Source organism: Psychrobacter sp. UBA6291, assembly GCF_002439405.1.
GTDB lineage: Bacteria > Pseudomonadota > Gammaproteobacteria > Pseudomonadales > Moraxellaceae > Psychrobacter > Psychrobacter faecalis.
Map to the genome: position 1 here is coordinate 1 of NZ_DJUD01000047.1, position 57,671 is coordinate 57,671.

Annotated in this window: 54 protein-coding genes and 1 tRNA gene; 29 read left to right on the forward strand and 26 right to left on the reverse strand. The window is 42.6% G+C overall.

Annotated features, from left to right (window positions below; translation table 11 throughout):
- On the forward strand, positions 1–1,114 hold a 1,114-nt coding region (locus tag B3R91_RS07690; RefSeq protein WP_349681534.1), incomplete at its 5' end, for a hypothetical protein.
- 76 nt (positions 1,115–1,190) lie between these two features.
- Here B3R91_RS07690 and B3R91_RS07695 read toward each other — a convergent pair.
- Together B3R91_RS07695 and metH are read right to left on the reverse strand one after the other, a co-directional pair.
- Positions 1,191–2,120: a bile acid:sodium symporter family protein gene (locus B3R91_RS07695; protein WP_286797084.1), complete on the reverse strand. Its 930-nt coding sequence runs from the start codon at positions 2,118–2,120 to the stop codon at positions 1,191–1,193.
- 208 nt (positions 2,121–2,328) lie between these two features.
- Positions 2,329–5,970: a methionine synthase gene (gene metH, locus B3R91_RS07700; protein WP_414707537.1), complete on the reverse strand. Its 3,642-nt coding sequence runs from the start codon at positions 5,968–5,970 to the stop codon at positions 2,329–2,331.
- 952 nt (positions 5,971–6,922) lie between these two features.
- Between metH and B3R91_RS07705 the strand changes: the two genes are divergently transcribed.
- Entirely contained in the window at positions 6,923–7,477 is a 555-nt protein-coding gene (locus B3R91_RS07705) for a fasciclin domain-containing protein (protein ID WP_286797086.1), read from the forward strand.
- A gap of 276 nt (positions 7,478–7,753) precedes the next feature.
- Here B3R91_RS07705 and B3R91_RS07710 read toward each other — a convergent pair whose 3' ends face one another.
- Both B3R91_RS07710 and B3R91_RS07715 read right to left on the reverse strand, forming a co-directional pair.
- Positions 7,754–8,206, reverse strand: a complete 453-nt coding sequence (locus tag B3R91_RS07710; protein WP_286797088.1) for an IS630 family transposase — start codon at positions 8,204–8,206, stop codon at positions 7,754–7,756.
- 85 nt (positions 8,207–8,291) lie between these two features.
- Complete coding sequence (locus B3R91_RS07715) at positions 8,292–8,594, reverse strand: IS630 transposase-related protein (protein ID WP_349681535.1); 303 nt, start codon at positions 8,592–8,594, stop codon at positions 8,292–8,294.
- Between the two features lie 151 nt (positions 8,595–8,745).
- Between B3R91_RS07715 and B3R91_RS07720 the strand changes: the two genes are divergently transcribed.
- Entirely contained in the window at positions 8,746–9,366 is a 621-nt protein-coding gene (locus B3R91_RS07720; protein WP_068408547.1) for a fasciclin domain-containing protein, read from the forward strand.
- A gap of 364 nt (positions 9,367–9,730) precedes the next feature.
- Here B3R91_RS07720 and B3R91_RS07725 read toward each other — a convergent pair whose 3' ends face one another.
- Positions 9,731–11,281: an alanine/glycine:cation symporter family protein gene (locus tag B3R91_RS07725; RefSeq protein WP_193030099.1), complete on the reverse strand. Its 1,551-nt coding sequence runs from the start codon at positions 11,279–11,281 to the stop codon at positions 9,731–9,733.
- A 972-nt stretch (positions 11,282–12,253) separates the two neighbouring features.
- Between B3R91_RS07725 and B3R91_RS07730 the strand changes: the two genes are divergently transcribed.
- The 4 genes from B3R91_RS07730 (at position 12,254) to B3R91_RS07745 (ending at position 15,997) form a co-directional block, all read left to right on the forward strand.
- Positions 12,254–12,886 (forward strand): LemA family protein, encoded by a 633-nt coding sequence (locus B3R91_RS07730; protein WP_144296370.1) that lies wholly within the window; start codon positions 12,254–12,256, stop codon positions 12,884–12,886.
- Positions 12,887–13,095: 209 nt separating this feature from the next.
- Positions 13,096–14,274, forward strand: coding sequence for a TPM domain-containing protein (locus tag B3R91_RS07735; RefSeq protein WP_144296369.1), 1,179 nt, complete (start codon positions 13,096–13,098; stop codon positions 14,272–14,274).
- An 86-nt stretch (positions 14,275–14,360) separates the two neighbouring features.
- Positions 14,361–14,885 (forward strand): TPM domain-containing protein, encoded by a 525-nt coding sequence (locus tag B3R91_RS07740; protein WP_068408537.1) that lies wholly within the window; start codon positions 14,361–14,363, stop codon positions 14,883–14,885.
- 113 nt (positions 14,886–14,998) lie between these two features.
- On the forward strand, positions 14,999–15,997 hold the full coding sequence (locus B3R91_RS07745; protein WP_286797091.1) for an adenosine deaminase: 999 nt from the start codon (positions 14,999–15,001) through the stop codon (positions 15,995–15,997).
- A gap of 93 nt (positions 15,998–16,090) precedes the next feature.
- Here the strand turns inward: B3R91_RS07745 and B3R91_RS07750 are convergent, their stop codons facing one another.
- On the reverse strand, positions 16,091–16,891 hold the full coding sequence (locus B3R91_RS07750) for an SIR2 family NAD-dependent protein deacylase (RefSeq protein WP_286797092.1): 801 nt from the start codon (positions 16,889–16,891) through the stop codon (positions 16,091–16,093).
- 35 nt (positions 16,892–16,926) lie between these two features.
- Here B3R91_RS07750 and B3R91_RS07755 point away from each other — a divergent pair, with 35 nt between their 5' ends.
- The 8 genes from B3R91_RS07755 to B3R91_RS07790 all read left to right on the forward strand — a co-directional run bounded on the left by B3R91_RS07755 (position 16,927) and on the right by B3R91_RS07790 (position 22,785).
- Positions 16,927–17,292, forward strand: coding sequence for a hypothetical protein (locus B3R91_RS07755; protein WP_286797094.1), 366 nt, complete (start codon positions 16,927–16,929; stop codon positions 17,290–17,292).
- 676 nt (positions 17,293–17,968) lie between these two features.
- The gene (locus B3R91_RS07760) at positions 17,969–18,823 is read left to right on the forward strand and encodes a thermonuclease family protein (RefSeq protein WP_286797095.1); all 855 of its coding nucleotides are present in this window, start codon (positions 17,969–17,971) and stop codon (positions 18,821–18,823) included.
- Positions 18,808–19,188: a hypothetical protein gene (locus B3R91_RS07765; RefSeq protein WP_286797096.1), complete on the forward strand. Its 381-nt coding sequence runs from the start codon at positions 18,808–18,810 to the stop codon at positions 19,186–19,188. The genes B3R91_RS07760 and B3R91_RS07765 overlap by 16 nt, the downstream gene beginning before the upstream one ends.
- A 101-nt stretch (positions 19,189–19,289) precedes the next feature.
- The gene (locus B3R91_RS07770; protein ID WP_286797097.1) at positions 19,290–19,796 is read left to right on the forward strand and encodes a hypothetical protein; all 507 of its coding nucleotides are present in this window, start codon (positions 19,290–19,292) and stop codon (positions 19,794–19,796) included.
- On the forward strand, positions 19,793–20,347 hold the full coding sequence (locus tag B3R91_RS07775) for a helix-turn-helix domain-containing protein (protein WP_286797098.1): 555 nt from the start codon (positions 19,793–19,795) through the stop codon (positions 20,345–20,347). The genes B3R91_RS07770 and B3R91_RS07775 overlap by 4 nt, the downstream gene beginning before the upstream one ends.
- Positions 20,337–20,612: a hypothetical protein gene (locus tag B3R91_RS07780; protein WP_286797100.1), complete on the forward strand. Its 276-nt coding sequence runs from the start codon at positions 20,337–20,339 to the stop codon at positions 20,610–20,612. Before B3R91_RS07775 ends, B3R91_RS07780 begins: the two co-directional genes overlap by 11 nt.
- A 333-nt stretch (positions 20,613–20,945) precedes the next feature.
- A complete protein-coding gene (locus B3R91_RS07785) occupies positions 20,946–21,629 on the forward strand; it encodes a hypothetical protein (RefSeq protein ID WP_286797102.1) in 684 nt (227 codons plus the stop codon).
- Positions 21,630–21,657: 28 nt separating this feature from the next.
- Complete coding sequence (locus B3R91_RS07790) at positions 21,658–22,785, forward strand: helix-turn-helix domain-containing protein (RefSeq protein ID WP_286797104.1); 1,128 nt, start codon at positions 21,658–21,660, stop codon at positions 22,783–22,785.
- A gap of 67 nt (positions 22,786–22,852) precedes the next feature.
- Here the strand turns inward: B3R91_RS07790 and B3R91_RS07795 are convergent, their stop codons facing one another.
- Complete coding sequence (locus B3R91_RS07795; protein ID WP_286797191.1) at positions 22,853–23,029, reverse strand: hypothetical protein; 177 nt, start codon at positions 23,027–23,029, stop codon at positions 22,853–22,855.
- Positions 23,030–24,520: 1,491 nt separating this feature from the next.
- Complete coding sequence (locus B3R91_RS07800; protein WP_286797105.1) at positions 24,521–24,730, reverse strand: hypothetical protein; 210 nt, start codon at positions 24,728–24,730, stop codon at positions 24,521–24,523.
- 493 nt (positions 24,731–25,223) lie between these two features.
- Between B3R91_RS07800 and B3R91_RS07805 the strand changes: the two genes are divergently transcribed.
- Positions 25,224–25,499, forward strand: a complete 276-nt coding sequence (locus B3R91_RS07805) for a helix-turn-helix domain-containing protein (RefSeq protein ID WP_286797106.1) — start codon at positions 25,224–25,226, stop codon at positions 25,497–25,499.
- Between the two features lie 698 nt (positions 25,500–26,197).
- On the opposite strand, the gene B3R91_RS07810 is transcribed toward B3R91_RS07805, so the two are convergent.
- Both B3R91_RS07810 and B3R91_RS07815 read right to left on the reverse strand, forming a co-directional pair.
- Entirely contained in the window at positions 26,198–27,604 is a 1,407-nt protein-coding gene (locus B3R91_RS07810) for a hypothetical protein (protein ID WP_286797107.1), read from the reverse strand.
- A gap of 178 nt (positions 27,605–27,782) precedes the next feature.
- Positions 27,783–28,487, reverse strand: a complete 705-nt coding sequence (locus B3R91_RS07815; RefSeq protein WP_286797108.1) for a hypothetical protein — start codon at positions 28,485–28,487, stop codon at positions 27,783–27,785.
- Positions 28,488–29,081: 594 nt separating this feature from the next.
- Here B3R91_RS07815 and B3R91_RS07820 point away from each other — a divergent pair.
- Entirely contained in the window at positions 29,082–30,167 is a 1,086-nt protein-coding gene (locus tag B3R91_RS07820; protein ID WP_286797109.1) for a hypothetical protein, read from the forward strand.
- A 201-nt stretch (positions 30,168–30,368) separates the two neighbouring features.
- Here B3R91_RS07820 and B3R91_RS07825 read toward each other — a convergent pair whose 3' ends face one another.
- The 14 genes from B3R91_RS07825 to B3R91_RS07890 all read right to left on the reverse strand — a co-directional run bounded on the left by B3R91_RS07825 (position 30,369) and on the right by B3R91_RS07890 (position 40,435).
- On the reverse strand, positions 30,369–30,827 hold the full coding sequence (locus tag B3R91_RS07825; RefSeq protein WP_286797111.1) for a hypothetical protein: 459 nt from the start codon (positions 30,825–30,827) through the stop codon (positions 30,369–30,371).
- A gap of 188 nt (positions 30,828–31,015) precedes the next feature.
- The gene (locus tag B3R91_RS07830) at positions 31,016–32,383 is read right to left on the reverse strand and encodes a replicative DNA helicase (protein WP_200662358.1); all 1,368 of its coding nucleotides are present in this window, start codon (positions 32,381–32,383) and stop codon (positions 31,016–31,018) included.
- The gene (locus B3R91_RS07835; protein ID WP_200662359.1) at positions 32,380–33,228 is read right to left on the reverse strand and encodes an ATP-binding protein; all 849 of its coding nucleotides are present in this window, start codon (positions 33,226–33,228) and stop codon (positions 32,380–32,382) included. The genes B3R91_RS07830 and B3R91_RS07835 overlap by 4 nt, the downstream gene beginning before the upstream one ends.
- A complete protein-coding gene (locus tag B3R91_RS07840) occupies positions 33,215–34,057 on the reverse strand; it encodes a YdaU family protein (RefSeq protein ID WP_342343302.1) in 843 nt (280 codons plus the stop codon). The genes B3R91_RS07835 and B3R91_RS07840 overlap by 14 nt, the downstream gene beginning before the upstream one ends.
- The gene (locus B3R91_RS07845; protein WP_200662361.1) at positions 34,021–34,272 is read right to left on the reverse strand and encodes a hypothetical protein; all 252 of its coding nucleotides are present in this window, start codon (positions 34,270–34,272) and stop codon (positions 34,021–34,023) included. Before B3R91_RS07845 ends, B3R91_RS07840 begins: the two co-directional genes overlap by 37 nt.
- A 126-nt stretch (positions 34,273–34,398) precedes the next feature.
- Positions 34,399–34,629: a hypothetical protein gene (locus B3R91_RS07850; RefSeq protein WP_200662362.1), complete on the reverse strand. Its 231-nt coding sequence runs from the start codon at positions 34,627–34,629 to the stop codon at positions 34,399–34,401.
- A complete protein-coding gene (locus tag B3R91_RS07855; protein ID WP_200662363.1) occupies positions 34,626–35,243 on the reverse strand; it encodes a hypothetical protein in 618 nt (205 codons plus the stop codon). The genes B3R91_RS07850 and B3R91_RS07855 overlap by 4 nt, the downstream gene beginning before the upstream one ends.
- Positions 35,236–35,814, reverse strand: coding sequence for a hypothetical protein (locus tag B3R91_RS07860; RefSeq protein ID WP_286797114.1), 579 nt, complete (start codon positions 35,812–35,814; stop codon positions 35,236–35,238). The genes B3R91_RS07855 and B3R91_RS07860 overlap by 8 nt, the downstream gene beginning before the upstream one ends.
- The gene (locus B3R91_RS07865; RefSeq protein WP_286797115.1) at positions 35,807–36,349 is read right to left on the reverse strand and encodes a hypothetical protein; all 543 of its coding nucleotides are present in this window, start codon (positions 36,347–36,349) and stop codon (positions 35,807–35,809) included. Before B3R91_RS07865 ends, B3R91_RS07860 begins: the two co-directional genes overlap by 8 nt.
- Positions 36,350–36,386: 37 nt before the next feature.
- Positions 36,387–36,620 (reverse strand): helix-turn-helix domain-containing protein, encoded by a 234-nt coding sequence (locus B3R91_RS07870; protein ID WP_200662366.1) that lies wholly within the window; start codon positions 36,618–36,620, stop codon positions 36,387–36,389.
- 2 nt (positions 36,621–36,622) lie between these two features.
- Positions 36,623–36,901, reverse strand: coding sequence for a helix-turn-helix transcriptional regulator (locus tag B3R91_RS07875; protein WP_200662367.1), 279 nt, complete (start codon positions 36,899–36,901; stop codon positions 36,623–36,625).
- A gap of 214 nt (positions 36,902–37,115) precedes the next feature.
- A complete protein-coding gene (locus tag B3R91_RS07880; RefSeq protein ID WP_200662368.1) occupies positions 37,116–38,573 on the reverse strand; it encodes a hypothetical protein in 1,458 nt (485 codons plus the stop codon).
- A gap of 158 nt (positions 38,574–38,731) precedes the next feature.
- The gene (locus B3R91_RS07885) at positions 38,732–40,198 is read right to left on the reverse strand and encodes a tyrosine-type recombinase/integrase (RefSeq protein ID WP_286797117.1); all 1,467 of its coding nucleotides are present in this window, start codon (positions 40,196–40,198) and stop codon (positions 38,732–38,734) included.
- Positions 40,199–40,358: 160 nt separating this feature from the next.
- Positions 40,359–40,435 (reverse strand) — tRNA-Arg (locus B3R91_RS07890).
- 371 nt (positions 40,436–40,806) lie between these two features.
- On the opposite strand from B3R91_RS07890, the gene B3R91_RS07895 reads away from it, so the two are divergent.
- The 4 genes from B3R91_RS07895 (at position 40,807) to queF (ending at position 44,817) form a co-directional block, all read left to right on the forward strand.
- Positions 40,807–41,484 carry a c-type cytochrome gene (locus B3R91_RS07895; protein WP_286797118.1) on the forward strand — a complete coding sequence of 226 codons (678 nt, stop codon included), beginning with the start codon at positions 40,807–40,809 and terminating at the stop codon, positions 41,482–41,484.
- A 387-nt stretch (positions 41,485–41,871) separates the two neighbouring features.
- Positions 41,872–42,819 (forward strand): ABC transporter ATP-binding protein, encoded by a 948-nt coding sequence (locus B3R91_RS07900; RefSeq protein ID WP_068408527.1) that lies wholly within the window; start codon positions 41,872–41,874, stop codon positions 42,817–42,819.
- 130 nt (positions 42,820–42,949) lie between these two features.
- Positions 42,950–43,723, forward strand: a complete 774-nt coding sequence (locus B3R91_RS07905) for an ABC transporter permease (RefSeq protein WP_068408525.1) — start codon at positions 42,950–42,952, stop codon at positions 43,721–43,723.
- Between the two features lie 206 nt (positions 43,724–43,929).
- Complete coding sequence (queF, locus tag B3R91_RS07910; protein WP_286797119.1) at positions 43,930–44,817, forward strand: NADPH-dependent 7-cyano-7-deazaguanine reductase QueF; 888 nt, start codon at positions 43,930–43,932, stop codon at positions 44,815–44,817.
- Between the two features lie 101 nt (positions 44,818–44,918).
- Here queF and B3R91_RS07915 read toward each other — a convergent pair whose 3' ends face one another.
- Positions 44,919–46,637 carry a proline--tRNA ligase gene (locus tag B3R91_RS07915; protein WP_286797120.1) on the reverse strand — a complete coding sequence of 573 codons (1,719 nt, stop codon included), beginning with the start codon at positions 46,635–46,637 and terminating at the stop codon, positions 44,919–44,921.
- A 661-nt stretch (positions 46,638–47,298) separates the two neighbouring features.
- Here B3R91_RS07915 and B3R91_RS07920 point away from each other — a divergent pair.
- A complete protein-coding gene (locus B3R91_RS07920; protein WP_286797121.1) occupies positions 47,299–48,039 on the forward strand; it encodes a DUF4230 domain-containing protein in 741 nt (246 codons plus the stop codon).
- 163 nt (positions 48,040–48,202) lie between these two features.
- The gene (locus B3R91_RS07925) at positions 48,203–48,451 is read left to right on the forward strand and encodes a hypothetical protein (protein WP_068408519.1); all 249 of its coding nucleotides are present in this window, start codon (positions 48,203–48,205) and stop codon (positions 48,449–48,451) included.
- 18 nt (positions 48,452–48,469) lie between these two features.
- On the opposite strand, the gene B3R91_RS07930 is transcribed toward B3R91_RS07925, so the two are convergent.
- Complete coding sequence (locus B3R91_RS07930; protein WP_286797122.1) at positions 48,470–50,119, reverse strand: cryptochrome/photolyase family protein; 1,650 nt, start codon at positions 50,117–50,119, stop codon at positions 48,470–48,472.
- A gap of 225 nt (positions 50,120–50,344) precedes the next feature.
- Between B3R91_RS07930 and B3R91_RS07935 the strand changes: the two genes are divergently transcribed.
- The 6 genes from B3R91_RS07935 to B3R91_RS07960 all read left to right on the forward strand — a co-directional run bounded on the left by B3R91_RS07935 (position 50,345) and on the right by B3R91_RS07960 (position 57,649).
- Positions 50,345–51,028, forward strand: coding sequence for a phosphoribosylanthranilate isomerase (locus B3R91_RS07935; protein WP_190295464.1), 684 nt, complete (start codon positions 50,345–50,347; stop codon positions 51,026–51,028).
- Between the two features lie 99 nt (positions 51,029–51,127).
- Positions 51,128–52,402: a tryptophan synthase subunit beta gene (gene trpB, locus B3R91_RS07940; RefSeq protein WP_286797123.1), complete on the forward strand. Its 1,275-nt coding sequence runs from the start codon at positions 51,128–51,130 to the stop codon at positions 52,400–52,402.
- Positions 52,403–52,513: 111 nt separating this feature from the next.
- Positions 52,514–53,338, forward strand: a complete 825-nt coding sequence (gene trpA, locus B3R91_RS07945; protein ID WP_286797124.1) for a tryptophan synthase subunit alpha — start codon at positions 52,514–52,516, stop codon at positions 53,336–53,338.
- 286 nt (positions 53,339–53,624) lie between these two features.
- Positions 53,625–54,587 (forward strand): acetyl-CoA carboxylase, carboxyltransferase subunit beta, encoded by a 963-nt coding sequence (gene accD / locus B3R91_RS07950; RefSeq protein ID WP_286797125.1) that lies wholly within the window; start codon positions 53,625–53,627, stop codon positions 54,585–54,587.
- A gap of 182 nt (positions 54,588–54,769) precedes the next feature.
- Positions 54,770–56,170 (forward strand): bifunctional folylpolyglutamate synthase/dihydrofolate synthase, encoded by a 1,401-nt coding sequence (locus B3R91_RS07955; protein ID WP_286797126.1) that lies wholly within the window; start codon positions 54,770–54,772, stop codon positions 56,168–56,170.
- 291 nt (positions 56,171–56,461) lie between these two features.
- The gene (locus B3R91_RS07960) at positions 56,462–57,649 is read left to right on the forward strand and encodes an SPOR domain-containing protein (protein WP_191691551.1); all 1,188 of its coding nucleotides are present in this window, start codon (positions 56,462–56,464) and stop codon (positions 57,647–57,649) included.
- Positions 57,650–57,671 lie beyond the last annotated feature (22 nt).

Below are 57,671 nucleotides of genomic sequence, written 5' to 3' on the forward strand. Positions count from 1 at the left end.
CTTTTGCAAGAGGTCTATTAAAAGCTCATTAACGAATAAATATTTTTCTCCGCAAACTAAAGCACAAATCGATATAGGAATAGAAATTGCACAGTTAGCATCTGATGATGTGTCTAATAACAATCGACCTTGGGAAGTCGTAGAGTCTTTAATGAATCAAAGTTTGGGACGAGACGAGGGTTGGAAAGAATACTATAAAGAAGAAATGAATAAAACTCAGAATAAAATTTCAAAAAGTAACATATGTGATGTATTTACTCTTGAAAGAAAAGCAGCTGTTTACAATTATAATGGAAACTATGAGCTTGCCAGCAAGCTAATCCAAGAAATTATTGATAAACATTGTGAGGATGATAGTGAAAGAGGGTGGTACCTTCAATTAATGGCAAGATATAAATATCTGCTTAGCAAAATAGAATCTAATTCATTACAAAAAAGTGCATTTTTAAAGAACAATGAACTCTTAAAACCTAGCGAAGGCATAACTTATAAAAAGTTAGATTTTATCAGTGAAAATAGAACTAAGAGAATTTCCGAGTGGGTTTCATCCCATAGCAATTATGAAGAAATGAATCTATCTGTTAGTAGTGTTCTATCTGATTTAGAGTTTGGGACGACAGCAGAAAAATTCGAATTAGCTCTCAAAGAACTAGGACTTATGTTAGGTTTTCTCAGTGAGAGACCAGATAAGGAGTTTAAGAAAGGCCCTGATAATCTTTGGTGTGGAGTTAGGAATCAATATTTTATTTTTGAATGTAAAAGCGAAGTTAATTTAGAGAGACAAGAAGTCAATAAACATGAAGTAGGTCAAATGAATAGTCATTGTGCTTGGTTTGAAAGTCAATATAACGATTCACCAGTTAAGAGAATACTAATCATACCGACTAAAAAAATATCTTATCATGCAGACTTTACTCATGAAGTAGAAATAATGAAAGCATGGAAGTTGAAGAGATTAAAAAGCAATGTTAAAGGGTTTTTTAAAGAGTTTCATAAATATGAGTTAAGCTCTCTCACAGATGAAAAAATCCAAGAATTCATTAATGCTCATGACTTAAATGTTGATTGCTTATTAAGTAAATACTCAGAAAAATATCATAGTAATACACTTTAAGAATGATTAGGTTATCAACTTCAGGGAATAGCGTACTAGTATCAAACCAGTACGCTAAAAAGCATGATTAAAACTTCTACCTAGCATCCCTTTTTGCAAAAGTATTCGCAACTAATGCACCACTAAAGTTATGCCATACACTAAATATCGCGCTAGGTAAGGCCGCGACAGGGTTGAAATACGTTGCCGCAAGGGCAGCGCCCAGACCAGAGTTTTGCATGCCCACTTCTATCATAATCGCGCGGCGTTGTCTCTCCGTAAAGCCGGACAAGCGAGCGATTACATATCCCAAGGTATAACCCGTCATATTATGTAATGCAACCACGATAAATACGATAGCACCGCTATCTAAAATAGTCGCTTTAGATACGGCAACCACCGCCGCGATGATAATAGAGATACCCAATACCGACACCATCGGTAATACCTCGGTGACGAACTCGATCTTTTTACCCAAAAATTTATGAAAGATAACACCTAGTAATATGGGCAAGATGACGATTTTCGTAATGGTTATCATCATACTGGCCAAATCGATATCAATCAGCTGCCCCGCAAAAATACTGAGCAGAATAGGGGTTAGAAAAGGCGCAAGTAGGGTAGAGATAGAGGTAATCGCCACACTCAATGCCACATCACCTTTGGCTAAGAACGTAATCACGTTACTAGACGTACCGCCAGGGCAGCAACCAACCAAGATAACACCGACTGCTATTAAAGGATCGAGGTTGAAAATTACTGTTAATAAGTAAGCAATCAATGGCATGAGCGTAAATTGTGCTAATAGCCCTACCAATACAGGTTTGGGGCGTTTGACAATTTCTAGGAAATCTTCCGTTTTGAGCGTCATGCCCATCCCAAACATAATAATACCAAGTATGGGAACGATCAAAAAAGCCAACGAGGCAAAAAGTTCAGGAAAAATAAATCCCAAAACAGCACTGACCAATGCCCAGATTGCAAAGGTTTTGCCAATCCAACTAGAAAGTAATGCAATCTGATTCATAGTCTGTCTCACAACAATAAAAGTAATAAAGTAGACAATAATCTAGCATGGTTATTGTTAGCAAATGATGAAAGTATTTTGCTATGAACGTAGCCATAAGTTTGCTTATTTAAGGCAAATCACTACCCCATAAAAAATGGCTTACCCATATTAAATGAGTAAGCCAAAAAATAACTATCAGGTTTCTATAATTTAATTGGTTAATCCACTACAAATTCGGATTTAACCACTTCTCAGCCGTTTTCATATCCCAACCTTTACGCTCAGCATAGCTCTCTAACTGATCGGTACTGATTTTACCGACGTTAAAGTACTCGCTATTAGGATGCGAGTAGTAGAAACCACTGACCGATGACGCAGGCCACATCGCATAGCTTTCGGTGAGCTTAGTACCGATAGCATCGCCCGTACCAAGCCATTCAAAGAGTTTGCCTTTTTCAGTATGCTCAGGGCAGGCAGGATAGCCAGGCGCAGGGCGGATACCGACGTATTTTTCTTTAATCATCTCATCATTGGTTAGATTTTCGTCAGCTTGATAGCCCCAATATTCTTTACGAATCAGCTCATGCAAATGCTCGGCAAAGGCTTCGGCTAAGCGGTCAGATAAGGCTTGGGTCATGATGGCATTATAGTCGTCGCCAGCTGCTTTGTACTGTTCAGCAAGCGCCTCTGTGCCAACGATAGAGACCGTAAAGCCGCCAAGATAGTCTGTGTGCGCATCTGATGGCGAGATAAAATCTGCCAAGCTAAAGTTTGGCTTGCCGCTGGCTTTATCTGACTGTTGACGCAGGTGCTCAAATTGATATTCTGCTGTGCCGCCCTCAGCCGGTGCTTTGTCATAGACGGTGACGGTATCGGCACCGGTACGACGGGCTGGCATGAGTTTAAAGACACCTTTGGCGACGATTAACTTTTCATCAATCATCTTTTGCATCAAGTCATTGGCATTGTCAAACAAATCACGCGCGGCTTCACCAACCACATCATCTTGCAAGATTTTTGGGTATTTACCCGCCAAGCCCCAAGAGATAAAGAACGGCGTCCAGTCGATATAAGGCAATATATTGGTAATCGGGTAATCATCAAGGATGACTTGACCTAGCTTATTTGGCACTGGCGGTACATAGTTGTCCCAATCGTACTGAAAACCAAGCTCAATGGAATCGGCATAAGATATTTTCGCCGCTTTCGGTTGACGTTTGGCAAGGCGCTCACGTACTTTGATGTACTCTTCGCGCGTCTCATCGATTAAGCCTTGACGGTGCTCTTTTGACAGCAGCTTAGTGACTACGCCAACTGAGCGTGAAGCGTCTGATACATAAATAACCGCATCGTTTTGATATTGTGGCTCGACTTTAACGGCGGTATGCGCTTTAGAAGTCGTTGCCCCGCCAATCATCAAGGGTAGGGTCATGCCGCGTTCTTGCATTTGCTTAGCGACGTAGACCATCTCATCGAGACTTGGGGTGATAAGACCTGACAAACCGATGATATCGACTTCCTCTTTGATGGCAGTATCGAGGATTTTTTCACACGGTACCATCACGCCAAGATCGAGGATTTCATAGCCGTTACAGCCAAGCACCACGCCGACGATGTTTTTACCGATATCATGGACATCACCTTTGACCGTTGCCATGAGGATTTTACCTTTCTTTTCGCCCTCGACTTTTTCCGCTTCGATATACGGGTTGAGCCAGGCAACCGATTGTTTCATCACGCGGGCAGATTTTACCACTTGTGGTAAGAACATTTTACCTGCGCCAAATAAATCGCCGACGATATTCATGCCATCCATTAATGGCCCTTCGATGACTTCTAGTGGCTTGGGGTATTTCTCCCACGCCTCTTTGGTATCAGCGTCAATAAAAGTAGTGATGCCTTTTACCAATGCATGCGCAATACGCTCCTCGACCGTGCCTTCGCGCCATGACATATCGACGGTGCTGTCTTTTTTCTTCCCACCATCTTGATAGCTTTCAGCGATGGTCATCAAGCGTTCGGTCGCCTCTTGACCACTTTCGCCTTGATTGCGGTTGAGCATCACATCTTCGATGGCGTCGCGAGCTTCCTCGGGAATGTCATCATAAACCTCCAGCATAGCTGGATTGACAATACCCATGGTTAAGCCGTTTTGAATTGCATGGTATAGAAAGACTGAATTGATGGCTTCACGAATCGGGTTGCCACGAAAACTAAACGACACGTTGGAGACGCCGCCCGATACCATGGCATTTGGCAGGTTATCGGTTATCCATTTGGTGGCGTTGATAAAGTCCGCGCCGTAATTATTATGCTCAGTAATACCGGTTGCAACCGCAAAGATATTCGGGTCAAAGATGATATCCTCACTAGGGAAGCCGACTTCATTGACCAAGACATCATAGCTGCGCTGACAAATCTCGATCTTGCGCTCATAGGTATCGGCCTGACCATCCTCATCAAACGCCATGACGATGACCGCTGCGCCATAGCGCATACAAAGCTTGGCGCGCTCGACGAACTCAGCATGGCCTTCTTTTAATGAGATAGAGTTGACGACGGATTTACCTTGAATGCGTTTAAGTCCTTCTTCGATAATGTCCCATTTAGAGGAGTCAATCATCAGGGGCACGCGGCTGATATCCGGCTCACCAGAGACCAAGTTGACGAAATGAATCATCGCTTGCTTGGAGTCGAGCATGCCCTCGTCCATATTGATATCGACGATTTGTGCGCCGCCCTCGACTTGGTCACGGGCGACATCGAGTGCTTCAGTATAAGCTTCGGTTTTAATCAAGCGTAGGAATTTCTTTGAGCCCGTCACGTTGGTACGCTCACCGACGTTTACGAATAAGCTTTCAGGGGTAATGGTAAATGGCTCAAGTCCTGATAAGCGGCAGGCAGGCGGTATTTCAGGTATCACGCGCGGTGGGTAATTGGCGACCATCTCCGCAATTAGGCGAATATGCTCAGGCGTGGTGCCGCAACAGCCGCCGACGATATTTAGAATGCCAGCTTTGGCAAAGCCTTCGAGCAGGGCCGCCGTTTGCTCAGCTGTTTCATCGTACTCACCAAACTCATTGGGCAAACCTGCGTTTGGATGCGCTGACACATAAGTATTGGCGATATTTGACAGCGTTTGAATATGGGGACGCAGCGCGTCAGCACCAAGCGCACAGTTAAAACCAACCGATAACGGCTTAGCATGACGAATCGAGTTATAAAACGCTTCTGCCGTTTGGCCTGAAAGCGTCCGACCAGACGCATCGGTAATTGTCCCCGAAATCATAATCGGTAATTCAAAGCCAATATCATCAAACACGCCCGTGACGGCAAAGATTGCTGCCTTAGCATTTAGCGTATCAAAAATGGTCTCGATTAACAGGATATCGACGCCACCTTCTATCAAAGCCAGCGTCGCCTCACGGTAATTAAGCACCAACTCATCAAAGGTGATATTCCGAAAGGCGGGGTCATTGACGTCAGGGGATAATGAACAAGTACGCGACGTCGGCCCAATAACGCCTGCCACAAAGCGCGGCTTTTCTGGGGTCTTAGCGGTGTATTCATCAGCGGCTTCGCGGGCAATTCTCGCAGCGGTTTTATTGAGCTCAGGCACGAGGTGCTGCATGTCGTAGTCGGCCATCGATAGGCGCGTACCGTTAAAGCTATTGGTTTCAATGATATCGGCACCTGCTTTTAGGTGCGCGCTATGAATCTCTTTAATCATCTGCGGCTGCGTGAGCACCAACAAATCGTTATTACCGCGTACATCTTGCTCAATATCGGCAAAACGCTCGCCGCGATAATCGGCTTCCTCTAACTTAAAGGTCTGAATATGGGTGCCCATCGCGCCATCTAACATCATAATCCGCGCCACCAGCTGCTCAGTAATACGAGCGCGCGCGGTTAACTGCTGCGCTTTATAAGGAAATACAGCAGGCGGCGTCAAAATAAAGTCACTAGCCGTGCTTGATACATTGGTGGCATTGGCTGTATTGGTATTGATGACACCAGTATGATTATGAGAACAGGTCGGTGGGGTGGTGGTTTGAGTCATAGGAGCGCTGCTTATTAGAGTTAAGATAAGAAAAGAAAGAAGATAAAGTGTTCAAAGTTTTTAGGGCGAGCTTACTAAGTTAGCTACTTATAAAATAGGGTGTACAAAACAATAGTATTGATAAAAATTTGGCTTAAAAATTGATAAGCAAATCTGGATTATTCTAGCACGAAACGGCTATTACTCGCGGAATTGTGCTTATTCCGCTTATTCCATTTTGGCACTATCACTGACGATATTGTATTCAAACATATCAAGAATTTATTACTATGATCAATTATCGTTGCACTAAATTAGCCCCGTATTAAACGTTAAAATGCCATTAAAAGTTCCGAATCAAAAATACCGTTATAACAAATTCTATTGCATAACGCCGCTTGGAACAAATGAATATCATTTCAGTAGACGATTACCTAAAGCTTTGATTTGTATTTATAAAGCAGCTATTTATACGAGGTTTTATTAAACCGCCTTGGTTTACACGTAAGCTACAAAAATTAGCCTAAACGCAAGTTTATAATGCTTTGTGATATGTTAATTTAATTTCAGAAGGATTGACGTTTCATAAGCAATGCTTATTAGTAACTGTTAATGGTTTTTATTTGAGAGTGGTTAGCAATTAAGAATTAAAAACGGAATAGGCAAGGATTTTAAGGAAAGACAATCTGACCGTAAGATCGTAATAAAAATCAATAAATTGTAATCAGTAAACTATTCATTTATTAAACCATGCAGTCATTCAATCATTAAGGACAATGTTATGAAACTGATCAAAATCGCCACTCTTGGCACCTTAGCCCTTTCAATTGCAGGCCTTAGCGCTTGTAATAATATGATGCCAACCAAAAGCCCTGCCACAACAGCGCCCATGCACAGCCAACCAACTGCCAATATGAACGTGGTACAGATTGCGCAAAGCAACGCTGATTTCTCACTACTAGTAGAAGCCTTGCAAGCAGCAGGTTTGGCAGGCGCGCTGACCGATACCAGTGCTAGCTACACGTTACTGGCTCCGACCAATGCCGCTTTTGTGCAAGCGTTACAAGAAACCGGCATGACCAAAGCTGAGCTGTTTACCAACAAGCCGTTGTTGACTAAAATCTTGACCTATCATGTGCTTAAAGGTAATACGCCTGTTTATCAAAAACACGTCAGACCGGGTAATTACACTATGCTTAGTAATGACACGCTGGTGATTACGCCACAAGGCCGATTAATGGATGAAAATGGTCGTACTACCAAGATTTTAAAAACAGATATCGCGGCGAGTAATGGCGTGATACATGTGATTGATAGAGTGTTACTGCCTAAATAATCTTGTTGCTTAAATAAGCAGTAAAAGAGCGACAAATTATTTGCTTAGGTAGTAGGCAGATTCAAATGCTATATAACTATTGCTAGGTTATAAACTTAATATTCTTGTTTAGCCTAGCAATGGGGTGCTATACGCGATCGATACAGTGTTGCTACCTAAGTCAGCAGTAAGTAAAAAATAATCAGCTAAGATAGTAGACACCGAGTGATATTACTTAACTTCTTGCTCATTTACCGGCATTTTCATTCAGAAGCTTTTATTTATCAGTATTTATAGTCAATCCAACTTAAAGTTGTAACAGCAGACATTGCTGAATAAATGATTTAGATTATTCTCACCCCAGCCTTGCCTGAGCTTTTTTACCTCAGCCCACTTCTTCTCAATAGGATTTAGATCAGGACTATAAGGCGGTAGCCAGAGTATGCGATGACCATGTCGGTTTAATAGCTTTTTGATACGTTTGTTCTTATGAAATCTGGCATTGTCCATGACGATGACACATTTGCGACCAAGCTTTGGAATGACGTTATACTTAAACCAGTCGTAAACCACTTGCCAGTTGATGTTATGGAGAAATATGTCCACGGCAAACAAGCTTTTTTGATATAGTGCCCCAATGACGTTAGTTCTTTTTGTTTTTTGATAATTATAGATATTGATGCAAGGTTTGCCTACTGGCGTATAGCCAAAGGCTCTGATAACTTCTTGCTCAAAGCCGCTTTCATCCATATAGATAATAGGGTAGCCTTGGCATTGATAGTGTTTCAGTTTAATGGTGTACTCTAATCGCTTAAGCCAACTTGATTTTGGGTGTTTAAGACTTTTTTTTGCGGGTATAGCCCAGCCGCTTCATGGCAGCTTCTACACCAGATTTACTACAGCCCAAACGAGCAGCTCTTTCATAGTAGTAAGCGTCAGGATAGTCAGTAATGTCTTGTTTTAGTGCTTCGGTAGATATTTTGCGCGGTGCTCTGACGATGAGCTTGATACTGATGTCTTTTTTCCAGTTAATAATGGTGGTGGGACTCATATCATAAAGCTTTGCTGCAGTGCGCACGCTCATGCCTTGTTCAAGAGACTGTAGTACCTTTTTACGAAGGATAATGGGGTATGTCATGGTGATTAGAGAGCTGGAATTTAGAATTATCGTAACATTTCTTGGTGGGATTGACTATATATCAGTATCTAAATTTAAAAGTTCCAAAACTAAAACCGTTCTAAAATCAAAAAACACCATCCATAAACCCGTTATTTCAAAGGAATGACCTATGTTAAAAAAGAATTTATTATCTATCGCTGTCGTTACCGCTGCTATGTCATTGGCGGCCTGTAACGATAAAGAAGCCGTTACTGAGCCAGTTGAGCCAGCCGCAACTACTGACGTAGCCGTTGAACCAGAAACCACCACAGATATGCCAGCTGAAGCAGTGGCTGAGTCTACTGATGCGATGCCTGTAGATGCAGCAGCGACGCAAAGTATCGGTGAGATGGCTGCTGGTAATGAGAATCTAACCATCCTAACCGAAGCGCTGCAAGCGGCTGATCTTGATGACATGATGATGGCAGAAGGTCAATACACGGTATTCGCCCCAACCGATGATGCCTTTGCTGCTTTGTTGACCAAACTAAACGTCACTAAAGAGGAATTGCTCGGTGATAAAGAGATGTTGACTAGCGTATTGACGTATCATGTCGTGCCGATGGTGGTCAAAGCTGCTGATATTCCTTATGGTACCGCTATCGACACGGCAAACGGTCAAACCATCTCTATTAGTGATGCTAACGTGATTACTGATGCCAGTGGCAACACTGCAAACATCGTTGGTACCGATATGATGGCAACCAACGGCGTAGTTCATGTAATTGATACAGTTTTATTGCCTAAATAAGGCTCAGCGATTCACACCAATCTTACTTTAAAATGCCAAAAGCCTAGCTATAAAGCTAGGCTTTTTTATGTTTGCTGACTGATGAAAAATTTATCCCAGTCACCCTGTATAGTCAAGATATTCTAAAAACGCTACGGTATTGCTGATATCAATTTTTTGTAGCCTCTGTCTGCGCAGGCACAGCAAGCAAGAAAAATTGATATCAGCAGTGTGTGATGTATCGATATTACTTTTCACTCACTCTGTAACGATTTTGAAATAAATCGCCCAATAAAAAAGCCTGAAACCATTGCCTCAGGCTTTTTGTTTTATCGATGCTTGTAGTGTCATCAATACTGCTTAGATAACATTATAGCTCAGTAAACTATAGATGTTCTTTATGTAATGGGTCTTGAGCTGCCATTCTTTGTTGCTGCTTTAGATGACGCTCTTCCCAATACGGCGCATTTTTGATACCGAATTTTGCTGGATCAAAGGTATAGTGCTTCACGCCTGCTTTACGCTGTGCTTCATAATCCCTAAGCATAGTAAGCGTTGGACGCGCGACAATAAAGATAACCAAAATACCAACGATATTTAACCACGCCATTAGGCCTACGCCAATATCACCGATATCCCAAATGTAGCCTGCAGAGTTAAGACCACCGTAGGCAACCATTACCATGATTAAGATTTTAACTAAGAATAGACCAGTTCTATTAGCACCGCGACTGATAAAGCGCGTCAAGTAAGCCACGTTTACTTCAGCGATATAGTAGTACGCCAAGATGGTGGTAAAGGCAAAGAAGAAGACCGCAACGGCAATAAAGATATTACCAAATTGACCGTACATGGTTTCCATTGCCATCTGCGTAAAGGCAGGCGAGTTGATCTCAACACCAGCCGCGACGTTTTGTACGATGAATTGACCGTCAGGTAGTGTACCTTGGATATTATAAGTACCCATGGTGATGATCATAAACGCAGTCGCAGAACAGACTAGTAGGGTATCAACATACACTGAGAATGCTTGTACCAAACCTTGCTGTGATGGATGCTCAACTTCCGCAGCCGCCGCAGCGTGAGGACCTGTACCTTGACCCGCTTCGTTAGAGTAAATACCACGTTTGACACCCCAACCGATAGCGGCACCAAAGCCTGCTTGCGCGGTAAACGCATCACTGATAATCAAACCAAAGACTTCTGGAATCATCTGGTAATTGGTAAACATAATGACGAGTGCAAGGCCAATATAACCAAGAGCCATAAAAGGAACAGCATACTCGGTAAAGGTTGCGATACGTTTGATACCACCAAAGATAATAGTACCTAAGATGACCAAAATGATAGCAAGACCGACCAAGCGCATAGAGCCAACTTCTAAGCCCATGATATTCATCGGCGTGCCTTCACCCATGACTTGGGCAAACGCGCTGATAACGCCGTTTGCTTGTACGCCCGGTAAGAACATACCGCAAGCTAAGATAGACGCGACGGCAAAAAGAATGCCATACCAGCGTTGACCAAGGGCGCGCTCAAAATAGTAAGCTGGACCGCCGCGGTATTCGCCAGTGATGACGTCTTTTTCTTTATAAATCTGTGCAAGGGTTGCTTCGACATAAGCAGTAGATGCGCCTAAGAAAGCCACAACCCACATCCAAAATACTGCACCAGGACCACCGAAACCAATAGCGGCAGCGACCCCAGCGATGTTACCCATACCCACACGCCCCGCTAGGGATACGGCGAGTGCCTGAAATGATGAAATACCCTGTGCACTTGATTTACCGGTAAAAAGTAAGGTAATCATTTCCCCGAATAAACGTACTTGTACGAAGCGCGTCATGATGGAATAAAATAAACCTGCGCCCAAGCAGAGATAAACCAATGCTGGGCTCCAGATAATTCCGTTTACTAAATCGACTAAACCTTCCATATGTATATTCCTAGTACTGTCTCAAAGTGGCTATATATGATGATGCTAAGAGTAGACCAGCTTTAATATCCTTATTAAAACCAACCACTCAAATAATCTGCATGCACTTAACTGCGGTGGAAATTCTCCTTACAGATTAAGTTTCATACGCGCTTAGCCACTAAGGATGGACTGTAGTTGTCTGCTGTTATCCGTCTGGTCTATGAACAATAATGAGCGTATGCAACCGCTTATCAGCGTTAATAGTTTATTAAGGCTACTTTTATGTAAAGCGCTTAAAATAAACCAGTGGATAAAACAGGCGGTTATAATATAAATAACCATCATCTCAGTAAGCAAGAAGATGGTACTTAACTTTTTATGAGTCGTATCAGCTGGCTACACTTACATAGTAGAGTAAGGTAATAGAGCAGTCTTTAGTCGTTTATCAATCCTTTTTGATGCGACATTGACACGCAGCTAGTACCAAAATTCTTATAAGTCCACTACCAAATGTATTCAAACCGTACGGCTACGTAACTGCAATTTGCCATATTTTTTAGTCAATTACTAGAATTTTCTTTATAAGGGCGTTCATTTATAAATGGTTTTCTTCGCTTGATTGCCTATACGAGGTCAAAAAATCTTCTATTTATCTTGTATTGGCCAATATTTTTTAATTAACCGTTAATGGGGGCTTAAAAGACAGTCGCGCTAACACCAGTACTAAATGCCTAAAATGCGCCACAGCCCTACGATAAACGCTGCTTTGAGGTTGTGTTTTGGTAACCATGAATTGTAAAAGTGACGGTATAGCGCCATTATTAGCACAATATATTGCTGCTGCGATATTCACGCCATGAAACAGTTAGCTGCGAAACTGTCGGTTATAAAATCCAGTAGGCGATAAACTATAAGTGCATATAAGTGGTTAACATTAAAAAAGCGATTAAAAAACGTTTTGTTTGTTATTTATCATTAGGAGAGTCAACGATGACGCGTAAATCTTTTTTAAAACCTATGTTGCTATCAGCAGTATTAGCGACCTCTACTGTCGGTTTGAGCGGTTGTGGCTATAACAATTTGCAGGCGCAAGATGAGCAGGTCACCGCGGCTTGGTCAGAAGTGGTCAACCAATATCAGCGTCGTTCGGACTTGGTGCCAAACCTGGTCAAAGTCGTGCAGCAATACGCCAAGCAAGAGCAAGAAGTATTTACTCAAGTCGCAGCGGCGCGCTCACAAGCGGGTGGTATTACGGTCACGCCAGAGCTGCTTAATGACCCTGAAGCGATGGAGCGCTATGCGGCTGCCCAAGATCAGATGACTGGCGCGCTATCGCGTTTGATGGCGGTTTCTGAGCGCTATCCTGAGCTAAAATCTGATGCTTTGTTCCAAGATTTGCAGGCGCAGCTGGAAGGTACAGAAAACCGTATTACGGTGGCGCGTAACCGTTATATCCAAGAAGTTCAAGGCTATAACACTACCGTGCGTCAGTTCCCAACCAATATTACGGCCAAAGTATTTGGCATGGACGCCAAACCAAACTTTAGCGTTGCCAATGAAAAAGAAATATCGACTGCACCAAGTGTCAACTTCGGCGACGATAATGCGCAGACGGCGCAGTAAAGCAAAGTTTTTAGTTTAGGCGTTCTATCTACCATGATGGCGTATAAATGCTACTGTTTATATGACAGTGCGTTTATTTAACAGTCCGTTTATTTGCTCAAAAATGATAGAACGCCTTAATCGTCAGTCGTTTTTTTTGTTGTCGTTTATAGCAGTTGGTTTTGTCGTCATTTATTAGTACAGATGTCATTTGAGGTGGTATAGATTAGATGAAGCATTCAACAGCACTATTATCCGCATTATTATTTACTCTAAGTATTGGGAGTGGCTCGCTGCTGCATGCAGCACCCGATGCTAATAATAATACGGCGGTTGCTAGCGATAGCACCTCAGATATGCAAAACCGTAGTGTCGAGGAATTGGTAGCGATTGCAAAAGCTGCCGAAACTAATGAAGCCATCAACGATGCCGTCTTAGGTAACGAAGCAATTAACGAAGCTATCCTTGGCAATGATGCTATCAATCCTAATGCTGCTAATTCCGATAGTAATACGACCACCTCAACAACTTCTAATCGTCCGCCTGTACAATCAAGCGCTCAGGGTGTCGATGCCGATAAGCTCATCTTAAACTCGCCAGTTATCGACCAAGCCAATATCTTAAACCCGCAAGAAAAGCAGCGTTTAGAGGCGCAGCTAAGAGGCATTTATCAGCAAGGTTTGGCGCAAGCTGCGGTGGTCATTGTACCGACCACCAATGGCATGCCAATCTTTGATTATGCGCTACAGGTTGCGGAAAAATGGCAGCTGGGTAATAAAGATATTGACGATGGCCTGCTAATGGTTGTTGCCGTTAATGACCGCAATATCTATATTTTAACGGGTTACGGACTAGAAGGGGTGTTGCCAGATTCGGCGGTCAACCGTATTATTCGCGAAGACATCACACCGCTATTTAAGCAAAATGACTATGGCGCTGGGATATTAGCGGGCATTGGCGCGCTGCAAACGCGCCTGACCGCTGATCCTGAAGTATTGGCGCGTGCCGATGCGCAAGCGGCCGAACGCAGTCAAAATCAAAATGACATTGGTGATAACCCATCGCCAGTGTTTTTATTTGTCATGGCAATGATATTTGGTAGCTTTATTACCAGTATCTTTGGGCGCATCTTTGGTTCTATCCTGACCGCTGGTGGTTTCTTTGTAGGCTCGCTGGCCTTGGGCGGCGGTTTCTTTATGACGTTAATTATGGCGATATTTATATGGCTGTTTTTAATTTCGCGCGGCTCAGGCGGTGGTCGTGGAGGACGCGGCGGCGGTGGCGGTATAGTATTCCTGCCCGGTATGGGCGGTGGTAGTGGCGGCTTTGGCGGCGGTGGTTTTGGTGGTGGCGGCTTCGGAGGCGGAGGCGGCGGCTTTGGCGGCGGCGGCGCGGGCGGCTCTTGGTAGAGGCGATTTCTATAAGAGTAAGAAGGGTAAATTAGGCTCAGACATTAGAAGATTGCCAGCAATGGCGTACTTGAGGATATAATATAATGGTAAAAAGCAATTCGTCGCAGGCAAGTTTTGCTCGTTGGTGGCGTCAAGTACTGTTTGTCCCTATGTTGCATAGCAAGTGGCTCACGCCCGCGGCGAAGGCTCGGCTGACAGAGCAGGTGACGCTGGCTGAGCGCGGACATCGCGGCGAGGTGTTTTTGATTATCGAAAATCATTTACCTATCCAAGATGCTTATCATCTTGACTGCCGCGATCGAGCGATTGATTTATTTAGCGAATATCGCGTGTGGGATACCGAAGAAAACACCGGCGTTTTGATTTATGTCAATATTTGCGAGCACAAGCTAGAAATCGTCGCTGACCGCGGTATCAGCACGCACGTCAGTCCAACCGTGTGGAGCGCCATGTGCGAAAAGGCGGTCTCAGGTATCGCCAATCAAAAAACCGAAGAAAGTCTGATGGAGTTGTTGGACGAGGTAGGTCAGTTATTGCGTCAGTATTATCATCTTGAACATGACCCTGCGGGTAATGAGCTGTCCGATACCGTGGTATTTTTAAAATAGCAATTTTCCAAAATAGCAGTTTCTTTAATAACAATTTTTTAAACTAACAGTATTTTTAAAATAACGCTTAAAGAAATAACAAGTAAGTTTAGATACAGGACCATGCCAATACCATGATTGAGCTGATAAAAAAATTGCCGAAAGCAGAGCTGCATTTACATATCGAAGGCTCATTAGAACCGGAGTTGATGTTTAGACTGGCGAAAAAGAACAATATCGCTATCCCTTATAAGGATATCGAAGACGTCCGCCGTGCCTATAATTTTACCAATCTACAAACTTTCTTAGATATCTATTATGCGGGCGCCAACGTTCTGATTACCAAAGACGATTTCTATGATTTAACGTGGGAATATATTTTAAAGTGTGTCGAAGATAATGTCGTCCATACGGAGATATTTTTTGATCCGCAAACTCATACTGCAAGAGGGGTTGAGTTTGCGACAGTCATTACTGGTATTAAAGAAGCACTTGCCGATGCCAAAGAAAAATACGGCATCACCTCTTGTATTATCATGTGCTTTTTACGCCACTTATCCCAAGAAGAGGCGTTTGAGACTTTAGAGCAAGCAATGGCGTTTAAAGACGATATTATCGGCGTCGGTCTGGATTCTTCAGAACTGGGCAACCCTCCCGCCAAGTTTAAAGAAGTGTTTAAAAAGGCCAAAGAAGCGGGCTTTAAGCTGGTCGCTCATGCTGGCGAGGAAGCAGATTTTTCTTATATTTATGAAGCGTTAGATTTATTGCAAATCAATCGCATTGATCATGGCGTACAATCGATAAAAAGCGCGGCGCTGATGCAACGCCTAAAAGACGAGCAAATGCCGCTGACAGTTTGCCCCAATTCTAATATTGAGCTCAAGGTATTTGAGAGTTACAAACAGCACAATATTAAAGAGCTGCTAGACTATGGCTTAAATGTCAGCGTCAACTCTGATGATCCGGCTTATTTTAAAGGGTATATGAATCAAAACTTTATCAATATATGCAACCATCTACCGCTGACAGAAAATGATATTATTACTTTGGTAAAAAACTCTTTTAGATCTTCATTTATAGATAATGAATTAAAAGAGAAATACCTAGCGCAAGTGGATTTTGCTCTGCAATAGAGTGAGTAAAGTTATTTTCAATAGTTAAGACTTAATGGTTGTATAAATCATTAAGTCTTTTCTTTTTCGCTAGGCAATTTTCAACGTAATTGATTACATAGCCGTAATTTTCTGGATTAATAACGGCATAATAATCCCAGCCTTTTCTGCTAGAGTAATATCAACGATGGTATTTGGCGTTGGATGTGGGTTTATCTCGATGATTTTAGCGCCGTTATCTTTTGCCAATTGTGCGAGACCTGCCGCAGGATAAACGAGACTTGAGGTGCCAATACTCATAAACACTTCACAATTGGCCGCCGCGTCCTCCGCTGTCTGCCATGCTTGTACAGGCAACGCCTCGCCAAACCAGACGATATCGGGACGTATATAGCCTTCACAGTGCGAGCAAGTAATCAGAGCGTCACTATAATCTATGGTATCAGCACTATTATATGAGCCTCTAGATTGCTCTTGGTAGGGCGCATCGCATTGACTGCAGCGATTTTGCCAAAGATTGCCATGTAAATGGGTGACACTACTACCTGCCTGTTCATGCAAATCGTCGACATTTTGGGTAATAAGCGTCAATTGCTGCTCAGTTGATTGGCTATGATATTGCCACTGTGCTAAAGCATCATGAGCAGGATTTGGTTTTTTCTCAGCGACCAACTGCCGGCGCCACTGATACCATGACCACACCAGTTTTGGGTCGCGAGCAAAAGCCTCAGGCGTTGCCAAGTCCTCAGCCACATAGTTTTCCCAAAGGCCCGTTTGCTTATCTCGAAACGTTGGAATGCCACTTTCTGCTGAAATCCCAGCGCCCGTTAAAATACAGATGCACTGTTTTGAGCACAGCAATTTGGCAGCGCGCTCGACTTCGGCTATTAACGCAGGTGATAATTCTGTTAACATGAGCCATCCCTTTTTAAGATTGGATATAGACTTCTATGATAGATGGTATTTGGTGGCTTGTCATATTGCTCGCGGTTGTCATCGGACTATGGTTATTGGCAAAATCGCGCGCGCCTAAAACTGCCGATAAGCACAACCTAAAGTCCCAGCGCGCAAAAACACCACTCAATGATGCGCTACAAAAAACTGCAGAATTGGTTAAGCAGTATTTTCCTGACTACCGTGTCAACCGTAAAGCCAATCATTTACTGATTAGCAAGCAAGATAAAAAAGTGGCTATGATTACCATTGATAAAAAGCTTGCCGCCGGTCAGCGCCGTCTGGGAGACGTACCCGTGATTAATTATCACCGTGTCCCCAGCCGCGCTCAGCTAATGGCGAATTTGCAAGATGAAGAGTAGGTGTTTATAAATTAAATAGATTTAACAACTTTATATACAACATTTTAACGTTGTTAGCGCACAATGATAGGCCGAAGTTAACAGCGCAAAGCGTTGCCGTTAAAGTGTTATGAGGTAATAGGTAAGACTAGAAAAGGGTAAAACACGACTGATTATGATGATTGGTGCGCTCGGCGGGAGTCAATCATATCGACGTAAACCTTGTTATATAAAGGTTATAGGTTTTCGATAAAATATTTTAACAACAATTTTAACAACATATGAGCGATGCTATTTTTTATATAGGTATTTACATGCATAAATGAGCAAAAGGCTCAGTAGCTGTAACCAATGAGCCTTTCTATTTGGGCCCCTAAGCGCAATTTAGGGGAACAACGTAGGCGAATTTTAACATGCATTTGAATGGATTCATACTGTGTGCTTACCCTTCACCATCATGGTGAAGGGATGATATTAGAAGGTGGCCATAAGTTCAATTGGCTTAATCATTGGAAAAGATTGAGCAACTGCTGGCAAGTATTTTCTTTTTCTTGGAATTAAAATCTAGCCAAGTTTTTGTTATACGCTTATCTAGCGTTATCTAGTATGTGCAAAAACCTTAAATATCAACTGTAAACAGTTGCCGAAAAGTTGCCAATCGTTTACAGTTGAGTAAATATTACCCTGGTGATTGGTCATGAGACACTTAGCGATTATTGGTTTAGTTCTGGCTGTTGTTGGATGTGGCGGTGGCTATGATGATATTGATGCCATGAGAGATGCTACTACAGGCTCTACTGGCGTCGTTGGTGGGACCAATGGCTCTAATAGTGGTAATACAACCAAATGCTATGAACCTAATGTGCTGAATACTACTGGGACACGTGTTATCGATGGTGATACGGTGGAGGTTACTCAAGTAACAGGACAAAGCGAGCGTGTACGTTTACTAGGTATTGATGCGCCAGAATCGGCCCAAGAGTATGGCGCAGAGAGCAAGACAGCCTTATCTCAGTGTATAAATAATGCAATCGTTACTATCGAGTGGACCGAAAGGGATAAGTATGACCGCCTGCTCGGTAAGGTCATTGCTAACAATGTTGATTGCAACTTGAACCAATTGCAAAAGGGTGCTGCTTGGCATTACAAAGAGTATCAAAGTAGTCAGACACCTTATGACCGTATTGAGTACGCCAACGCTGAAATTGTGGCGCGATTAAACGGTAGAGGCTTATGGGCAAATCGATACCCTATAAAGCCATCTGATTATCGAAGCGGTAAAAACAGCTCTAACCTCAACTTTAATAATGATCGTTTGCCATCAAAAGGTGCTAGCAAGTGCTATAGCAAACTTAGTGCAGGCACGTCTAATGGTTCAGGCACCATTATCCCATTGCCACCTACTGGAGCTATATGCAGTAACTTCATTAAGAAAACCTGTAGTCAGATAACAACATGCGTAGAAGCACAGCAGCAACTTGCCTGCGGTAATACGCAGATTGATGGTGATGAGGACGGTGTACCATGCGAAACAATTTGTCCAGGTGGTTAATTGGCACCGTCTTATTTTCGTCCGTAACTGCCTGCACTCCTTCCCAAGATAGAAGTTACGCTAGTAAGTTCGTTTCTGGTAATACTGTGGTGCATGAAGTGTTTTGGGGCGTTGATCATAAGACGCCTTACCCTTTCACCACATCAGGCGAGATATTGTGTGTCTATTACCCTGATTTTGGCATTGAAGTGTATTTTGAACCTGCGGGCTACAGTAAAGATTCTTCTATTGGTACGCCGCTCAATAAGGCCGCTGCTAAGGCTCTGAAGCGCGATGGTATGAAACCTAATGTGCCATATAGTATTAAGAAAGGTGCTGACTTGAGTGAGGCTGTAGAGGTTGGATTGAGGGCTTGTGGTGAGTAGAGAGTATTTAATTAAAAGCAGCAACTGAATCAGAAGAGACAAAATAATATAGCTGTAACTATAAATCCATTGCTAAAAGTTCACTTATAAAGTAACCTACTATGACAAACATTGAGCCCTATTATTACCCATTTAAAGCAGTTGGCTATCCCGATAAACTAAGACCTGTAAATCTACCAGTTAGTTTGAATGTCTATTTACTTTGTAATTCAAAAGACAAGGGTGAGATATTCATTTACAAAGAAAGGGAAGAAATAAAAACCAATAAAAAAGAAAACAAGAATGCTTCTTTGCTCTTTGCAGGTCTAATACAGAGGCTAAATAATTGTGAATATATAACACAGGTATTTGATAGTTATGGAGATCAGCTCCATATTGCATTTTCCCATACTATTAATGGTAATAAAGTTAATATATATCGATTAAGAAGAGGTTGTGTAAGGTTGTACTTTATAATAATTGAATCACATATGATCTTGTTTCGTCTCTCATTAAAAAATGAAGATAAGATTAGTGATTCAGAGAAGAAAACAATTACTGATAGAGTAGATGCTATCTATAAAGCCCCACCTAATGAGAATAAATATCTCAAGAGAGTAATATTATGAATGATATAAGTTTATTTGATTTCATAGACGAATTAGAACCTGAAGATATTCAGAAGGAAGTTGTTGCAGCTGATTTATCAATGCTTCTTGTTCATTCTGATTATAGTAGAACACGACTAGGTGCAGATTTAGGATATGGAAAGAGCAGAATATCTAGAATCCTATCTGGTGATGAAAACTTAACCCTAAAAACTCTAACGAAAGTAGCTGATGCATTAGGTTACACCTTTGATGTTGTGTTTTACAATAAGAATTATCCAAAGCCTAAACAGCCATGGAACATAGATAGGGATAATAAAAAACTCAATATTTCTAATAAAGTAAGCGCAAGAAAAGTGTTCAATCTTGAAATTCAAACTGGCGAACAAGTAGTGAATGATGTTTTAGCAGGTAATGAATCTGATAGGTATATTAGGGTTACAGAAGGTAATGATAGTAATATTAACTATCTTCTACAGAAAGATAGCGATCTAACATTATCTGTATTTCCTACATCACACAAGACCTTTAAGTATGATTTAACAAGCAAGGTAGTAGACTATGAGTGCTAAAAAAAACCCAGAAAAACAAGTAGAAAAACACCCTCAGAATGTTGAGATTCATATGAATCCTAGTATTCAGCCTATTTTCTCAGATCAAATATTCAAAATTGAAGTAGATACTGATAGCCATATTGCAAAATTATTTTTAGGGCAAGTTATGGATGATAAACTTTTCCACAACTCTACAGTTGTAGTCCCATTGAAATCGCTTTTAAAGCTGAGAGAATTAATAAGTAGTGAAAAATTTGAAGCAGATATGAACGCACCTAAATAAATATAATTTATTGACTTCATTTATGTATCAAACCCACCTCACGGTGGGTTTTCTATTGTCTATCACTCATAGTTATTACAACTCTACTAAACATCATTCTTTATAAAAGAAACTTTTTAATGTGAATTTCCGAATATGTAAATATGCAAATAGTCGCTCATGTGTTTGCGGTAATTACTTCTTTACCATAATGAATTAATACTACAACCTCTTAAGTCATTGAAAATTAAAATATTAAATATTTTTAAGATAGAAGCTCTAACATTGCCTATTGCTATAAGAAACTTTTTTAGCTATTATTCCGATAAATGAAACTTTACTGGAATTTGCCTTATGATTGATTTAGAGCGTGTCAAAAAACAACTTATAAAATCCATTCATCATGAGATGCCTATAGAGATGATATTAGATTATCACGATACTTTATATGCAAAGCTCGATGCCGTAAGTCGCTATGTGCTCCAAGAGCTATCTCATCCTAACATCAAAGGACCTGCAGCAGGTCAGAATGAACACTTTGCTATCCAGCAAGCTACTTGCGATGTATTCGATAACACTAATATTAAGTACAATCTAGTGGAGACTGAAGCTAAGGGTGCATTTTTTCCATTAATTGAGCTAAAAGGGATTGCTCTACTCCCAAGACGTTCAGTAACCCGTCAAGAATGGAATAAAGCAAAATACATGCGGGAGCTTGCTAAGCAGAATCAAAATGAAAATTTGAATTTCAAGCAAGATGATTTATTCACACCTACTACCACAGCGACTACGGATAACTATAGTAATTATATAACGAATAAAATTCTAGTAATTGTAGATATCTGTTTTTTAGATAAGGTGTATATCAAATTCGTTGTTCCTAGCAGTGACTTGAAAGACATTCACTTAACGGTATCTCTGGAAGACGTTATAAGTGATATCGAAACAGTATCTGATACTAAAGACGCAGAGGTTAATCCAACATCAAAACTTAAAAAATCGCTACTTGAGCTCGACAAGATAGTCAAGAACGCGTAATGCAACAAGCAGTAAAACGGGGGCAAACATGATACAGCAATTTAATCCAGATCGCTTAATTGAGGCAAGAAAGGCACGAGGTTTGACTCAAGAAGGATTAGGTGAAATTATTGATAAATCTAAAAGCACTATATGTAAATGGGAGATTGGAAGTAGCAGTCCTGATGCAGAAACAATTATTAAAATATCAGAGGTACTACGTTTACCAGTAAAGTGGTTTGCATTAAAAACCTTACAGACAGAAGATAAAGTATATCAATTTCGTTCTAATGCCACTGCCACTAAAACTCTGAGAGGGGTTGTAGAAACACGGCTGAACTGGCTTAAAGAAATTAGCTTTTCACTTGAAGAATGGGTTGATTATCCAGAAGTTAATGTTATTCCATCACCTACTAGAAATCAGGCACTGGCTTTAAGTGATGATGATATTGAACAGTATGCAAATAAATTGCGCCTATTATGGAAGCTCGGAGATAGGCCTATTAAGAATTTAATTGCAACTATCGAATCTAATGGCATTATTGTTGCTAAAGAGCGCATTGGCCATGATGGTATGGATGGTGTTTCAACATGGATTGATCGTCCATTCATCTGGGTAGCAGAAGATAAGAGTAATTTTTTTCGTGGTCGATTTGATATCGCTCATGAGCTAGGTCATATCATACTACACAAGAATCTTACTAAAGATGACTGTTTAAGAACCACCAATCGCTATAAAGAAGTTGAGAGACAAGCACATTTATTTGCTACGCACTTCCTAGCCCCAAGACGTGCTCTCTCATTGTCTTTTAGAAGCATAACATTAGACAATCTATTGCTTGAGAAAAAGCGCTGGGGTATGTCAGTTGCAGCATTAATTATGCAGTATCATAATTTAGGTATCATTTCAGATGATTATAAAGTGAGATTGTTTAAAAACTATAGTTACCGTAAGTGGAGAAAGAGCGAACCTTATGACGATACAACCCCAGTGGAATACCCCAAATTAATGAAGAATACTATCGAGTTACTTCTTAATGAAGGAGGATTTGATAAAGAAGATCTTATTGAAAGAACCTTTTATAGTGAAACAGAGCTAGAGAAGCTTTGTTCCTTACCAAAAGGATTTTTTAATAATGAAAAGGTAGTAGATAAACCGCGCTTACGCATATTATAGATAGAACTAAACACGATAAAAAACCCGCCATCAAGCGGGTTTTTTACTGCCTGCAAAATACCAAAACCTAACCAGTACAAGTCTTTTTAGACTGACTGATCTTCCCATTCTTACAAACGAACTTACCATCTTTGCAGTGCGATACACCGCCCATGCTTTTAGAGCAAGGATAGTTCTGAGCATTCGCCTGTACGACTGGCGCCATCATAAACATAGAGATAAGAAGCGCTGACCAAGCTTTCATAAGTAACCACCTTAATAATCGAATAATATAAATTTGAACCATAGCACTGCAAATCACCTCTATCAACAATAATTTAACTTATGTTTAGCAGGTTCGTTTGTTCTAACCGAATTACTGGCAAGAATACCGTTCACCATCATGGTGAACGCTAATATCCAAAATTAGACAGTGCTATAAACCTGCCAGCCTTGCCCAAGTTTGGGAATGCCTTTGTATTTTTCCACATCCTCAATCTGAGGAAGTTTAAGACCGTTCATCATCACGACGAACCCTATCTACCTCCCCCAAACCTGGGGAGGGTTAGCATTTCAAATGTGACCCTTGCTATATACCTAGCCTCAATTTGAGGATGGTTAATTACACTGCCCAAAATTGGGCAATGGCAACCACCCATCTTAATCATTCAACCGCCAGCGAAAACATAAACTAAGGTTTTACTATTAGTGTTAAGTGCTTGATCTAGCTTAACCTCCCCCATTAAGGGAAACATCTTCTGACTCACAACTGTTCTAAGTAACTGATTCTTCTTAACTTTCGCCATTGACGGAAGTTGGATTCCCACCGCCAGTGAAGATTGGAGCGACTCATTCAGAACTTCAAATTCTGGATTATTAAGGGTATGCTGATTTTCAGCACACCTTATCAATAAAGGTGCTAAATAAGCTGACCCTAATGGCGCGGACGTTTGCTTATAGGTAGGTATCGTAATATCTATGACACCTCTATGATTTTAATCATCAGCGATGTACCCAAATTAGAGCATACCTTGCCAACCTTATTCATAGCATAACTGCCAGTGGCGAACATGGTAGTTATAGATGGAGGTGTCCTAAATTTGAGGACACCCTGTAGTGCCCAGTCACCAATGGTGATTGGACCTATCTATTCAACACTTAAGCTGACGCAGAATTGGCTGGCATGTTGACATTAGTTAATAGGCCTTTAATAGCCATGCTCAAAAGTGAGCATGGGTCTCCACACCTTAAAGAAGTCATAAACAATTGATTTTATTGCTAACGAAAAATTGCGTTGGCTGTGCAAAGATACCTCCACAATCTTGGGGAAGGTTAAATTTTCTACATCAATGTCGATAATACGATAATGGATGAGTAGTTAGGTGCCGCTTTGAGTATTCAACCCGGGGTTGTAAAGCCCGTAATCCATACCTTCTCTGCTAAGTTGTTTTTCAGCATGCGTATAAAAGTTAATTTCCACCGTTGGTGGTAATTTAATAACGGCGTTTGTAAAGGTCTGTCTAATGTACATCGTCACAACCTTTTTTATGGAATCTTAGAACCCTTATTGCAGGGATAGATATAAGCAAAGTTGAGGGTATTTACTATAAGTGCAAAAGACATTCTTGTTATTCGCCTTGTTTAGGATGTTCTCTAATGGAGTAGCATGACATCCACAATCTGTAGAAGTCCTATAGCACGGTTATTTGTCTGTGCTTCAATAGTACGTTTGACACTATGTCACATTTGGATATTTTCATAACTTCTGTGTTAGCTCGGCTATCGCTTTTGTATTTGTATCAATACCAACAATAGCGTCAATTTTGACTTTAAGCCATTTATTTGGCCGACCATAAATATCGGGCTCAGGTAAAAAGCCAGACTTTCGACGCTGGGTGATGGTATCGTCAGACTTCCAACCAAAAATGGTTTTAATATCCGCTGTTGTATAGTAAGCGCCTGTCACAATTTTAATTCCTTATTCAGATTGTTCGTAATATGCTCAGTGTTATCGATATAGGGTTTTATGAGGTCCTGCGTCTGAAGCTTGCTGAGGTAGCAAGCTTCAGATGCAGCGGTGAAGTATAACCTCAAGTCTAGGTATTATATCCACTAAGTTTTATTAAGTTGGTCTGCCTATATCAGTATTCGACATTAAGTCGTAAACCTCGTGGCCCGTGCTTTCTGATGGTATCGTCCACATAAGCGAGAAAGTGGGTGAGATAGTTTTGTATCATAAGCAATACTAAGCGCTGATTAGTATTGAGAAAATAGGTAAATCATTTTTGAATTATCATTAGTATCAAGCGTTTAGATGGTAGGGTGTTAACTTCTTTACACCCTAATAGGCTCAGATTTGAGCATATCTATTTAATATAATTTTAGCTTGTCAGGTAGACTTAAGCTTGAATCATAGTTAGATGAGTACGAGTAGATCATTATTAACAAGGAGAGCGATGATGGCTAAGAAGTCATGGAAAGACGTTACTGAAGACGAAAAAATGAATATGAAGCAGTTTGTTATTGATAATCCACCGGACACGCCATTGACGCCTGAGTATGCTGCGAGCTACTTAGGTGTATCAACAGCCACCTTGCAAAGTATGCGATGCCAAGACACCAATGGCATACGTTTCTTTAAGCCTAGCCATAGATGCATTGTTTACTATAAAAGTGATTTGGACGAATATCTAACAAGCCGGCCAGCATATCGTTGCACTTCAGAATATAAATGACTATCTGTTACCGAATATTTATTAGCTGGCAAGCAGTGATAATAATCTCCATATTAGTGAGGTGACAAAGTGATTGAATGGTTAACGTTGAAGCAGGTATCTAATGAATGCGGGTTTAAAGACTCACGTACTTTCCTCAACAATTATATGGAAAAGTACCCGCCTGATAGAACCAATAAACAACTTAAATGGTGGAAGCGCACGACAGTTGATTTCATTATCAAAACCGAGTTTCCAGATAGGTACAAAGAGGAAAAATAACCAATGCCGGCGCTGCTTTCTTGACACGCTTGAATTCCCACAGTTGTTGGAAATTCAAATTCTACACAATGAGTAAGTTGATAAATCTATCGAAGCTAGCCGCTAGAGGGTAGGCTATAAGGGGTTTATACCCCTGAGTTGAATACCCAAAGTGGCAGACTGACCTATCGCCTTTCCAGAAAACCAGCTATGTACTTATCGATAGTTTATCTAGTCTTAGGTAATCACTGTTTTTGCTAAAAACCATTACATGATGCATGAGCCACTAAATACCATCACGCACCTTTTGAAAGTCAGCTGCCATCTGCGCGCATTACTTCAAGTGCAAGCTTAGTAAAAAGATCACACTTATCCATCTTCATTTCACGCACACGGCGAGCGATATTATTTGGTTTGATAATAAATACAGGATTCGGAAAAGGAACACTAAATAACTGCTACTCCAATGCCATTAACTGTGCGTGCATCTCATCATCGCTTAAGTCTCTATTTCTAAGAATAGCTAATGCCCTTGGGTCACGGATAAAATCAATAGGTTCTTTTGGAATAGCCTTGGTCTCACCAGTGTTTCTATTAAGTAGAATATCGGGATTTTTAGTGGACGTAAAACCATCGTCAGATAATCTTTCACCACCGCCAATGTTTGTCCAATTATCGGTTTCTAAGGCTGTTCCTTTAAGGTCTCGTATCTGTGCCGCAATCTCAGACTTCTGATCGTCAGTTTTAGCAGATTGATATTTTTCATAAAGGTTATTGATGGATTTGGTACCTAAGTTTTGAACCTCATTGTTTGCTTGCTCAATATCAAGACGACGGCTATCCAGTCCTAATTGCTGCTCTTGCTGTGCAGCGGTCCGTTGGAATTTATCCGTATCAAAACCTAGTTGGGTGTTAAGACGACTATTGCTACCTACTTCTGTCAATGCAGCGCGAGCGTTAGCTCCAGTTTGTTGCGCTTGCGTTTGCGCTACCTGACTGGCTGCTCCTAACTGAGAAGTGTATTGGTCGTTCTTGTATTTATCATCAGCACCAATAATACCAGCTCGTAATTCCATTTGATTAGCAGTGAGCTGTCCATTCTGCGAGCCTTTATAAGCCGTACTTACGTCACGAAGTAGAGCTTCACGCTCTTGTCGCTCGCTCCAGCTGCGCATTGGTGCTCTTGGGATATTGAAACCTAGGTTAGGTTGCTCTGATTGAGTAGCTTTTGCAAAGTCTGCGATCGGATCACGGTCAGGTGTTGGACTGATAGATAAGCCAAATGATTTATTATCAGGATTACCCTTCCAGATATTATCGCTACCAATGCTGCCTATATCGTCGTCAACGCCTTGTTCGGCACGCGATTCCTTAGCTATCGTTCCGTCACTTACATTGACCGGCTTAGCAGTACTGGCATTAATACCAAGATTAGGAGATGGCTTAGGTGGCTTTGTACCTAGTTTGGACGCGCTTACTGGAGTGAGTCCAGCTCGCTCTTGCCCTTGCGCTTTCATTTGTTGTACTGCTTGCGGTTGCTCTCTAACTGGCAACTGAATCACCTTGCGCGCTTCTGCCAATGTAGCGGCTTGAGTCTTAGCTTGTTCCTGCTTATTTGTTTCTATTTGCGCCAAAGCTTGATTTCTAGTTTGTCGGCCCGCTTGAACTGACGCTTGCATTTGAGCCTGTGCGGGAGTGGGTGCTAGGACTGACCCAACTCCTAACTGTGCCTGTTGCCCTAACTTGCCAGCACCAAGCAGACCACCTTGGCTTGCATTTGCTCCAAAACCTAGTTTCTCTCTATTACTGTTGAATTGCTCACGACGTTTCTTTCTCTCTTCATCTGACACAAAACCAAAAGACATGATATTTCTCTCTAACTGAATGATTATGAGTACAGTATGAGCAATATTGCGCGACATCTAAAACCTTATAGCGGTGCTGATGAAATACCTTAAACGGAATTGTCCTGAAGGTTTTACAAAACTCAATTTTGAGCTTTGCTTTAAAGTCAATCACTTGCAGGCCAGTCTTTCTTATTGATTAATAAACATCAGCTTTAACGCCTATCGTATTACTTGCCACGTTATCTACCTCACCCTCATAGGCAGGATCATCTTTAACCACACTAAAGGCATTGCCGTTATTGTTCGCAATGCTGTGTAGCAAGCTGGTTAGCGCGTCGATTGGGGAGCTGTCAGCATCGTCGAGACCATAAGCCTGGCGTTCTAACGCGACAAATTTTGTCATGATGTCTGCCAAGTCTTTAAGCGTGCGCACATGATTAGATACTGACGTGACACGCTCATACGCTTCAAGCGCGCTTTCATCAATCGCATTAGCTTTTAACGCTGCAATAAACAAGTCTTCTAAGCGTTTGCGGTTATCGGTGCCTATTTGAGCTTTTAAGTCTTCAAGTAGCATCATAGAAAGTGCGCGAGCTTTACCGATATCCTCTCGGTGGGATATGCGAATGCTAGCGGTGAGTTTGGCATTCTCCTCTACAGTAGCGTTATCCATACTCTCTAAACGTCCAACTTCGCGCTTAACAGCATTGGCATTAACAATATTATCCGCTTCTAGTCTGATACGTTTACCAAGGTCACGCGACCAACCATTACGCTTGGCTCTCGAGCGTAGCGTGCTATCTTTGACATTAAAGTCTTCAGCTATTTGCGCGACTGTTTTCACGTTTGCGCGATATGCCAACTCAATCGCTTCCCAGTTTGCTTTTACTTTTTTAGCCATGACCTATACTCCAAAGTGTTTATATATGAGCTTTTTACTATGGGTGTATGCACTAAGTCGAACCTTATAGGAGTGATAATGCGCGAATCAGTGCAGCTTATTCAGTCATGCATAATCGCTTATATATCGTGCATAATCTTTTTGTAGGCCAATGAGTGTTTTGTTATGAGTTTCTATAGTGCATATTATTAGCGACTAAATAAAAAGAAACTACATAGAGGGGTCGACGTTACTACTCGCAACATAAACAGTTTTGAGGTACTTTGATGTCATATATAAAGCAGATTTTGTTCATACGAAAATTACTAATCGTTACGGGTTATATGCTGCTTGCCTTAAAATTAATCTGCACACCAGCGCAAGCTAATTCAGACAGAGACTATAGGGGGTCCGTATAAGTGCAGCAGTATGAAGAGGAAGATGATCTTAGTGTTTTTGAGCTGATACTAATAATAGCGTGTATTATCGGCGTGTCTCATTTGCTCAGATTTAAATAAGACTGGCAACATATAACTATTGTCTATAAGTATTAGACATGAGATGAGTAGGGCAGATATACTCCCCATATTAAACCGTATTGGAATAGGACTAGTCATGGATAGCATCATAATTTTTGGCCTCTGTTTGGCGGCGTTGGTTATTATCGCTGCGTCATTTTGGTACTTATTCCAAACCGTTCGTATTATGTGGGCGTTTAGCTCTTTATTAGCTATTGCAGCTGTAATTTTTAGCCCTTTGGTTCATATTGTTTTTTACTTCATTCCTAAGGATGGATTTGATCAGTATGAGAGAAGCATGTTTAAGAAGTATTTTCTATCTATTGCTGCTCTGGGTATATTAGGGATTATTGTTTCTATCGTCATACCTTCTATCATCGGACAAGACCAAGCTGGCGAGATGACGGGTGAGGTTGATACTAGCCAGCCTTGGGATTGGGACATACGTGCGGAAAATCAAGAAGAGGTACTAGCATTAGCGGCCGTTGACACTAACGATGAGAATGCTGAAAGACTACATTACGAAGCTATTTATCAAGCTCATCCTGATGTTGAAAGTGTTATGGAGAGCCCTGAATTTGAGTCATGGCTGCAAGGTAAGCCGGCAGCAGAGCAAGATGATGTTTCGAGAATTTTAAATGAAGGTACAGCAGCAGAGGTAATATATGTTTTTAGTACTTTCAAAAAAGACTTAAAGAATTATAGAGATTATGAATATCAAGCTAAACGTGATAATGCACAGGCTTTGGCTCAAAGGGATTATCAAGAAAAACAAAGTCGTGAACTAGAAGCTATTAAAGCTCATAATCAAAGAAGTCAGCAAGCACAGTATCAGCAATCGCAACAACAGCTATCCGCTCAGGCATCATTACCTGTTCAGGGAGCTAGCACCGAGCGTCAGTTAAGCTACGATGAAAAGCTTGAACGCGAAAGAATAAAAGCTTTAATCAGCGAACCTGTTAGGGGATCAAAAGGACTTACAGCATCACAAACAGAGCAATTACGAGCGTTAGAACAAGCTCCAGCGCCAACTGTGAGACGTGGTTACAACGAACGATTAGAGTATGAGAGAGAGAAAGCTCGAATCAGGGAGCCTGTTAAAGGGTCGAATGGAGAGTTAACACGTGCTCAAAGAGATGCATTAGTTGCACTGGAAACAGGCCAGCCCATACCATCACGCTAATCAATATTGAAGATTTTTTAAGCGCCTTATAACAAGACAAGAAAAAAGCCCTACATTATTATGTGGGGCTTTTATTTATGGCTGGCTAGTATAAATACTTTATCTCTAGACGTGCCAGCAGAGACATCTTAAAGTTATTATTATCAGGCGTTCACCATGAGGGTGAACGTAGTAGTATCAATAAGTAAAAGAGGTGTAGCGTTACGCGTGATTACTACTTGCCAGTAACCTTTGTAACTCCTTAATATCTCGACGCATCTCTTTTGTTTGTAAATCCATTTTAGCAGTCGTAAGCGCTGCATGATGACCTATCTCAATATTGCTGTACTGCATGGCGTCAGCAACCATTAAGCTACCGATAATCCGCGCTTCTTTTGGTGTTAATGTCCAAACGTCATCACCAATGTCAATCTTAACTGTACCACAGGGTAGAACGATTTTACTGATGACACGTGCTTGATCATGAGTGACAACCGGTAAATAGACACCACGTTGAATACGATAGATCAATCCATCATTAACCAACGAGGTTAGCTTCTCATCAATTACAGCAAGCGACAAGTCAATTAAACCCGATAACGTCTCACGAGTGACTGACTGCTCCTGATTATTCAAGTCAATAATCGCATCTAAAACCATCTGTTTGTTTGTTACGCGCATACAATTACCCTCAAAAGTTGTATAATAGGCATGCGATAACACAGCTCTGTTACTTGCCAGCTTAAGCACTCATGCGACCAACATGGGTGCTTTTTATTATTCTAATCAGTAGGCTTCATAGTGAGAGCTACTATAATATTAATACTCATAACTGCTCATAACTGCTCATAACTGCTCATAACTGCTCATTAACTCCCGTAATCCGGTATCTCGTCCAAGTCGCCCATCATTGGTATGTAATTGGTGAAGCGCGCGTATTGCCCTTCAAAACCTAACCTGACGGTGCCAGTTGGTCCGTTTCTGCTTTTGGCCAAGATGATCTCAGCTGAACCATCAAGCTTGGCACTACCGCCTTTCTCTTTTTGCTCGTAGTAATCGTTACGGTAAATGAAAGTGATAAGGTCAGCGTCTTGCTCAATCGTTCCTGAATCACGCAAGTCGGACATGATAGGCCGCTTATTAGGGCGCTTTTCAACGTCACGGCTTAACTGTGATAGCAAAAATACGGGGCAACCAAACTCATGACCCAATGCTTTTAGCGTGCGAGTGACTCTGCCAATATTATCAATCTTGTATTGCCCATCAAGCCCGCCCATTATCTGCAGGTAATCGATACCAATGGCTGATAACTTTCCACCACCTTCACGCTTAATGCGGTTCAAGTGAGTGCGTATCTTCGCAATGGTGATATCTTTTTCATCCACGATGGTTAGCGGCATACTTTCCTGGTCTGATATAAAGCGCTGCATTCGGGCCCATTCATCGGTGCTCAACTGCCCCTTTCTGATAGAGGTAAGCTCAACCTGAGCCTCAGCGCTTGCCAGCCTGTCCATGACCTGCTCAGATGGCATCTCTACGCTAAAGAATACAGCTTCACCTTCTCGGTACTTGGCGATATAGGTAAGCCAATTCATAACCAATGCAGTCTTACCCATTGAAGGGCGAGCGGCGACCACAACTAGGTTACCAGCATCAATCATCATCAAGTTATCAAGCTCAGGGAACCCAGTAGAAATGAAGTTATTAACACCATCTTTTGCCGCTGCAATACGCTCAATCATTCCACCCATGAGGTCGCCTACTCGAGCACAGCTGTTGTCGGTATCACCCACTTCAAGATTGGCAATGGCGCTCATAACCTCGTTATTAATCTCAATCGTCTGATTGTCACCTTCCTCAAGCTTCTGTATGCCATACATCATCTGGGCAATGGACTGGCGGCGAATGGAGCGGCTTTTGACCAACTGGGCATGGTTGCGCAAACTACTGGATGTAATATTTGGCACCAAACTCATTTGGGCAAAGTAACCAGGCGGGCAGCAATCCTCATTGAGCTGATTGCGCTCTTCAAGCAAGTCCATCACCATGACCTGATCGTAAGGCTTGCCGCTCATGGCTAAGTCACTGACTGCCTGATAGATAGCGCGATGCCTTTCAGCCTCGAAGTCCTCAGCAATAATAACGTCGCTGACCATATCGAATGCACCATCTCTGCCCAGCAGCTGATTAAGTACGCATTGCTCAACCTGAATAAATCTCTTTTGGTCCTCAATCATTGGGCAGCTCCTGCAATCTGAATGTCTGACATTTTGGTTCTGTAGCTACCCCAATCGCAATGCGTCACCAATAGGTTTTGCTGTAAGCGGTCCCATGCTCTATCGCCCAAATATTCACGCAAGGCCCTGATGTCCATATTGGTTGTTATGACGGTTGGTGCTCGGTTGTAGCGCAAGGCGATTATCTGAGCAATACGCGCACGGTCTTTGTCGTGGCCGTCACCGGCGCCCAAGTCGTCGATGATTAGTAGCTCATTGGACACAAGCTCCTGAAGGTAATCATATTCACTAACCTGATAATTTCCCCAATGACCTCTTGCCTGCGCACCAATGTCAAAAGACGTTATCAGCTCGCAAGTGTGATCATAAAAATCTTGTTGGTTGTAGCTCTTAAACTCGCTTGGCAATGACCGCTCTTTGACCAAGTAATGATTAACCGCAATAGCATTGGCCAACATTGTTTTCCCCGTGCCGGTAGGACCAAGGATAACGACATTACGTGAACGACTATCGATGGTTTTGCTGTACTGCTGTAGCTGTGCGATTTTGGCGCGCTGGTCTTCGCCTTTCGCTGGGTCGTACTCCCAATCGCTAAAACGTCCCATATTCGCGCTCACGCCCTTGGCTTTCATTTTGGCTAGCATTAGCGCTCTCATGATGCCGCGGTCAGTCTTTAGGCGCTCTTCGTTGGCAAGTACGCGCTTTTCTTCACTACACTGACAGCAATCAACTTGACCTCTTATATCCCTGTGCTTTGTCTGACCATGGATAGTGCAATCAGCCAATATCTCACGGATAACCATAGCCCCTAACTCAATCCGCGATAATTCTTTAATAATTTCCATAAGGCGCTCCTGTTCCGCTAGATAGTCCATCCAAAGGGTCATAATTCGGATCTTCATACTTTGCATTTACATTCATGCTACTGTAAGAAGGTTTCGACTGTTGATTGGTACCTGGTTCATCAACAATGATGTCGTCTAGCCAGCCCTTATTATTCAAATAAGTGTATGGGTCTTTGCGAAACTTCTTCACTGGTGTTGAAGCAACGTATGCCGGCAAGTGCTGCATAATCTCTTCACGTACCTTGTCACTAAGAGACTTCCACTTGGCCTCGCATTTATCTTTAGCTACTGACTTGGCATAGGTCTTCCAAAAAACATCAAAAGGAATATTTAGGACTTTTTCACCATCGTCATTAGAGTTGGTTAATGGTTTATGGTTAATAGTTATTGGTTTATGGTTAGCATTGCCTTCGCTATGCGTTCGCATTGCGTTCGAATCATTATCGCTTGAAGCCTTGTCTTTACTAGCTTTTGAGTCTTTTTTCTTCCATCTGGCATTAGCAGATTTACGCGCTTTTTCTGATTTTTCTTGATATTTGGCTATTTCTTGCTCAGCTCTGTCGTTGATATAACCATCTTCTGTGAGTTCGAAGAAGTAACGCAAAACCACCGCAATGCTGTCGCTATGCGTTCGCATATTGATAAGCATAGCAATCTCATCTATGTCAGCCGGAAGAGGTGACTCATTGAGGTATTGATAATCAAGCATACGCCTGTAAGCCAAATCTTGCAGAGGCTCCAAAAAATTGGTCTTGCTCATATAGTCTTTTGGGTGAAATGTGTAGTAGTGCATTACATACCCCCTGCTTGGCTGAGCGTCAAAAACCATGCTGACGTAGATTTATCAGCTCGGACAGGTGCAATCTTGCAGACAGTTATGCTATTATCATTCTCGTGGTGTTTAACCACTGATCTGAATGGTGTTTGCTTGCCTGCTAGTCCTTGCCGTGGAATTAGCACGAAAGTATTTATCAGTACCAAGAAGCCTGAGCTTATCGCTCGGGCTTTTTTATAGGCGTTCGTTTTATGCAGTAGGGTAGTCATCGCTCCCTCCCTGCCGGTTTATTTGTTTAAGATATTGCTTGGAAGGCTGACGAGTAGCGCGATACTTCTTGTAGTAACTTTTACGCTTTGCATGACGGCGGCTTTGCTTGGATGGGTAGCTATTTTTCATAATGCCACCTCCGGCTCTTTCTTAAGACCAGCCAAATCATCTTCTGAATAATGATGGAAGTCTTGCGCTAGATATTGTCCGAGGTCGGCAAGTTTTTGAGCTTTGTATGTATCACCACTTTCAAGGTCATTCTTGATAGTAGTGAATAAAGCGTCAAACCATGAAAGGCGCTGCATTTCAACTTCTTTGGCGTTTATCAAGTCGTTAGCTAGTTTATTAATACTCATGCTGACACCTCAGTACCAAAGGTGGTTTGAGCCAATGATTTATTGATGGTGTTCAATCTACTACTAAGTAAGTCGGCCCATGTGTCAGTAGAATCATGCGACAAGCGTGCCATTGATGCTGCTTGGCTTGGCGTCATCTTCTCTTGATATATCATCCATAACAGCATGCCAACATCATTCAATAAGCCAATAGCGCCGCCAATATCACAAGCAGTGTCCGATAGCTCGACTGAAGATATTAAAATAACCTCATCGTCATCAGCTTCGGTAATATCGATTACTTTGCGTTGGCTTGATTGGGTGGTAGAGGCGTTGCTATATAGAGTAGCAATCGCTTGGCGGTTAGATGGTGTGTCGTGAAATAGGTTTGGCCTATAGTCACCTGTTTCTGTGTCAGACGCTGGGACAAAATAGCCTTGTTCGTCGTAATAGAAATAGCTGCCATCGTGAGTAAGTGATAATAAATCACGTTGGCCATATTGGTCAGCTATGAGAGTAAACGGCTCGCTACTTAATGACGGGCACAGAACAACATCACCAATAGCAAAGATAGCTTGTTTGGTAGCTAGTGTAGGGGTGGTAGTTTTTGAGGTCGTGCGAATTGAATTACCCATGATGGATAGCTCCTGAACAATTAGTTAGTTTGTTGCCACCCAAAAAAAAGGGTGACAGGTTATTAACTACCGTGTTCAGACGGCGGGGCTTATTTCCCACAAGGGGTCTTTTATTCGGCCCACTTAACCCGTCATAGATGTTCGCACCGATGGTATCGGTACTATATTTATGACTTGTCTGCAGTGCAGAAATATTCGTATTTATGTCATTGGTAAATCGCTGATAGTTAGTCAGACAAATTTTGGACATAAAAATAGCCAGGGAATGACGGTTTGGCTTTACCGCTGAACAATTAGTAGTAGGGCTATAGTAACGCTTGTCATCATGACTTGTAAAGCCCTGTTTTTCACTATTGCTAAAATCAAATAAATGGGTAATGACCGGTGTTACAACAGAAAATGAAATGCTCAAACTTGCATGCTCTTTAACAGAGCGCTTCACCTGAGCGACTGAACTCGAAACATTAGCAATTAAACTCAAATTATTACTATTAAGACTCGAATTTGAGTATTTACAGTCGTAATTTGAGCCATGATAAGGTCTTAGGTTGGTTTTGATGTTATTAGTCATGAGCAAGCAACTCCCCTATGCTTTTGCCTATTTCAGTAAGTTGCACTGATTCTGCCCTGACGCCTCTATGCATGTAGGTGCTAGTAAGCTGCGCTATTATCGCTATCGTGCCTACGACGTTAGCATTGCCATCGATAGACTGCTTTAGGTGCTTAAGGTAACGTCGATCCAGCCATGTACCGCCAATACAAGAGTTATTGGAGTTGGTTGTTGCTAGCGTTAAGCTCATGGCGATATACGTAACATCCGTTGAGCAATCATTCATCTTGTCCGCATTTTTGCTATCCGGGTGTTTTACATGATACGCCAGTGTTTCCAGCACTTTGGATCTGATGGTTAGGGCCCTCGATAGGTTATCAACAAAATCGTGTGTTACCCATACGCCATCATCTGCATTTACGGCCGCTAAAGCATCATGCTTGGCACGATGCTCCTTTGTTGCTTCGTTTATGCTGGCTAGAATGCCGTCATCTTTGTTGGTGGTACTACAACCCGTTCCGTGAGTATCGGCAGGCTTATTGACCTGACCACTCACGTACCGGGTACGCTCTTCCTTGTTGATATTGTTAAATTTAGACACGGTCCTTCTCCTCGATCCAATAGAGCTCAAAGCGCTTACCATTTTTAGTGACAGACTTACCTTGTATTTTCACGCCTGCCCTCCGTAATTCATGGACACGCTGAGCAAGGCATGTAATTTGATAGAGCTCGTAAGAATCCCACTTTGATATGGGTGCGCCAGTCATGAGATGGGCTTTGATAGTGTCTGTTTGGGTCGCTGTTACTGCCTGCCGTGGAGTAATCATAGTTATGCCTCGCTACTGGCAGCTTGGCTATGACTATCTAACCATTCGTTTATTTCAGATAAGCGCCAAACGCTGGCATGACCAATCTTTATTGGAGCCGGGAACTGGTCGTTTTTAATTAGATGATAGATGTGTTTAATAGAGAAGCCGGTAATGCCGCGTGTAGCAGGCTTAGCGGTGACGGTGCGCCGTTGGCCTGATCGGGTGATATAAGTCTTGGCTTTGCGCTCGGGTTGATTGGCAAGGTCTGCCATTCTTAGGTATTGATCGACTAACGTCATGGTAGTTCACCTCTTCGCATTTAAAGTAATGGGCGGTAACGCCCTGCTGTGAGGTGAATGTTAAGTGATGGCATCGGCTATCATGCAAGTGCTATTGATATGATGTTATGGCAATAATATTGCTGTCAGGGCTAATACTATTGCTGTGAGGGCATTAAAAAACCCTTGATACACAAGGGTTCATTGACCTTATAGCAATAGATTAAAAATTTAACTACCTTTTAAATTTTCCACCACTTCGTGCATCGCTATGACGGCAAACTTTATCAATATTTAATGCTAAAGCGTATGATATACCATCAAAGTTATCTGTTATCCATTCAGTAATAGTGCTTTGTTTAGGTGCTGGCTGTTCAGAATCGTAATTAATCCAAAACTCTTTTATAACAGCATCCATTACTTCTATACCTGGGGTAGTGTATAGACGTTTATTAGTTTTAGCTTGTTCTAGCTTATTTTTAAGGTCTTCAACTTTATTGTTAGCGGTCGCCAGCTCCTCAACAATCTGATCATAGGTTTTAATGACGTGTCCTACTGCTGGTAATCCTACCTTGTCATCATCATTCGATATTTTGTCATTAAAGCCTCTGTAAATAAAGTTGTGGTTAGCTAGCCATCTTTTAACTTGTTCAGCTGGAATTCGGTCGGTGTCATCAGGAACCAAGGAGCCGGCATCAATGGCATTGCAAACCATACGATGATGTCTTAGATAGTTAGCGTCGTTATTAATGTAGGCAGGGTTCTCGTCAATAATCAAGCAAGTCATATCTTCTGCAGTGAAGAACGCATAGGTTATTAACAGCCTTTGATTTTCACCTAAGTCATCAGTTCGACTATTACCGTCTAAAGGCTTCGAATAATGACTGGGTAGCTGCCTTTTACTGCTATCTATCTGTTCTGGTACAGCCGTATTATCGTCTGAATTACGTATGTCTGGCAGTTTCGAAAACTCAAAATAAAAGTATTTAAAGGGTTTAAGAACTGTGTCTGAGAAATTTATACCTGATTGACTATCATCTAGGGCATGGTAAATACCTTTTAATACATCAATGGAGGTTGTATAGTCTAAGTCATCGTTTCGTGAGACCAAGAAGTATTTTTTCTTATTATCGTCATATAAGTAAAGTTTAACTTCGTCGAACGAAACATTTTCAAATAGATACTCAAGATTTAACTTTAAAGGTTTTTTTGAGCCAATACCTTTACCTAAATCATTTACATATTTAAGTGCGGAAATATATTGTCGGTTAATTTTTTCAAGCCACGTATCAATTGGATTATCGTCATAATCAAAGTCCAAAAGTAACTCATGGCTATCAGGATTTAAATCAATGCCCTTCATAAAACTAGCATTAAAAACTTCATCTTTCAGAAAATAGGATGCTAGGAACTTATCATTTTTCTCTAGCTCGCTCATGGTATGAAAACGAAAATTATCTACTTCGTCACGTTTAGATATTAAATATGTTATAAAAAATTCGGATGAATACCAATTACCAGAATTTTTGATATAAACCTTAACATTGTCATGACGATCAGATAAACAAAATTTGCCTAAATACTCAATGACCAAGTCATCACTATCTTTAGTATGATTAGAAACTAACTTAATGAATGTTCTAACACTTATATATTTATCGTCTTCTTTTTTTATTAGATCTACTAAGCTCACAGTACACACCCTTACACCCTTAATCATAATAGGAGCAAGGCAGTGACAGTTTAAGGGTGTGAATATCTGTCGTTCGGGAGCAACCCCTAGCCTTGCAATCGGTATCGATAGCGATTGGCGCTATCAAGTTCAGTTTGTCAGTCCAATACTGACGGTATTTATTGAAGCTGTTCTGCAAGTTTCATTAAAACTTCTTTTGATATCCCTTGTGCTTTCAAGCTCTTTATCAGAGCTTCCTTGTCATGCACTGCTATATCAGTCGCTTGTTTATTCCTAATCTGTATTTCTTCTGCTACCTCATCAGGCGTCAATAAATCAAAATTAATAGCCTTGCCATCACGTAAGTCGTCCAAATAGTCAGCCCATTGGTTCATCATTACCTGTCTTTCGAGTAGATGGGCCGATAAGTCATATCGCTTTTTGACGCTTGACTGCTCAAGATGGGCAAGCTGTATTTCTATGATGTTCTCCGGGAACTGCAACTCATATAACCCTGTGCTGGCAAGCTGCCTAAAACCGTGGCCAGTCATCTTGGGGTAGGGGTCACCTGTATAGCCCATTCGTTTTAATGCCTGATTGAACCAACCCTCGCTATATGGCTTGCCGCTTTCAAAGTTGTAGAACACGTAACCTGTTCGTTCTGTCAGTGGTCGCATACGCTCGATAATAGCTACTGCTTGCGGTGACAATGGGATGATATGTTCTTGTCGCATTTTCATCTTGTGTGCCGGTACGCGCCAGACGCTTTTATGATAGTCAATTTCTGACCATTCAAAGAACCTCAGCTCTTTAGTTCTCACGAAACATAGTGTCATGAGCTGCAAGCCAGCCACTGTCTGCTGGTGCCCGTTTGGGTGCTTCTTTATATAGTTATCTATGTTACGTAGTAGTTCGGGGAATTGGTGCTGCTCAACGGCTTTCATGCGCTTAGCTTTGTGAGGTCTTAAGGCTTTATTACGTCCGCTGGCGAGGTTGATAATGTCATAGCCTAGAGTATTGATAGCATGCTCAAAGATGGAGCTGATAAGTCCCATACACTTATGAGCAGTCTCTGACGTGTATTTCCCTTGTTTCTCAAAATCTGCTTGAATATCTAGCCCAGTTTTAATCACATCCTGCGCGGTGATAGCGCCAATAGGGTATGAGCCCAAACGTTTCAGAATATGGTTATCCAAAAACCCTTGCAGCTTTTGGACGTTCTTTGATGTGGTTTCTGATTTTTCGTCTAGATAGCTTTTCGCTATGGTTTTAAACAAATCTCTTTGTTCATAGTTATTCTTTAAGTGGCTTTTGTGTTCGGTGGGATCAATACCCTCAGCAAGCAACGCTTTGGCTTTATCACGTGCCAGCCGCGCTTGTTTTAATGATATTTCGGGCTTGAACGCTGCATCAGCGTTTTGTTTGCAGGATTTATAAACACCGATTTGATAGGTTCTCTGTTTTGGCTTTATATCTTTATCAGATTGATAACGATAGGTCATTTGCCAAAATAATGTGCCATTGGTGTGTTGGATTAGGTATAGGTTATTACCATCGCCATGACGAGTGATTTTATCTGGCACCGGTTGTTTGGCGATTGCTTTCACGCCAGCGTCGGTTAGCTGATAATCTTTTCTTTTGATCATGACATCACCATGAAGTGTTAAATGTTTTTTAACAACTATTTTAACAACATTGTAGTGGTGCTGCTAGGTAATGGCAAGTAATCTTGTAAGAAAGAAAGCTTTGAGACTAAAGGGATAGGAGCTTAGAAGGTAATGCGAGGTTATGTGTAAACATGGGGATTGGTGCGCTCGGCGGGAATCGAACCCACGACCCTCGGCTTCGGAAACCGATACTCTATCCAACTGAGCTACGAGCGCATAATTGATCGACTAAAATCCAATAAACTGATGACGTGTATAAATAAGTGCAATTGGTTGTCGTTAGAACGAAAAGGCGTCTAAAAATTAAGACCGCTTAGTCTAACAAATAAAAGTCATAAAGCCAATGAATGAAGGCCGCTATTGGCGTTTTTTAAGAAAAAACACCATAGTCGGCAAACAGGCATGGCAATCTACCCGTCTTTTCCCTTATAATGTCAGGGAGAATTCATATTTATAATCACCGATTACAAGCGCGCCCGTATGCGGGATGGCTGTTTGCTATTGATAACTGCTTGGTTATCAAAGGAGGACAAACAGAATGTCCAAGTCGTGTCGGCCCTTGTATACGCAATAAGAGAACGTGACGAATGAGAAAAGTAGTTATGTTATCGGCAGCTGCCATTCTAGGAATCGCTAGTATCGCTGTGAGCCAAGCCGAAAGTGTTGTAGACACGCCTGTAACCGTATCTGATGTCGCAGAAGGGCAAGAGGTTGTCGATAACTTGCCTGAAAAATTGGGTGACGATACCAAAGCTGCTGCTGATACTACCGATGGCGCTACAGCTACCGATGAAGCTGCGCAAGCAGACGCGACCGATGCAGATGTACCTGCTGAAGAAACAGCCGCTGCTGCACCTGCCGCTGAAGAAGAGCCTATCCCGCAAGATACGCCACAAGTACAAAAGCTCATCGCTTTGTATCCTAACTTGATTGCTCGTATTCAGCCGGTTGCTAAAGTCTGCTTTGAGGACGACGAAGTATGCGACGTCACTGCACGTTCTGCAGGGCCAGCAGCAGGTGATGGTCCTCGTGATGGTAAAGCCGTTTATAACGCTACCTGCCAAACGTGTCATGCCTCAGGCTTACTTGGCTCGCCTATGCTAGGTGATGCTGGCGCTTGGGGTCCTCGTATCGCCAAAGGTAAAGATACCTTGTATACCCATGCTATCAACGGCTTTAACGCTATGCCTGCTAAAGGTGGCGCTGATATCCCTGATGAAGAAGTACAAAGCGCAGTGGATTATATGGTTGATGAAGCAAGCTAATTGCCTGTGCCATATGTAAAAAAGCAATAGAAAAAAGTAGGAGACGGTAAAGTAGCTATCGTCTCCTACTTTGCTTTTTTATCATTATTCTCCTTTAACATATAAATATATTGAGAGCACTTTACAGTATTGTGGATATCAGTAATCATATATAGAAGCTTATAAAGCGCCTATTTCATTTAATGAGGTAGGCGTTTTTTTGTGGGCGTCGATTGATATTATTAATATCGTGGTTATATCATCCTAACGTTGAAATCTGCGACCGCGAGCCTCACATCTAGACACTAGACTCGTCGTAAGAGACGAGAGCAAATATGAGAGAAACTAACTTTTCCCGAATCGTCTTCTATATTCCTTTATAGATACATTATTATTAAAGAGGTATTCATGTCTGAGGTGCCAGCGCTATCTATTCAGAACCTATCTAAAACCTATGGCAACGGGTTTTCGGCATTAAAAGATGTCAGCTTGACAGTGCCACAAGGTGGATTTTTTGCGCTCCTTGGGCCAAATGGTGCGGGCAAATCAACGATGATTGGTATCATTAGCTCCCTGTTTAAGCCAACGGCGGGTAGTGTGCATATCTTTGGTACCGACTTGTTGGCTGAACCTTCAAAAGCCAAGCAGTTTTTAGGCGTGGTACCGCAAGAGTTTAACTTTAATCAGTTTGAAAAAGTTGAAGATATTTTGATTACTCAAGCCGGCTATTTTGGTATTGCAGCAAAAGAGTCTAAGCCGCGAGCAGAAAAACTGCTCAAAGCATTAGGCTTATGGGATAAGCGCGATAATAAAGCGCGCGAGCTATCGGGCGGTATGAAGCGCCGATTGATGATTGCGCGCGCCTTGATTCATAAACCAAAGCTATTGATACTCGACGAACCAACGGCTGGGGTCGATATCGAGCTGCGCCGCTCGATGTGGGAATTTATGCAGCAGATTAACGTTGAAGAAAATACCACGATTATTTTGACCACCCATTATTTGGAAGAAGCAGAGCAGCTTTGTAAGCGTATCGCTATTTTGGATCACGGTGAGATTCGTATTAATACAGAAATGAAAGATTTATTAGCGCAGTTATCGGTCGAAACTTTTGTCTTTGATTTGGCGACGCCATTGACCAAGCAAATTGCTTTAACAGGGGTTACTGACACGCTACAGCCTGATGATTTAACGCTTGAAGTGACCCTGACAGAAGGGGAGTCGCTAAACGGTGTCTTTGAGCAGTTGTCTAAGCAAGGCGTTTTGGTCGCCAGTATGCGCAATAAAGCCAACCGTTTAGAAGAGCTGTTTATGCGTCTGGTCGATAAAAGCTTGCATGAACCTTTAAGCTCGTAGCTCATTTTTTCATACTTTTTGAATCTGCAGACATAAATAGACTACTATAAATATAGCAACCATATAGGCAATTTGCGGGCCGTGATAGCGTTTTAATATTAGCCTGCAGACTGCTTAGGAGAGATAACGCATGAACTTCGCACAACGCTGGATTGCTTTTCGCACCCTGCTGATTAAAGAGATTCGCCGCATATTACGCATCTGGCCGCAGACATTATTGCCGCCAGTCATTACGATGAGCCTGTATTTTGTCATCTTTGGTAAAATGATCGGTTCGCGCGTGGGCGAGATGGGCGGTGTGCCATACATGCAGTTTATCGTGCCCGGTTTGATTATGATGGCGATTATCACCAACAGTTACTCAAACGTGGTCTCGAGCTTTTTTAGTGCTAAGTTTCACTCGAGCATTGAGGAGCTGCTGGTATCGCCAATCTCTAAGCACGCTATTTTGACCGGTTATATCAGTGGCGGTATTTTCCGCGGACTGGCGGTTGGGGTCATCGTCTTTATTGTGGCGTTATTTTTTACCAAGCTGGGTATTGAGCACTTATTTATTACCTTATTTACGGTGATTGGCACCTCGGTTTTATTCTCGCTTGGCGGCTTTATCAACGCCGTATTTGCGCGCTCATTTGATGATATTTCTATTATTCCAAGCTTTGTGTTGACGCCGCTGACCTATCTTGGCGGGGTGTTTTATTCGATGGAGAATTTATCACCATTTTGGCAAAATATTTCGCTATTGAACCCAATTGTCTATATGGTGAACTCTTTCCGCTACGGTATCCTTGGCTATTCTGATGTCAATGTGTGGTATTCGATGGCGGCTATCTTTGCCTTTTGCGTCATTTTTTATATCATCTCTTATCGACTATTAAGTGATGGTTCGCGTATTCGTTTATAAGTTAGGGCGAGTTCTATTTATAATATCGTCAGTTTAAAATAAAATCGCTGTCTTCATGATGGCGTGCGACTGGGATACATTTTCCTTGCTTGCTGCTAGCACAGAGGCTGCGGAAAATTCATCCCAGTCGCACTGTATCGATTTTAAATGAACGCTACTATCTCTAGCATTTTAAATATCATCAGTTTTACTATTAGGAATTAGCCATGAGTATTCACGGTATTTTAGGCGAACAAACTACTGATTATCCAACTGAGTATAGTCCTGAGACCCTCTATCCAATAGCGCGCAATCTAGGGCGCGATGTGATTGGCTGGCAAGATGATAAGCTAGCAGTGGGCGTCGATTGGTGGCACGCCTTTGAGCTGTCTTGGTTAAATGCACAAGGTATCTCGCAAGTGGCTATTGCGCGTTTTGGTATCCCGGCAAGCTCGCCGTTTATCGTCGAATCAAAGTCATTAAAACTATATTTAAATAGTATTAACTTTACTGAGTTTGGTAGTTGGGATGAGGTGCAAGCGTTGATTGCTAAAGACTTATCGTCATGCATTCAAGCAGAAGTAACCGTTGAAATATTTAGCCTAAATGATGACTTGGATGATAAAGCAACAGGCTTGTTAATTGCTCAACCTGAAGGCGTTTGTATTGATGAGGCACTTGCCAATAGCAGCGAGAAAGGCGCGCTAACGGAACATCCTGACGCGTCATTGCTAGAGAGCAAGGCAGATGATAATAATTTAGCAAGCAACAATACGGCGGAAGTTGCGCAGCCTTATACTTTTTATTCTAACTTGCTGCGGAGTAATTGTCCGGTGACCAATCAGCCCGATTGGGGGACGTTAGCGGTTTCAATTACCAGTGATAAAGCATTTGATGAAGCAAGTATGTTACGTTATATTTTAAGTTTCCGTCAGCATAATGGCTTTCATGAGCAGTGTGTCGAGCAAATATTTGCTGATTTAAGCAAACATTATGAGCCAAGCGAGCTGATGGTGCGCGCGTGGTATACACGTCGCGGCGGTATCGATATCAATCCTTGCCGCGTCAGTGATATAAAGTTATTACCGCAGCCAAGCCGCTTAATTCGCCAGTAAGGTAATGGTTTTATTTAAATTGATTTTGCAGCGTTTGGTTTAAAAAAGCGCCTATCTGATTCAGATAGGCGCTTTTTTTATTGAGCAAGTTTTAGTAAAAACTATTTGCCGCTTACTTTTGCCATCACTTCTTCGCGGCTCAGCATTTGCTTTTCTGTTTCGCGGCGATTGACGTATTCGTATTTGCCTTCAGCCAAGTTACGGTCTGAAACCACGATACGATGCGGAATACCAATCAATTCAAGGTCGGCAAACTTCACGCCCGGGCGCTCGTTACGGTCATCAAGTAGGACGTTAACACCTTGAGCTTTTAGCTCTTCATACAGCGCGGTCGCCGTCTGCATGACGGTGTCTTCTTTTGACTTCATCGGTATGATAGCGACTTCAAACGGCGCAATTGAATCTTCAATGCTTGGCGTTTGTGGCCACATAATGCCGTTTTCATCGTTGTTCTGCTCGATAGCAGCTGCGATGATACGACTAACGCCAATACCGTAGCAACCCATCATCATGGTCACGGGCTTGCCATCTTCGCCAGAGACAGTCGCATTCATCGCTTGCGAGTATTTATCACCCAACTGGAAGATATGACCGACTTCGATACCGCGTTTGATTTTTAGGCTGCCTTTACCGTCAGGAGAAGGATCACCTTCTTGTACATTGCGCACATCAACGACGCGGGTAATACTGGCGTCACGCGCCCAGTTCATACCGATGGTATGTTTATTAACTTCATTGGCGCCCGAGACAAAATCTGACAAAGACGCTGCCGAGCGATCGACAAATACGGGCATATCCAAATCAACGCCGATATAACCTTTATGCAAACCAGCGGCTTTAAGCTCTTCATCGGAGGCCATCGTTAGCGGTACATTGGCTTCTTCAATTTTCTCCGCTTTAATGGTATTTAGCTGATGGTCACCGCGTAAGACTATCGCGATTAATTGCGGCTCATCATCTTCGGTATGACCATGGACAATTAAGGTTTTTACCGTAGTTTCTAATGGTACGCCTAGATGCTCAGCAACCATTTTACAGCTGGTCATGTCTTCCGTTAAAACATCTTCGCGCTCCATTTTTGGTGGCTGACGCTCAGCGGTGCTGACCGATTCGGCAAGCTCAACGTTGGCTGCATAATCAGAAACGTCAGAGAAAGCGATATCATCTTCACCGCTGTCTGCCAACACATGAAACTCATGCGACGCAAAACCGCCAATAGAACCGGTATCCGCTTGCACGGCACGGAAATCTAAACCCAAACGGGTAAAGATGCGCGTATAAGCGTCGTACATCTTATGGTAAGTCTTTGCCAAAGACGCTTGGTCAGCGTGGAACGAGTAAGCGTCTTTCATGGTGAATTCACGCGCACGCATCACGCCAAAACGTGGACGAATCTCGTCACGGAACTTACCTTGGATTTGGAAAAAGGTAATCGGCAACTGCTTATAACTGCGCAGCTCACCTTGAGCAAGGTTGGTGATGACTTCTTCGTGCGTCGGCCCCAAGACAAAATCGCGGTCATGACGGTCTTTAAAGCGTAGCAGCTCAGGACCATAGTCATTAAAACGCCCGGTCGTTTGCCAAAGCTCGGCAGGCTGGGTCATTGGCATTAGCACTTCTTGAGCGCCGACGTTTTGCATCTCTTCGCGAACGATGCGTTCGACTTTTTGCAACACGCGTAAACCCATCGGCAGCCAGATATACAATCCAGAAGCGATTTTACGAATAAGACCTGCTCTTACCATGAGTTGGCTTGAGGCGATATCAGCGTCGCTGGGCGTTTCTTTTAGCGTGGCAAACAAAAATTGACTGGCTTTCATAAATAAAGCGGAACCTTATCAACGATAAAATAAATAAGAAATAGGAGGATATTTAGCGTATGCTTTGGTGGCCGACGCAAGCTTACCTTTTATCACTTGGTAATAGTCTAGGACCTGCCTAGCTAAAAAGTACTGCAACAAGCAGCACGTTATTAGAAAGTGCGTTTATAAAACGCCTTACAAAAAGGGTGAAACTTTTATTTTTGTATGAATACATCCATATCGACAGCGTCATATTTTTGGCAAAAAAGCCAGAAAAATGGGTGCATGCCAACATTTTGCTTATACAATCTGACTATGTTAGGTAAAGTTCGCCTAAGACGCAATGACTTTTTGTTGTTTCAGCTTAAACAGTGGCTAAACTCAATAACAATGCTAAAAATAAGCGGATTTTTAAACTCAAAATCTGCCAGTTTTTGAGACTCAAAGATAAAATTTTAGTTAGCTGATAAAGCAGCACGATTTATAGATTTTGCACATAAGAGAATAGAGAGATAATTAGTGAAGCAAAAGCTATTTTTTAAAGTGGCATTGAACTCATCAATTATGTAGGAGAATGGTAGTAACTGCTTGAAATGCTTATAAACAAATAGCATTAAAGGTTTGGTATTTAGCAATTTTATGCTGATAAGAATTAATATAAAACCTTGAGGTAGTTTACATGGTCAACCCTGATAACCACTCTTCAGTAGATAAGAATAATGCCAAGCGCCCGCAAGCGAAAAAACCCATCTCGATGTTATCGTGGCTGATATTGCTTATCGGTCTTGCCGCGCTCGCTTTTGCGATTTATAGCCTGCAAAACCTCACCAAGGAAGAACCGATAGAAACCATTACCCGTGAAGGGGTGGTGATGCAAATTCAAAAATTAAATCGTTTGGAGACGGTGGCGTTTAGTGTCGATACCGTTATCACTAGCCAAAAACCAGGCAGCTGGATGAAGCTATGGCAAGATGAGCAAAAGGGTTTGTTTATTGCACGCGGGCGCGTAGAAGCAGGGATTGATTTGAGTGCGTTAACGCCAGAGATGGTACAGGTGGTGCAGCCAGAGATTGATGTTGAACAGCTGCAGGAAGCTGATGCTAATACGCCGGTGTCAATGTTGCCGCAAATCAATATTATCTTGCCGCCGTCAGAAATATTTTCTGTTTATTTAGACGATATTGAAATCTATGATTGGCAAACGGGCGCTTTTGGTATGATGCAGGTCGATCCAAAAATCTTGCAACAAGCGCAAAGTATGGCGAAAAAAGAAGTGCTTGAGCGCGCTTGTCGCGGTGATGTGATGAATTTAGCATTAGAAAATGCGCAAACCCAATTGCAGCAGTTGTTTTCATTGACGGGTGCTGTGGTAACGGTAACCACGCAGGGCGCAGGGGCGTGTCAATTGCCAACGGCTTAATACTTAAAACGGATTAACGAACCACTACGCCAATTAACAGATGTTGCTTGAATTTATTGGCAATAGGGTTACTATATTATATAGCAGGACTTATTTATCATTAACGACAGCCTTATAAATGCTGTCATTGAAATAAGCTTATATGATATAAGAGGTGGCGTATATGACAACTTCCAATAATCAGCCCTCCGTTCATGAGAAACGCGAATTAATCAAGCAGCCTAAAGCAAAAGAATCGCTACCTTTTGCGACGTGGGTGCTGCTCATCATAAGCTTTACTTGTCTTGCGTATGCTATTTATACCATTCAGACACGAATAGTAAAGCCAGCTATCGATATAGATAGTGCAGCACAAAGCAGTTTGGTACAAACTGGCAGTACGCCACAAGAGGTAGCTCAAGTAGAAAACTAGCGCTTTTTACTAAAAATGTCAGCGTTGTTTTTTAAACTCAGCAATCGCCAGTTGTCGTGCTGCCTTATGCTCAACCATCGGCACAGGATAAGCAGTGTCAGCAAACTGACCGCCCTTTGTGAGCGCTTTACGCATTTTATCTTCACTATGCAAAATTCTGCTTGGCACGTCTTTTAATTCTGGCAGCCAAGTCTTAATAAATAATCCATCAGTATCATGGCTCTTAGCTTGGCTAAAAGGGTTCATAATACGGAAGTAAGGTGCGGAATCTGTGCCAGTTGACGCGCTCCATTGCCAGCCGCCATTATTGGATGCAAAATCGCCATCTATCAGCTGCTGCATAAAGTAACGCTCGCCCAAGCGCCAATCCATTAATAAATCTTTGGTCAAAAACATCGCCGTCACCATCCGTAAGCGATTGTGCATAAATCCGGTCGCATTGAGACAGCGCATGGCCGAATCGACCAATGGCACGCCTGTCATGCCTGTGCACCAAGCCTTAAAATTATCCTGATTATATGACCAATGAATTTTATTATCTGTCTCTTCTTTATAAGCTTTATGGCGAATAAGCTCGGGCTTATCATCTAAAACATGACGATAAAAGTCACGCCACGCCAGCTCACTTATCCAGCGATTAATATCGTTGTTATCAGAGCTGCTAAAGTTGTCGCTATCATTACCCTGTAATCTCTCTAATGATTTTGTGGCTTGCAGATAGCACAGTCTTGGGCTTATTGCCCCGATAGTGAGATAGGCTGATAGCTGGCTGGTCGCCTGTAAGCTTGGTACATCGCGGCTGATGTCATAGTTATCAATGTCGTCAGCGATGAAATCCTTTAAACGCTTGCAAGCAGCATCTTCACCCGCTGGATAAGCTATCCTAGCGTGCTCAAGCTGAGCGCCAAAATCAATGTGCTGATACTCTGCAGCAGTCTCTAACTGTTTCTGATAATCTTCGACGGCTTTTTTACTGAGTTGTTCTATGTCTTTAACAGTATGAGCGCTATCTTTTGCAGTTTTTAGGGTGGTTTTTGACTGGCTGCTTTTTGACTGATAGTTTACCGCCATGGCTTGGTGTATTTGTAAATTGCTAACGTCCAAGGTATGCCGCCATTTGTTATAAAATGGGGTAAAGACCTGATACATGCTATCGTCATTGGTGGTAATGGTTTTTGGTGGCAAGATACATTGGTCGTGCCAGCGGATAAATTTGATATCTGATTTGGCAAGTTGTTTGGTTAGTTCTTGGTCGCGGTCAATCTCATTACCTTCGTACTCATGATTTGCCATGACAACATCGATATCATTTACCTCACACAACATGGTTAGCGACTCTATACAATCAGAAAAGCTGGCACAGAGCTGTATGGTTAAGTTGATATTTAAGCGTTTTTGCAAAGAGGTTGCTAAGAGTGGCAAGGTACGGGCGATATGATCGAGCTGGGTGAGTGACATATCATGTGCATGCCATTGTTCAGGCGTCATAAAAAAAATAGCGCTGACTCGCGCATTATCCGCATTTGCACGTTCACAAAGCGCTGCCAATGCCGTATTGTCATGAACTCGCAGGTCACGACGAAACCATATTAAATAATGTGCGGGGTTTGCACTCGTCGTATTATTGCTAGCAATGTGCTGAGACGTTGCCGCCACCGTTTTAGACATTCCACCTTTCCTATATTAATCAATCGCAATCATAAACAAAACTGTGAATAAAAGTATGCTAGGATAAGTTTTTGGATGCAATGGATATGCCATTCAATTAACAAATCATCATATTTGCTTTTTAGCGTTGGCAATCAATATTTATCGTCATCTATGTATTCGAGCCAATCTATCAACGTTATATTTAGTGTCATGTCTATTTTATGTTATATCTAAGGTCACATTATGCAGGTGAAGTTTTGTGGTTTTACCCAGCCTAGTGATATTAAAATGGCTGCTCAGTTGGGTGTCGATGCCGTCGGCTTGGTGTTTTATCCACCAAGTCCGCGCGCTGTTACTATTGAGCAGGCGCAATTGCTAAGTGCTTCTTTGCCCGCTTTTATAAGTGTCGTGGCCTTGGTGGTCAATATGCCGCGAGCAGAACTTATTGAACTGGCAAACCATGTCCCTTTTGATATCATTCAATTTCACGGTGATGAAACGCCCGAACAGTGTCAGCAGCTGGCAAGCGCGGTCAATAAACGCTGGATAAAAGCCTTACGTATTAATACCGAGCAGCACACCACTGCTGGCGTAAGCGCTCAAATTGATGAGTTTGCTGTTGCTGGCGCGAACAGTATTTTGCTCGATGCTTACCATCCTCATAAGTATGGCGGCACAGGTGCACGTTTTGACTGGAGTTTGCTACCGCAAGACAGCTCGCTGCCTATTATTTTAGCGGGCGGGCTTGATGCCGACAATGTCGCTGCTACTTTAGAGCTGCCGATTTATGCCGTCGATGTCAGTGGCGGTATTGAGTCGGGCAAAGGTAAAAAAGACGCTGCCAAAATGCGTGCCTTTATGAAAGCAGTTAAACGCGACCGATGGCAAAACGAGACGCCGAGCGAACCTTCGAATAACAGTAATTAGCCTTTTAACGGTGGATTTATATTTATTAAATAGCTCATTACCTAAAATCTTTCCCTTTATTTATTCTAAAAAATACCACTTATTATAGTAGGAATTATCATGAGTCATGTCGCAAGCAAAGATGTATCTGCTACTGCTAAAGCCATCAATACCTTTACCAATCCAGAAAACGTGCAAGACTTTAACCAATATCCTGATGCACGCGGACATTTCGGCGTTCATGGCGGTCGTTTTGTTTCTGAAACCCTGATGGCAGCACTCGAAGAGCTTGAAACCTTATACACCAAAGTCAAAGCCGATCCGGCGTTTTGGGAAGAGTATCATAACGATTTGGTCAATTATGTCGGTCGTCCAACCCCGCTTTATCATGCCAAGCGCTTGAGTAATGAGATTGGTGGCGCGCAGATTTATTTTAAACGCGAAGACTTAAATCATACGGGCGCGCATAAGGTAAATAACACCATCGGGCAGGCGCTACTTGCCAAAATGTGCGGTAAAAAGCGTATCATCGCCGAAACTGGGGCGGGACAACATGGCGTTGCGACGGCAACGATTGCTGCGCGCCTAGGGTTAGAGTGTATCGTTTATATGGGTGCCGATGATGTCGAGCGCCAAAAGATGAACGTCTATCGTATGCGTTTGCTTGGTGCGACAGTGGTGCCAGTGACTTCAGGTTCGCGGACGCTGAAAGACGCCATGAACGAGGCCATGCGCGACTGGGTGACCAACGTTGATACGACTTATTATATCATTGGCACGGTTGCAGGGCCGCACCCTTATCCGCTACTGGTACGTGATTTCCAAGCGATTATCGGTAAAGAAGCGCGTATTCAACATTTAGAAAAAACCGGTAAATTGCCTGATGCGTTGGTTGCCTGTGTTGGTGGTGGCTCAAACGCGATTGGTCTATTCTTTGATTTCCTAAACGATACTGAAGTTAAAATGTATGGTGTCGAAGCGACAGGTGACGGCATTGAGACCGGTCGTCATTCAGCGCCATTGGCCGCTGGTCGTATCGGCGTATTGCATGGCAATCGTACTTATCTAATGGCAGATGATGAAGGCCAAATCCAAGAGACGCATTCTATCTCAGCGGGACTTGATTATCCGGGCGTTGGCCCTGAGCACAGCTTCTTAAAAGACATGAAACGCGTCGAATATGTTGGCTGTACCGATAAAGAGTCATTGGAGGGTTTTCATGAAGTGACGCGTAAAGAAGGGATTATCCCTGCGCTTGAATCTGCTCATGCGGTCGCCTATGCGCTGAAGCTGGCTAAAACCATGACGCCTGAGCAAAGCATTATCGTTAATATGTCAGGTCGCGGTGATAAGGATTTGCATTCGGTAATGAAAGCGGAAGGTATTGAGTTGTAGCCACGTATTGTACTGCACCCTATAAATCCACTTTTATAAAATAAATTGATTGGCTCTTTTTAATATATATAGAGCCAATATAGCCAGTTTGAATTAATTGTAGAGAACACTATGACCCGAATTGAAAGCACCTTTGAAACCTTAAAAGCCCAAAATAAAAAATCCCTGATTCCTTATGTAATGGCAGGCGATCCAACCCCTGCTAACTTTGTTGGCTTACTACATGACTTGGTTAAGCACGGCGCAGATATGATTGAAGTCGGCTTGCCGTTTTCTGATCCAATGGCCGATGGCCCAACTGTTGCATCAGCTGGTGAGCGTGCGTTAGCAGCCGGTACTAGTACGCGTGATGCACTAAACATGGTGGCAGAATTCCGCAAACAAGATACGCAGACGCCGATTATCTTAATGGGTTATCTGAATCCCGTGGAAATCATCGGTTATGACAATTTTGTCGCTTTATGCGAGCAATCAGGCGTCGATGGGATTTTGATGGTTGATTTGCCACCAGCCGAGGCGGGGATTTTTACCCAGCATTTGACTGAACATGCGATGAACGAGATTTTCCTATTGTCACCAACCACTTTACCTGAGCGCCGCGAGCAAGTTCTGACCCATTGCGGTGGTTATATTTACTATGTGTCATTAAAAGGCGTGACCGGTTCGGCGACGCTCGATACCGATGATGTGGCTACCCAAGTGCAAGCGATTAAAGCCGAGACCGATTTGCCAGTATGTGTGGGCTTTGGTATTCGTGATGCGGCCTCTGCCAAAGCGATCGGTCAGCACGCCGATGGTATTATCGTCGGTAGTGCGCTGGTGCAAAACTTTGCTGATATCGATGCTAAAGATGCGACTGCGGTCGCAGCTGCTCAGCAAAAAATTATGGCAAAAATGGACGAGTTACGCGGCGCACTTGATAGTTTAACCGCCTAATATTATATCGAGTTTATTGGTATCTAAATTTGAAAGGCTTAGAAGGTCAGCGCAATTTTTATAACAATGTTTATAAAGACACAGGCAAATGACTTTGCTAAAGTTAGTTTACGTGTGTAAACTAACATCACATATAAATTGTTACAGTTGCGCATAAGCGTGCTTTATAACTGCTGATGTTTAAGGCTATATGACTTTTAAATTGATTCTTATAAACGGACTTCTTAGGGACAAGAGACTAAGCCAATTAAACCGACTTGGCCAACTTGTCGATAAGCCTTTGATAATGGCGAACATTATGACTGATACGATAACAAAACCTGATATGACCACTGCAAATAATACTGAAACAAGCACGACTGAAAAAAATGGCAGTTCCGCTGGGCAATCATGGTTTGAGCGCCCGATACCGGGCATTAAACAGCAACTGACCGCACCTTTGACGGCTGTCGAAACTGAACCGTCAACCAAGTGTAGCAGCTGTCATTCGATGATTACCAATACGGCGCTGATTTTCAATTGCTATGTCTGCCCGCATTGTGACCATCATTTACCGATGAGTGCTCGTGAACGCTTAAACTGGCTACTCGACCAAGTAGAGGGTGAGCTAGGACAGCAATTCACTGCCAAAGACCCATTGAGCTTTGTGGATAGTAAGCCGTATCCGCAGCGCATGAGCGAAGCACAAGACAAAACCGGTGAGTCTGAAGCAATGATTGTGATGTATGGTAAATTGCGCAATCTTGATATCGTGACGTGTGCCTTTGACTTCCGTTTTATGGGTGGCTCTATGGGCTCCGTGGTCGGCGACCGTTTTGTAGAAGCGGCTGAAAAAGCCCTTAAAGATAAAGTACCCTTAGTCTGCTTTGCTGCTTCTGGCGGTGCGCGTATGCAAGAGGGTCTGCTATCTTTGATGCAAATGGCTCGTACGGCAGCGGCGATTGAACGCTTACGAATTGCTGGTGTGCCATATATTGTAGTATTGACCAATCCTGTTTATGGCGGGGTGACGGCATCGCTTGCTATGCTTGGCGATATCCATTTGGCAGAACCAAAGGCCATGATTGGCTTTGCTGGTAAGCGCGTGATTGAACAGACAGTACGTGAGACGCTAGAAGAGCCATTCCAGCGTGCCGAGTTCTTATTAGAGCATGGCGTGGTCGATGAAGTGGTGCACCGTCATCAATTGATTGATACCATTTACCGTCTGCTGGCAAAACTATGCCGCGTGCCTAATGTTGATGCTTAACATGTGCTGAGCTGGTTTAGTAAACAGGCAATCGAGGTCGTTATGACTTAATAGCATTTATCGTCAATCACGGTAAATGCTATTTTTGCTTTTTGGCTAGGTAGTTATATACTGTCTCTATTTCCTAATTAAGCATTTTCACATTCTCTATTTTCCCGAAAAATTTCATATAGGTTCTGCCCATGTCTGACTCTTCACTTTCTACCTCTAACACTCCTACTGAGCACTCGAGTTTGACCGAATGGCTTGATTATATGCAGCAGATTCATGTCTCGGCGATAGATATGGGATTGTCGCGAGTATTGCCGGTTGCTGAGGCGTTAGGCGTGGTACAGTCAGCCAAAGACGATGCTTATGTATTTACCGTAGCGGGCACCAACGGTAAAGGCTCAACGACTGCGGTCATCGCGCAAATGTGTCAAGCGGCAGGGTATAAGACAGCACTGTATCAATCACCGCATCTAAGTGTATTTAACGAGCGCGTGCGTATCAATGGCGATATGGTCAGTGATGAGACCTTAATTGATGCCTTTAGCAAGGTAGAGGCTGCGCGGTTGCGATGCGCTTTAACCTTGTCATTTTTTGAGATGACAACGCTTGCAGCATTATTAATCTTTGCCGAAGCAGACTGCGATGTCTGGGTATTAGAAGTTGGGCTCGGCGGTCGCCTTGATGTGGTCAATATTATCGATCCTGATATGGCGGTGATTACCAACATTGCCATCGATCATGTCGATTGGCTAGGGGATAATGTCGAAGATATTGGCCGTGAAAAAGCAGGTATTTTACGTGATGGCATTACTCTAGTTTATGGTGCTACTGCGATGCCTGCTAGTGTGCAGCAAGCAATTGATACGCATCAGGCAACTTGTTATCAAGCTGGGCAAGACTTTGATTATCGTGAAGTGGATACCGACGTTTGGCAATACAGTAATGCCGCTGTCACCATGCAACTACCACGTCCAGCACTGTCATTGACCAATACGGCCAATGCCTTATCAGCGGTGCTGGCAAGCCCATTAAATATTGATAAAAAGGCTATCGAACAGGCATTGCAGACGGTCAAGCTCGCTGGTCGTTTTGATTATCGTGAGACGCATAACCGTTATTGGTTGTTTGATGTGGCGCATAACGAGCAAGGCGTTGAGTTTTTATTGGCGCAATTATTACCGCTTTGGCAGCAGCATTTAGCCACGCAAAATAGCGCTGATGCTCTCAATCAAAGCAGTAGCAGCCAAGAGAATCAAGCCAACCGTAAACCTGCCAGCATTAAAATGCTGTTTTCTATGTTGGGCGATAAGGATATCAATAAAGTCGTGCAACGTTTGACCGAAGCGGGCTTGCCTATTAGCGATTGGTTTATCGCTGAGATTGATTATCCACGGGCGGCGAGCACTGAGCAGCTGCAAAGTATCTTAGCAAGCTATGTCGATAATGCGCAAATACATGAGTTTAAACGTTTATCAGAAGCCACCGATGCCGTTATAAAGGGTAGTCAAGCGCAAGATTTAATCGTGGTATGTGGCTCGTTCCATACGATTGGCGAAACGCTAGCGGCACTTGCGGTTGATAATTTAAGTTAAAATCGTATTTATATAATGTTAATCTTAGCAGTAGCATGATGGCAGACAGTATGAAAAATATGCTTTATAATCAAATTGATTTAGCATCCTGCTATACAATGCTATGAGAGAGATGCTCGGCATAACCTTTATAAATGGATGGACGTAACCGGCGGCAATGGCAACTATTTAACTATCAAGGCTGTTTATCAAAGCGATTTAAACTATTTAAGTATAGTCTTAAGACGACAGCTTTGAAACGATAGTTGCGCCGCTCAATCAACCTTATTACCAACTAAGAGACGTAAACGGATGAACTTTTCGAGACAAGCCTTATTGGGCATTGGGATGATTATTGGCGGTAGCGTGATGCTGTACGCCATGGTGCAACAAATTGGCGATAGCAATAAAACAAAACCTGCTTCAGCGATGATAGAAAAACAAAGCCCGGCGCAAGAATCTCCACAACCCTTGACGACTGATATCGAGACTGAAAAGCGCATCTTGGCACAAAAACAAAAAGAGCGCGCCGCCCGCGTAGCAGAGCAAGAAAGACGTGCACAGCAATTTTTAAGTGAGCAAGAGGCGGCTGAAGCGCAAGCATTGGCCAAAGCGCGCGCCGAAAGTCAGCAATATTTGGCAAGCACCGCACCTGCTAAAGATAAAGAAGCCGAGGAGAGTAAAGACGCTGAACAAGACACGGCGACCGCGACCAAATCTAGTACAGATAGCGATAATACTGCCACGGCAACTGAGAGTGATAATAGTGCCCGTGAGCAGCAAAAAGTGGCTCAAGCGCAACAAGAAGCCAAGCTGAAAGAACAAGCAGCAGCTAAAAAGCTAGCAGAGAGTAAAAAGGAAGCGGAAGCAAAAAAGCAGGCAGAGGCTAAAAAACAGGCTGAAGCTGAGAAAAAACAAAAAGCTGCAGAAATCGCTAAAAATGAGGTGCCAAAATCGCCTACGGATTATCAGGTCAAAAAGGGTGATGGGCTGATTAAACTGGCACGGCAACACAATATGCCCGTAGAAGTCTTGGCACAAGCGAATAACCTTTCACCGTCGACCTCGCTACAACTGGGTCAGAATATCACCATCCCATCGCGTCAGCAGGTTGATCGCTTAGCACGTGAAGCAGCAGCGGCTGAAAAAGCGCGTGAAGAAAAGCGTCAAAAAGAAGAAGCGTTAGCGAAAAAATCGGCCGATGCCAAGCGTGAAGCGCAGCAGAAACTGAACGAAGCGCGTAAAGAGGTGAAAGAAACCGATGCTAAAGGCAGTTTTGGTGTACAAGTGGCACTGGCGAATGACCAAGCCAAAGCGGATGAGTTGGCAAAAAAATTCCAATCAGCAGGCTATCAAGTCAAAACCAGTCCTACCAGTCGTGGTGTGCGCGTCATCGTCGGTCCTGAACGCGGTAAAGTGGCCGCTTTGGCGCTAAAAGATAAGATTAATAGCGACCCGAAAGTTAATACGACAAGTGCTTGGGTTTTATACTGGCGCTAAAATAAATTTAAATTGCTGCAAT

Excerpts from the sequence above, each read along its gene's own strand:
- B3R91_RS07695 (WP_286797084.1), bottom strand. The coding sequence starts at position 2,120 with ATGAATCAGATTGCATTACTTTCTAGTTGGATTGGCAAAACCTTTGCA.
- metH (WP_414707537.1), bottom strand. The coding sequence starts at position 5,970 with ATGATGTTAGATGGCGCGATGGGCACCCATATTCAGACCTTTAAGTTA.
- B3R91_RS07705 (WP_286797086.1), top strand. The coding sequence starts at position 6,923 with ATGAAACTGATCAAAATCGCCACTCTTGGCACCTTAGCCCTTTCAATT.
- B3R91_RS07710 (WP_286797088.1), bottom strand. The coding sequence starts at position 8,206 with ATGGATGAAAGCGGCTTTGAGCAAGAAGTTATCAGAGCCTTTGGCTAT.
- B3R91_RS07715 (WP_349681535.1), bottom strand. The coding sequence starts at position 8,594 with ATGACATACCCCATTATCCTTCGTAAAAAGGTACTACAGTCTCTTGAA.
- B3R91_RS07720 (WP_068408547.1), top strand. The coding sequence starts at position 8,746 with ATGTTAAAAAAGAATTTATTATCTATCGCTGTCGTTACCGCTGCTATG.
- B3R91_RS07725 (WP_193030099.1), bottom strand. The coding sequence starts at position 11,281 with ATGGAAGGTTTAGTCGATTTAGTAAACGGAATTATCTGGAGCCCAGCA.
- B3R91_RS07730 (WP_144296370.1), top strand. The coding sequence starts at position 12,254 with ATGACGCGTAAATCTTTTTTAAAACCTATGTTGCTATCAGCAGTATTA.
- B3R91_RS07735 (WP_144296369.1), top strand. The coding sequence starts at position 13,096 with ATGAAGCATTCAACAGCACTATTATCCGCATTATTATTTACTCTAAGT.
- B3R91_RS07740 (WP_068408537.1), top strand. The coding sequence starts at position 14,361 with ATGGTAAAAAGCAATTCGTCGCAGGCAAGTTTTGCTCGTTGGTGGCGT.
- B3R91_RS07745 (WP_286797091.1), top strand. The coding sequence starts at position 14,999 with ATGATTGAGCTGATAAAAAAATTGCCGAAAGCAGAGCTGCATTTACAT.
- B3R91_RS07750 (WP_286797092.1), bottom strand. The coding sequence starts at position 16,891 with ATGTTAACAGAATTATCACCTGCGTTAATAGCCGAAGTCGAGCGCGCT.
- B3R91_RS07755 (WP_286797094.1), top strand. The coding sequence starts at position 16,927 with ATGATAGATGGTATTTGGTGGCTTGTCATATTGCTCGCGGTTGTCATC.
- B3R91_RS07760 (WP_286797095.1), top strand. The coding sequence starts at position 17,969 with ATGAGACACTTAGCGATTATTGGTTTAGTTCTGGCTGTTGTTGGATGT.
- B3R91_RS07770 (WP_286797097.1), top strand. The coding sequence starts at position 19,290 with ATGACAAACATTGAGCCCTATTATTACCCATTTAAAGCAGTTGGCTAT.
- B3R91_RS07775 (WP_286797098.1), top strand. The coding sequence starts at position 19,793 with ATGAATGATATAAGTTTATTTGATTTCATAGACGAATTAGAACCTGAA.
- B3R91_RS07780 (WP_286797100.1), top strand. The coding sequence starts at position 20,337 with ATGAGTGCTAAAAAAAACCCAGAAAAACAAGTAGAAAAACACCCTCAG.
- B3R91_RS07785 (WP_286797102.1), top strand. The coding sequence starts at position 20,946 with ATGATTGATTTAGAGCGTGTCAAAAAACAACTTATAAAATCCATTCAT.
- B3R91_RS07790 (WP_286797104.1), top strand. The coding sequence starts at position 21,658 with ATGATACAGCAATTTAATCCAGATCGCTTAATTGAGGCAAGAAAGGCA.
- B3R91_RS07795 (WP_286797191.1), bottom strand. The coding sequence starts at position 23,029 with ATGAAAGCTTGGTCAGCGCTTCTTATCTCTATGTTTATGATGGCGCCA.
- B3R91_RS07805 (WP_286797106.1), top strand. The coding sequence starts at position 25,224 with ATGGCTAAGAAGTCATGGAAAGACGTTACTGAAGACGAAAAAATGAAT.
- B3R91_RS07810 (WP_286797107.1), bottom strand. The coding sequence starts at position 27,604 with ATGTCTTTTGGTTTTGTGTCAGATGAAGAGAGAAAGAAACGTCGTGAG.
- B3R91_RS07815 (WP_286797108.1), bottom strand. The coding sequence starts at position 28,487 with ATGGCTAAAAAAGTAAAAGCAAACTGGGAAGCGATTGAGTTGGCATAT.
- B3R91_RS07820 (WP_286797109.1), top strand. The coding sequence starts at position 29,082 with ATGGATAGCATCATAATTTTTGGCCTCTGTTTGGCGGCGTTGGTTATT.
- B3R91_RS07825 (WP_286797111.1), bottom strand. The coding sequence starts at position 30,827 with ATGCGCGTAACAAACAAACAGATGGTTTTAGATGCGATTATTGACTTG.
- B3R91_RS07830 (WP_200662358.1), bottom strand. The coding sequence starts at position 32,383 with ATGATTGAGGACCAAAAGAGATTTATTCAGGTTGAGCAATGCGTACTT.
- B3R91_RS07835 (WP_200662359.1), bottom strand. The coding sequence starts at position 33,228 with ATGGAAATTATTAAAGAATTATCGCGGATTGAGTTAGGGGCTATGGTT.
- B3R91_RS07840 (WP_342343302.1), bottom strand. The coding sequence starts at position 34,057 with ATGGTTTTTGACGCTCAGCCAAGCAGGGGGTATGTAATGCACTACTAC.
- B3R91_RS07845 (WP_200662361.1), bottom strand. The coding sequence starts at position 34,272 with ATGACTACCCTACTGCATAAAACGAACGCCTATAAAAAAGCCCGAGCG.
- B3R91_RS07850 (WP_200662362.1), bottom strand. The coding sequence starts at position 34,629 with ATGAGTATTAATAAACTAGCTAACGACTTGATAAACGCCAAAGAAGTT.
- B3R91_RS07855 (WP_200662363.1), bottom strand. The coding sequence starts at position 35,243 with ATGGGTAATTCAATTCGCACGACCTCAAAAACTACCACCCCTACACTA.
- B3R91_RS07860 (WP_286797114.1), bottom strand. The coding sequence starts at position 35,814 with ATGACTAATAACATCAAAACCAACCTAAGACCTTATCATGGCTCAAAT.
- B3R91_RS07870 (WP_200662366.1), bottom strand. The coding sequence starts at position 36,620 with ATGATTACTCCACGGCAGGCAGTAACAGCGACCCAAACAGACACTATC.
- B3R91_RS07875 (WP_200662367.1), bottom strand. The coding sequence starts at position 36,901 with ATGACGTTAGTCGATCAATACCTAAGAATGGCAGACCTTGCCAATCAA.
- B3R91_RS07885 (WP_286797117.1), bottom strand. The coding sequence starts at position 40,198 with ATGATCAAAAGAAAAGATTATCAGCTAACCGACGCTGGCGTGAAAGCA.
- B3R91_RS07895 (WP_286797118.1), top strand. The coding sequence starts at position 40,807 with ATGAGAAAAGTAGTTATGTTATCGGCAGCTGCCATTCTAGGAATCGCT.
- B3R91_RS07900 (WP_068408527.1), top strand. The coding sequence starts at position 41,872 with ATGTCTGAGGTGCCAGCGCTATCTATTCAGAACCTATCTAAAACCTAT.
- B3R91_RS07905 (WP_068408525.1), top strand. The coding sequence starts at position 42,950 with ATGAACTTCGCACAACGCTGGATTGCTTTTCGCACCCTGCTGATTAAA.
- queF (WP_286797119.1), top strand. The coding sequence starts at position 43,930 with ATGAGTATTCACGGTATTTTAGGCGAACAAACTACTGATTATCCAACT.
- B3R91_RS07915 (WP_286797120.1), bottom strand. The coding sequence starts at position 46,637 with ATGAAAGCCAGTCAATTTTTGTTTGCCACGCTAAAAGAAACGCCCAGC.
- B3R91_RS07920 (WP_286797121.1), top strand. The coding sequence starts at position 47,299 with ATGGTCAACCCTGATAACCACTCTTCAGTAGATAAGAATAATGCCAAG.
- B3R91_RS07925 (WP_068408519.1), top strand. The coding sequence starts at position 48,203 with ATGACAACTTCCAATAATCAGCCCTCCGTTCATGAGAAACGCGAATTA.
- B3R91_RS07930 (WP_286797122.1), bottom strand. The coding sequence starts at position 50,119 with ATGTCTAAAACGGTGGCGGCAACGTCTCAGCACATTGCTAGCAATAAT.
- B3R91_RS07935 (WP_190295464.1), top strand. The coding sequence starts at position 50,345 with ATGCAGGTGAAGTTTTGTGGTTTTACCCAGCCTAGTGATATTAAAATG.
- trpB (WP_286797123.1), top strand. The coding sequence starts at position 51,128 with ATGAGTCATGTCGCAAGCAAAGATGTATCTGCTACTGCTAAAGCCATC.
- trpA (WP_286797124.1), top strand. The coding sequence starts at position 52,514 with ATGACCCGAATTGAAAGCACCTTTGAAACCTTAAAAGCCCAAAATAAA.
- accD (WP_286797125.1), top strand. The coding sequence starts at position 53,625 with ATGGCGAACATTATGACTGATACGATAACAAAACCTGATATGACCACT.
- B3R91_RS07955 (WP_286797126.1), top strand. The coding sequence starts at position 54,770 with ATGTCTGACTCTTCACTTTCTACCTCTAACACTCCTACTGAGCACTCG.
- B3R91_RS07960 (WP_191691551.1), top strand. The coding sequence starts at position 56,462 with ATGAACTTTTCGAGACAAGCCTTATTGGGCATTGGGATGATTATTGGC.